The sequence below is a fragment of the Terriglobales bacterium genome (genome assembly GCA_035567895.1).
Classification (GTDB): domain Bacteria; phylum Acidobacteriota; class Terriglobia; order Terriglobales; family Acidobacteriaceae; genus Gp1-AA112.
The window spans coordinates 57,672-115,342 of record DATMPC010000001.1; the positions used below are offsets into that span (position 1 = coordinate 57,672).

The following is a 57,671-nucleotide window of genomic DNA, read 5'->3' on the forward strand; positions in this document are numbered from 1 at the left end:
GCTTTGGGCTATCGTCCTCGGACTGGCCGGAGCCGTCTTCTTTCTTTGGCGATGGAGCAAGACCGAAGGCGGATCGATAACCATCGACCGCGTCCGCCTGGCATTGCCGCTCGCGGGAGGCATCTGGTTGAAATATCAGGTAGCGATCTTCTCGCGCACTCTGTCAACATTACTGAGCGGCGGACTTCCTCTCGTTCAGGCTCTTGAGACGGCTGGCAGTTCCATCGAAAGCAAGTTGCTATCGAATGCTGTTCTGCAGTCTGTGCAAAAGGTGCGGGAGGGACTTCCTCTTTCTCGAAGCCTGGAAGAGACCAAGCTTTTTCCTGAATTGGCATTCCAGATGATCGAAGTCGGAGAGTCGACAGGTGCGCTGCCCGCCATGCTCACTTCTATCGCGGAGTTCCTCGAAGAGGATGTGCAAACGGCGTTGAGCGCGGCTTTGGCCTTAATTGAACCCGTGATCCTGATCGTGATGGGATTCGTGGTTGCCACGGTACTGATCGCTTTATACCTCCCGATCTTCTCGCTGGGAGCACAGGTCGGAGGATAGATTTCATATGGCAGATACTGCACTCTTTGTAGGCGGCGCGTCGGACGCGAACTCTGAAGCTCGCGCTCGCGATTTGGCTCGACGCTACCGCCGCGAGTTCGTCGATCTTAAGAACTACCACATTCAGCACGAACTGTTTCGCACCGTCCCTGTAGACCTGATGTTTCGCTACAACTTTGTTCCGTTGGAGGAGCAAGGAGACGAGCTCACCATTGCAATCTCAGACCCGAGCCGTCTGATGATGATCGACGAGATTGGCTTGCTGCTGAACAAGCGCGTTCAGACTAAAGTCGCAACGCTTGTGCAGATCGAAGAGATTCTCAAGAAAACTGAGCAGTCGCAACGCGTTCTCGACGAGGCGACCGAAGGCTTCACCTTCGATGTGGTGCGCGAAGATGAAGCCGGCGACGAGACCATCTCTATCGAGCGGTTGACATCGGAAGAGGACATCAGTCCGATCATCCGCCTGGTAGACACTACCATCTTCACTGCTCTCGAACGGCGGGCAAGCGACATCCACATTGAGACCCAGGACGATTCAGTGATCGTGAAATACCGCATCGACGGCGTCCTGCAGGCGGCGATGCAACCGATCTCCAAGGAGCATCACTCGACGATCATCTCGCGTATCAAGGTGATGAGCGAGCTGGACATCGCCGAGCGTCGCGTCCCGCAAGACGGACGCTTTCGCGTGAAGTACAAGGGTCGATTGATCGACTTCCGCGTCTCCATCATGCCAACTGTGCATGGCGAAAATGCCGTGCTCCGCGTGCTCGACAAGGAGTCGATGAGCGAGAAATTCCGCAAGCTCACGCTCGATGTGGTGGGCTTTGACGAAGATGATCTGCGCCACTTCCGCCGCTACATCAAAGAGCCGTATGGCATGGTGTTAGTCACCGGACCAACCGGCTCCGGAAAGACCACGACCCTGTACGCCGCCCTTAACGAAATCAAGAGTGAAGAAGACAAGATCATCACTATTGAAGATCCGGTTGAGTATCAGATTCGGGGTATCACCCAGATTCCCGTAAATGAGAAGAAGGGGCTCACCTTCGCTCGCGGATTGCGGTCAATTTTGCGTCACGATCCTGACAAGATCCTGGTCGGCGAGATTCGCGACACGGAGACCGCCCAGATCGCGATCCAATCGGCGCTCACCGGCCACCTTGTCTTCACGACCGTCCACGCCAACAACGTCGTGGACGTGATCGGGCGTTTTCTCAATATGGGAGTCGAGGCTTATAACTTTGTCTCAGCGCTGAACTGCATCCTCGCACAGCGGTTAGTTCGCGTAATCTGCGATTCCTGTAAGAAACCGGTCCGGTATTCAGCCGAACAGCTCGAAGCCAGCGGGTTAGAGGTCAAGGAGTGGGGCAGCTTCGTCTTTTACGAAGGTGAAGGGTGTATTGAGTGCGCGGGCACCGGATACAAGGGCCGCACAGCGATCCACGAACTCCTGGATCTGACCGACCGGATTCGTGAGCTGATCCTGGAGAAGAAGCCGACGTCCGAGGTTCGCAAGGCCGCTCGCGAGGACGGAATGCGTTTTCTGCGTGAATCGGCGTTGGCAAAAATTCGCGGTGGTGTAACCACTCTAAAAGAGATTAATAAGGTAACCTTCATCGAGACCTCGCGATAATGCAGAGCCAAAGACAAGCTAAGCCGTGCCTCGCCTGCGAGATCACAACGCAGAGCTTGATTGGCGCGCGTGCCAAGTCAGACGGGAGCGCACTTGACGTGTACACCGCCCGGAGCCTGGATAGAGAGATGGTCCGGCCCTCACTGTGCGCTGGAAATATAACCAATGCTTCCGTTTTGGGCGAGACCATCGCGAGCGCGCTTTCTGCCGTAGGGGGACGAAAGCGTGATGTAGTTGCCGTTATTCCTGACGCGGCGGTCCGCGTATTGTTGCTGGACTTCGACACACTTCCGGAGAAGACTACCGAGGCCGAACCCATCATTCGATTTCGTCTGCGCAAGTCCGTCCCATTTGATGCCGATCAGGCAGCGCTGTCCTTTCAGAGCTATCGAAAAGACGGGGGCATAAAGGTGCTGGCTGCGCTGACGCCACGGGAGGTTCTTCAGGAATATGAAACCGCATTTCACACCGCCGGTTACGAGCCCGGATACGTGCTTCCTTCCACCTTGGCAGCATTGAACGGAGTGGATGCCGACCGGCCAACGCTGCTGGTGAAAGCAGATGGGAATTTCATTTCTGTGGCGATTGCCGATCACAATGAACTCGTCTTCTACCGAATGCTCGATGTAGTTCCCGGAAGGACGGGGACGACGATCGCCGACGAGGTATACCCGTCGATCGTCTTTTTCGAAGACAATTACTCCGCGAAGATCGAGCGCATCCTGCTCTCTTCCGTCTCCGACACGGAGGAATTGAAGCGGGCACTGCAGGAGCAGACCGGAGTTCTACCACAGACGCTCGACACCGGAGTCTATGCTACCGAGAGCTTATCGGGCGATGGTCTTCCCGCTTCGGCGCTGGCCGGAGTGGCAGGAGTGCTGACTCACTGATGAGAATCGCAATCAATCTTGCCTCGCGTCCTTACCAGGACGAACGGGCCTTCTATCGAAACTGGGGCTCAGCGCTCGCTATGGCGATCGTGGTCACGGCGTTGATGGTGTTCGTCTCCGTCCGTCACTACGTGAACACACAAAGAGAGTGGGCCCAAGTCCGGGAGACAGAGGCAAAGCTGGCTGAGCTCAAGAGCGAGGAGGCGCAGGCTCGCCAAATTCTTGCGCAACCGGAGAATCGAGGGACACGAGATCGATCGAACTTCCTGAACGCGGCCATCATACGCAAGTCCTTTTCGTGGACCCGACTCATGGAAGACATGGAGAAGGTAATGCCTTCCGGCCTTCGTGTCGCAGCCATCACGCCTGGCGTGGACCGCAATCATTTTGTACTGAAACTACAAGTGCAAGGGGAGCGACGCGAGGCGGCCGTGGAACTTTTGCGGAACATGGAAAAATCATCCCATTTCCGCTCGCCGCAGCTCAGTACTGAGACCCACACACCAGAATCCAAGAATGGCGAAGGCGCCGTGAAGTCGAATATCTTCACTGCCTACCTTCCCGCCGAACCCCTCGAAGGAGGCAAGTAGATGGCCGACCTCTCTCGAGCGCGTAAACGCATCCTCTACACCATCGTTGCCCTGGGGGTAATCGATGCGGCGGCTCTCATCTACCTGGCACTTCCCTTGCGTGCCGGAGTTGCACAACCAGAGCAGGTACAGCAACAGGCCGAGGAGGAGTACCGTAGACTTAGCCACACGAACGTCCCTCTACGCGGCATCGATCAGAAACTAGCACAAGCTCAGAAAGACAATGCTGCATTCATTGAGAGAAGGTTACCGTCGCGGTACTCCGACGTGGTTGAGGAGTTGGGAAAACTGGCGAATGCCAATCACATCGCGATCGGGTCGATTGGATATACCCCTTCAGCCGGCGACTTATCGGGAGTTCTCAACCTTGAGATGCATGCCGGTCTGGCTGGACAATATGTGAATATCGTGAAGTTTATGAACGCGATCGAACGCGACAAGATGTTCTTTATCATCGACAGTATCGGGTTGACCGGCCAGGGTGCTTCCAAGAATGGGCCGACAGGTGTAGTCCATCTTGATATGAAGCTCGACACATACCTGAGAACGCAAAGCTGAAAATGAAACTAGGTTCGGAAGACAAGAAGAAGGTGTACGCGATGGTCGGATTGTCCGCCGTCGCAGTACTCCTTTTGCTGCGAGCACTCTTGTCGTCTGGTGCGCCTGCAAGTACTGTTGCCGCATCCGCAACAACAAGTGCCTTGAACCGACCCGACAGTAATGCAGTGGGTGGTAGGAGCAAGGCCACTCTGCCCCTTGATCCAACATTGCGGACTGATCTGCTAAAAAATAGTGAAGAAGCCGCCTACAAAGGCACGGGACGTAACATCTTCGAGGACACACTTCCTCCGATTGTGGCTCCAGTGGTAGTCAAAAAGGAAACGCCGCAGCCGCCCCCTCCTCCGCCTGGTCCGCCGCCACCACCCCCGATTCCACTGAAATTCTATGGCTTCGCCAACAAGCCAGGACAGGCGAAGGCCATCTTTCTGGCGAATGGTGACGACATTTTCATTGGCCACGAAGGCGAAATCGTCAATCGCAGGTACAAGATCATACGCATTCATCCAACCCAGGTTGAGATCGAAGATGTGCTGAATAACAACCGGCAGAGTATTCCGCTCACGCCAGGTTAAAGTCGTGCAGAAGAGGCATTCCCAATTCAGGAGCACACGAGAGCGCGGATACGTGCTGCTGGCGATCTTGTTCGCTTTAACCGTGCTGATCGTCGGCTTGGCTGTCGCGGCGCCGAAGACTGCGATCGCTCTGCAACGAACCAAAGAAGACGAGCTTGTTCGTCGCGGACAGCAATACGCGCTTGCCGTTCGACGGTTCTATAAGAAGTTTGGACGCTACCCTTCCAACCTCGATCAACTGGAAAACACCAACAACATCCGCTTCCTCAGACGGCGTTACCTCGATCCTCTTACGGGAAAGGACGATTGGACTCCGATCCAATTCGGACAGGCGAGACCGGCTGTAGGCTTCTTTGGACAAAAGATCACGAACATCAGCGGAGCCAGCCCTTCAGGACCAGGGCTAGGCCCTTCCACTATTGGAACCGGACTTGGAGGACCGAGCAGCTCAACCACTTCCAGCGGTAGCAGTTCTTCGGGAGGGAGCACCAGCGCCGGCAGCAGTACAAGCGGAACGACGGCAACAGGAGTTAATCCGGGAGCGGCAACAGGAGGTAGTCCGGGAGTGGCAACAGGGGGCAGTCCTGGAGCTCCTTCTGGGCCGGCAGGCTCTGCAAGCAATCCATTTTCAAACGATCAGCTAAGCGGGCGCACTTTTGGTGGGGGAGCAATTGTCGGCGTTTCGGTGCCGTCCCAAAAGGAGTCGCTTAAAGAATTTCAACAGAAGAATCACTACAACGAATGGCAGTTCGTTTACGATCCCACCATGGATCCGACGTTGCGAGGAGGTCTCGGTGCAGGAGCTGCTACTGGCATTCCCGGAGCGACCGGGAACCTTCCAGGTCAAACTCCAGGCGGTCTCAATTCCGGACCTCCTGGAACGATTAACCCTACAACGAACATGCCTTCCATGCCCGGCCAACCCACCACTCCCAAATAGGGACCCCCAACGAAAAGGCCCCGCTTTCGCGAGGCCAATGAGTCATACTTTCGAGGAGAGGCTTACACGCTAAAGGACGAGCCGCATCCGCACGTGCTCTTCACGTTGGGATTCTCAAACTTGAAGCCCGCGGCCTCAAGAGTCTCAACATAATCCACGACGCATCCCTGAAGGTACATGAGCGAGGTCGCATCAACGAATACCTTCAGCTCGTCGAAGCTGAAGACCTTGTCCATCATGCCAGCCGCGTTTTCGAAATTCATGGAATAGCTAAAGCCAGAGCAGCCGCCGCCCACTACGCCGATCCGAAGACCCGCCGGCATTGGGTCCTGCTGCACCATGATTTCTTTTACTTTGGCCACAGCTGTGGGCGTGAGCGCCACTGGGGAAGCTTTGGAAGTAGTCTCGATATTGGGTTGTACCGTGGTCGCCATTCTCTTCTCCTCGATGAAGCCTCATTATATCAGCCGCTTAGCGGCAATTAGAAGCACTATGTCTTAGATGGCCCAATAGCGCAGGGGATGCAGATTGTAGATGAGGCAGGGCTTGCCTTTGCATACCATGACCAAGATTCTTGGTCGTAATGACCAGCTTCTGGCTGTCGTACCCGAATCGTGCCGCTTCCAGCGGCACGATAAGCATTGAGCCCGGCACACGGTGCCGATACAAGGGATGGTTATCGGAGCCCTGTAAGGGCGGCACTTCTGTGGTCTACATATCAGTCGCGAAATGCCGGCAGGTGCCGCCCCTACCGGGGCTCGCTTCCACAAAAGCTCCCCCGGCACTTTGGTGCCGGGCTCAGTTCGGGTTCGTGCCGCGAAACGCGGCACGATCGAACTGCCTTCCAGCTGAAGTCAGCATTTGACGCGAACAAGAACCAAATCCTACGTTTGTCTGAGCCCCTACGCGATCACGTACTTCCCCGCATCTATCACCTGGGCAGCGATCTGCTGCCGCAGGGCAATTGTGTTGGTCGGATCATGCTTGAGCAGCCTGCGCAAGATCGTTGTCTGTATGCGGAGGTTGTCGCCTTCAGAAGCGGCAGCAACTACTTTGCGCGCCGCTACCTCGATCCGCGCCATCGCTTCGGACAAGTACACCTGAGTCATCGCAATCGGTAAAGCAGAGCCAGATTCCCCTCGAGACTGGAGCAGCTTCAATGTCCGCAGCAGCACCGAGTCCATCGCGAAGACCTCTATGATGATGTCGGCCAGAGCCGCCATCACTTCCTGCTGCTCTGCTAGTTCCATCATGTACCGCTGGGAAGCCACTCCGGCTGCAAAGAGCGCAACCTTTTTGGCATTCGCTACCAAAGCGCGTTCTGCAGTAAGCTCGCCTTCGGCTTCTTCGTTCATAGACGGGCCTGAAAGGACCTCATCCATCAGCTTCTTGATGGCCGGCATGAGAGCGAGCTGTCCGCTCATCGCTCGTTTCATCAACCATCCGGTGATGATCATTCGATTGATTTCGTTAGTGCCTTCGAAGATGCGATTCACGCGTGAGTCACGGTAGGCGCGCTCAGCCGGGTATTCCTCTACGAAGCCATAGCCTCCGTAAATCTGAACCACATGATCGACAACCTGATCGAGCATCTCGGATCCCCATACTTTCAGAATCGAGCACTCGACGGCGTATTCCTCAATCCCTTTCCGAATCTGTGTCGAAGCATCAGCGCTATGCTTGTCGATATCGCGCAGCGCCTCATCGATCATCCCGACAGTTCGGTACGCGAGAGACTCGCCTACGTAGATCCCTGTCGTAATATCTGCCAGCTTCTCCCGGATGAGACCAAAATCCACCAGAGTCTTTCCGAAGGCCTTCCGCTGCTTGGCATAATTGAGCGCGGCTAACAACGAGGTTCTGGCACCGCCGACACAGCCTGCGCCGAGTTTGAAGCGGCCGATGTTCAGGATATTGAAAGCTATGATGTGACCCTTGCCGATTTCGCCGAGCAGATTCTCTACCGGCACCTTGCAATCGTTCAGGATCAGTGGACAAGTCGAGGAGCCACGAATTCCCAGCTTCTTCTCTTCAGCTCCGACTGAAAACCCAGGGAAGGTGCGCTCGACGATGAACGCTGAAAATTTCTCGCCGCCGATTTTCGCGAAGACGACATAAAGGTTCGCGAAGGATGCATTTGTGATCCACATCTTCTCGCCATTAAGGATGTAGTGCTTACCGTCAGGCGAAAGATCAGCTCGCGTGCGACAGTTGAGCGCATCCGACCCAGACGACGACTCTGACAGTGCGTAGGCCCCGACCCACTCGCCCGAGGCCAGCTTAGGCAAATACTTTTTCTTCTGCTCCGGCGTGCCGAAGTAAACAATGGGCAGCGTGCCAATTCCGACATGCGCACCCCAAGTAACGCTGAAACTGCCAGACTTCGCGATGTAGTCGGCAATGATGGCTGACGTGACCTTGTCCATCTCCATCCCGCCGTACTCCTCAGGGATGTCGACTGAAGTCAGGCCGAGTTCGCTGGCCTTCTTGATGAGATCGCGCGTGACCGAGAATTCCTTGTGCTCGATCTTCTCCAGATTGGGAACGATCTCTTTGAGCGCAAACTCTTCCGTAGTCTGAGCGATCTGGCGATGCTCATCGGTAAAGTCCTCAGGAGTAAAAACTTCTTCCGGTTCACGCTCTTCGATAAGGAAGCTTCCGCCTGCGATCTTCGTCTTGGGAACTGTTGCCGTTGCCATTTGAACCCTCCAAAAGCGATTGAACACGAAGGGCACGAAGGAAACGAAGGTTGCTTCTATACAACCTTTACAGATTTTGGGCCGGGACAAAGATCAAAGGTTCCTAATCCTTCGTGCCCTTCGTGACCTTCGTGTTAACCCCCGGTTTTCTATTGAATATTCTCGAAAATTCCTGCTGCGCCCATGCCGCCACCCACACACATTGTCACCAATCCGTATTTCCCATTCCGGCGCTTCAGTTCGCGGATTACGCTGGCCGTCAACTTCGCACCCGTGCACCCTAGCGGATGTCCCAGCGCAATGGCACCGCCGTTAGGGTTCACTTTCGCCGGATTTAGTCCTCCAGCCTTAATAACCGAAAGCGACTGTGCGGCGAACGCTTCGTTTAATTCGATCACGTCAATCTGATCGAGGGTGAGACCTGCAATCTTAAGAGCCTTGGGAATTGCGTACACCGGACCGATGCCCATCTCTTCCGGCTTGTATCCTGCTGTTGCAAATGCAACGTAGCGCGCCAGCGGCTTAATGCCAAGTGCCTGCGCGCGTTCAGCCGACATTACGACTGCGGCTGCTGCCCCGTCAGACATCTGCGAGGAATTGCCGGCGGTTACTGTCCCCTTGGCATGAAAGGCTGGCTTCAAGGCGGACAGTGCTTCCATGGAAGTGTCCGCGCGAGGACCGTCGTCGATCTTGAACTCGATGTCGATGCGCTTCGGCTTGCTGCCGTTTGGAGTGGTGAAACTCACTGGCACGGACACGAGTTCGTCGTTGAACTTGCCCGCTGCAATCGCAGCCAGGGCTTTCTGATGACTCGCCAGCGAGAATTCATCCGCCTGCTCACGCGTAATGCCGAAGCGCTGTGCCAGTCGCTCGGCGGTAAGTCCCATGGAGAGATACGCGTCCGGATAGTTCTCGATGAGCCACGGGTTCGCACTTACCTTGTTTCCGCCCATGGGGATCATCGTCATCGATTCCACGCCGCCTGCCACAATCACGTCCGCTCCACCCGACATGATGCGCTCAGCGGCCATGGCAATCGACTGCAATCCCGAAGAACAGAAGCGATTGATGGTCATCGCCGAAGACTCGACCGGAAGTCCCGCACGAAGGGACGCGATCCGTGCCACATTCATCCCCTGCTCTGCCTCAGGCATCGCGCAGCCGAGGATCACGTCTTCAATTTCCTTCGCATCGAGTTGCGGCACCCGCGCAAGCGCGCCCTTAATGGCAACTGCCGCCAGGTCGTCGGGACGCGTAGCACGCAAACCGCCTTTGTATGCTCGACCGACTGGCGTGCGCACTGCACTGGCTATAACCACTTTACGCATAATCAAACCTCTCACCACAGAGGACACAGAGAGCACAGAGGAAGTCGGAAGTTGAACCCTTTTTCTCCTCTGTGTCCTCCATGTCCTCTGTGGTTAATTCCTCAAAGTCTTCCCCGTCTTCAACGTGTACTGAATCCGCTCCTGCGTCTTCTTCTCTCCGCAAAGAGACTTAAAAGCCTCGCGTTCGAGATCCAGCAGATACTGCTCGCTAACCGGAGTTCCCGGCGTCACGTTGCCGCCGCAGATTACCTCTGCGACTTTGTTGCCGATCTTTACCTCGTGGTCGCTGATGTACTCGCCCTGCCTCATTAGATGAACGCCGAGCTTCAACGTCGCCAGGATGCTCTCGCCTGGAGCCGGCACATCGGTCCGCATAATGGGAGCACTATAGCCTTCCTTCACGAGGTCCAGCGCACGACGTTTCGCATCGGTAACGAGTCGCTCGCGATTCATCGTGACTACATCCGCTTGTGACAGAAAGTCCAGTTTGCGGGCCTCGGCGGCTGAAGTTGAGACCTTGGCCATAGCAATGGTCTCGAAGTTCTTCTTCATGGCCTCCATCAGTTCGACCGATTCGCCACGTCCTGCCGGCCGAATGCTGGTGGAGGCATCGACTGCACGCAGCAAGATCTCCTTACATCCACCGCCACCGGGGAGAAGTCCGACTCCGACTTCGACCAAGCCCATGTACAGCTCAGCGTGAGGCTGGCGCGCAGCAGCATGCAGACTAACTTCTGTTCCGCCTCCGAGGCACATGCCAAATGGAGCGGCAACAACAGGTTTCGGACAGAACTTAATTGCTTGCGTCATCCCCTGGAAGCCGCGAATGGCCAGGTCAACCTCGTCCCATTCGCCTTCCTGAATGGCCATGAGGAGGAGCATGATGTTAGCGCCGACGGAGAAATGCTGCGCGTCGTTGCTAATGATGAATGCGTCGAACTGATTCAACGCGGCGCTGCCAGGCTTGAGTGTTTGCGTTACAAACTGAACGATGTCGCCACCCAGCGAATTCATCTTGGAGTGGAACTCGATGGCCGCAACTCCGTCACCCAAATCGACCAGCGACGTCGAGGCGTTCTTCTTGACGACTCCGTTGGACTTCTTAGCAACGGTCACCGACCACACGCCTTCGGGTACCTCGAAAGGGCGGTAGTCTGAAGTCTTGAGATCGAAATAACTACGCCCAGAAGACGAGTTCTTGTCGTCGGCATACCACGATGTCTTGCCGCCGGCGAGCAGCTTCTCGACATTGGCTGCGACTGGACGCCCTTCCTTCTTCATCCGCTCTACCGTAGGCCCAACCCCGGCGGCGTCCCACATCTCAAATGGGCCCATCTCCCAGTTGAAGCCGGTGCGCATGGCGCGATCGATTTCGACAACCGTGTCGGAGATCTCAGGAATGCGGTTGGCTGCGTAGGTCCATAGCTCCGATAGTGACGTCCAGTAAAACTGGGCAGCCTTGTCGCGCGGATCAGCGTTCAGGATCATCTTCAGCCGCTCGAGCGCAGAGTCCACGTTCTTGGCCATTTCGAGCAGTTGGAACTTGGGCCTTCCGCGCGGATGATAGTCGAGCGCTCTCCAGTCGAGCGCCAGGCGCTCTTCGTCTCCTGATGGCGATTTCGCTTTCTTGTAAAAACCTTGCTTCGCCTTATCGCCGAGCCATTTGCGCTCAAGCATGTGCTGATAGAACGCAGGGAGTGTCAGCTCGGAGCGCTCATCCTGAACGTTCTTGGTCATGTTGCTGACAACATGGCCGAGGATATCCAGCCCAACCATATCGATGGTGCGGAAGGTAGCTGACTTCGGCCAACCGACAGCCGATCCGGTAAGCGCGTCAACTTCCTCGATGGAGAGTCCCATCTCCTGCATGATGCGCATCACGTTCAGCACTGAGAACGTTCCAATGCGGTTGGCAATGAAGTTGGGTGTGTCCTTGGCGTGAACGATCGCCTTGCCCAAACGCTGATCGCAAAAGTGCGCAATCGCTTCCATCGCTGCGGGATCAGAATTGGGAGTTGGAATGATTTCCAGGAGCCGCATGTAGCGCGGTGGATTGAAGAAGTGGGTGCCGAACCAGTTGCGGCGGAAGGCCTCACTGAAGCCTTCTACGATGTTGCCTACCGGCAGCCCGCTGGTATTCGTCGTCACGATCGCGGTTGGTTTGCGAACCGCTTCGACCTTCTTCAGTAACTCGCGTTTGATTTCAAGGTTCTCGGCGACGGCCTCGATGATCCAGTCCGCGTCGGCAAGAAGCTTGAGATCGTCTTCGAAGTTCCCTGTCCTTATCAACCTCGCCAGGGACGGATCAAAGAAGGCCGCTGGCTTGGACTTCTTCGCGCCTTCGAGTCCCGCGGCAACGATCTTGTCGCGCTCGGGATTGCGCTCCACCGGCTTGCCAGGTGTCGCGCCGGGAGGAACTATGTCGAGCAAGTAGCTGGGGACACCCGCGTTTGCTAAGTGGGCGGCGATGCGGGATCCCATAGTTCCCGCGCCTAGGACGGCAACTTTGTTGATTTGAATGGCCATGGATGAAGTGGTAGTCGCCTGAGGCGAGGTTCCCATCTTATCGGAGGCGAAGTCTGGCGTGGCGACTGGGTTGAGTTCGACTTCTTCGATAACCGTTTTAGACATGAGGGCTCGAGAAATTATACTGAATGATTATTCATTCAGTCAAACCTATCGAACCTTTTCAGCTGGGTTCACGCTATGTCCGGGCGAAATTTTGCCGCTGCTGCAAAGCAGCGCACTCCCTGCCCGTTCCCTGTTACTTTTTTGAATCGCGCTTTAGAGGCCGCTAACTCCCTCAGCGGCCGGTGCTTAGGACGAAAGCGTCAGAATTCCCTGTTAATTCGCTGCGTTTGACACAAATTTGGAGATTTTGGGCAGAATTCGACGCTTTCCGAATCGAAATCAAGAAATGCCCTGTTATTGTCCGTGTTTTCTTGCTTGCGTGCGTAATTTCGCCGCAGGCGCGATTAACCCGGTTCGTCCGTGCTGGCGACCAGTGAGTGTGTAATCGCGTGGACGGAGAGCGCGATGCGGTTCTGCACGCCGACCTTACGCATCAGCTTGGCTACGTGAGCCTTCACGGTGCGCTCTTCGATCTGCAGCGCCTGGCCGATCTCTCGATTCGAGCGCCCGGCTACGAGCAGTTCGAGCACCTCTTTTTCTCGGTCGGTAAAGCTAACGCGGCCCGCGGGGAAGATTTTCCCAGGAGACGAGGTGACGCGATCGATGAAGATCGACATCACTCGGCGTGGCGCCCAGACTGATCCCTGATGAACCACGCGAATCGCCTGCACAAACTCAGACGGGCTAGCGGCCTCATCAACAAACCCTTTTGCGCCGGCTGCCAGGGCTTTGAGAATGGCCTCATCGTCCGCTCCAGTACCGGTCACTATGATGCGCAGGTCGGGACGCGCTGCCTTCATGCTGGCCATCACGTCGAATACGCTGCCGCCTCCGCTGGCACGATTGCCCAGAAGGACGAGATCTACATTCTGCAGGCGCGGCAACTCTTCGAGCGTCGCGGCAGAGAGTTCCAAATCGGACTCGCTATCAAAAAGGGAACGAAGTCCTATGAAGCGCAGGGGGTCACTGTCAACGACGGCAATATGTATCATCGGCTTCTTGGCGGTTGCAGCAGCTTTCATGGTCTTAAGCACAGCTGAGGCCTAGCATACCTTGAATCGAAGCCTATGAACTATTAGTGCAATGTCCTAATGGACATGTACTGAAGTGGTCAACCCCCTGCTGGAAAGCCGTTTTCCTGCGAGGTGGGGTGACTAGCGGGTCACTTTTTGAGCTGTGACGATTTTGCTGGAATCGACAGACGTATCGGAGATGCCCAACATGTATCCGCGAGAGAAGCCGGAGCAGTACTCGAGAGAACAAACATTGCTGAGAGTCTGTCGGCAGTATTGTTCAACGTATTCGGGTGTCATATTGGTGGCAGGAGCATTCTGCGATTGGGCGCTCTTGTATCCCGCGGCTACGCCTTCGTCGAAATGAGCTCGACGGGTACTCGGCAATAGATCTCTTAGGCCGGCGTTTGCAGCCTTTGCCCGTTCAGACGCCCGAAATTCAGCACCAGAAATCGCGTCTGCATACCCGCCTCGAAATCCCGCCTCATAGCCTTCTTGAAAGAGCACTTTGCTGCCGAAACTTGGTTGGTAATCTCGGCTTGCCTGGCCGTACTCCTTCAACTTCATCACGAGTCGGGCGTCGCGCCCCATATGGATGTCCAGGTCGCCGACATGAAACCCCTGCTCATATCCATGCCGATATCCATGAGCGAATGCCGAATTCGCATAGAGCTTCCCAAGTATCTCGTTTTGCATGTGAGACTCATTCGCCAGGAATCGTCGCGTACCAGGAGCGGCGGGATGAGTGACAACAGAGGTGAATTGGGTTGAAGTTTGCGCGGCCGAGGTGATGGCACAAGCTAGAGCAACGACCAACCAATGTGTCGCGCGCGAAGTCATGCCATCCACCGCATTAGGTAGATGTATGTGAGCTGCAGTTTGGATGTAACGGCAACGTGCAATCCGAAAGGCCCTGTTGCGCCAATACTGCGTGATAGCTCCTGAGCGCCAAGAACTCAGTTCAACACCAAAGTGCTAGACCTCTTGCGACGCGTAAGGTCATATTAAGCAGCTACTTAGGTGTTTCTTTCCATTTGCCAATTCCGCCCCTGCAGCGATACTCCATTCACCTTAACCCCGATCAATTGAGTTCGCGGGCGGGTTCGGCAACGAAAATTCCTGGGGGAAACGAAACCGGGCCGGACGCGAACTCAAGTGGTAACGAACTCCCCGGATAGTTAAACGACTTCCGGGGAGTTCCGTTTAAGCCAATAGCGCCGCGGCCGGAGTTAAGCCGTAATGGGACAATGGCCTCTCCACGCAAGCGACGGATGCTCTTCCTTTGCGTTGGCCCCTTCCTGTGCAGCGTGCTGGCGTCGGCCTCGAATCCTGTTCAATCCAAGTCCTGGTTCGACCAACGGCTCGTCAAAAAAACTCAAGCTGTTACAGTTCACGTCCATGCTTCGAGTGACCGCGACACGCTCATTACTGTTGCGCTGCTAGACGAAATCTACGATTTGCGGGACTGCGTCTTGGACCCTTTTCAAGTCGATTCCACTCTCGCGCGAATTACGGACGATCTCTCCGCTACGCCGATTGCGCGCGCCGAGGCGAGCTACCTCGCTGCGCGCATTAAAGGCTCTTTCGCGGAGACTCCGCAGACACTCATCGCCCTCCTCGCTCGCGGCGCTGGAGCGATGGCGGGCGACGCCGAGATTCGAGATGCGATTTCGGCCATTACGCTGTTGCATCATCTCGATATCGCAGCGAGGGCGGAGCAACCTGCCGAATCAGTTAACAGTGGTGAAGGCTGGTATCACGCCTCCCGAATTGCTCGTGACGATTACCACAAACTTCAAGCGCTCCGAAGAGCTTTGGAGCTGAATCATGACTACCTCCCCGCACTGACCGAAATGGCCAAACGCTATGCAGCGCAAGGACAGCTCACGCGTGCGCGAAACATGCTCTCTGCGACTCTAGAACGGTACCCGGCCGAGACGTCCGTGCGCCTTCTCCTGGCTGAGTTAGATATCAACCAGGGTCATGCGTCGACAGCGTTAGAGGTGATGAATCAACTGCGATCCAAGCCTCTGCCCATCGCTGTTACGCGGCAGCTCGCAGAAAGCTATGCTCAATTGAGGCTTCTGGACGAAGCACGCGATCTCGCCCACTTAGCCGTTAGGCTTCATCCTGGTGGACCCGAAGAGCGTGAACTGGCATCGCGTTTGGATGAGCAGGCGGCTGACCGGGAGACCTCAAAGCGTCAGGTATCACAACGCGAGTTCATTGCCCCTGCTCGACTGTCTGGAGCGACGATAGACGAATTGTCCGACACAACGAGCCAGACCGCCCTTCGCCGGTTACTAAACGGCCAGACCATACCTACCGATGATTCGCGCGAGTTCTTCGCCGATGTCTTGGCCCTGATAAAGAGATGGCATGCTCGGCCGTTAACAGAACGTAGCGAGTCGCGGATCCTGGCGAACGTACGAGCAGACCAACTCCGTTCCGATTACCAAACTGTGCAGCATGTACAGCAGGTGATTGCTATCGGCTCAACAAGCGATATAACCACTTACAAACAGCGCGGTATTCAGTATTCGGCGCAATCGCAACAGCTGAATGTCGTGCGCGCTCGCTTGCATCATGGCGGGGGACGAGTATCGGAAGGCGAAGATCTTGGCGAGAGTTCCCTCGCCGATTCCAGCGCCGCGACCTACGACGATCTACGCACACGGCAATACCGCTTCCGCGATCTGCGAGCTGGGGACGTACTCGAGCTGGAATATACAATCACACCTCTAGCCAATGAAAACCCATACGGTCAGTATTTTGCGCAGCTGGTCGCGTTTGGCTCTTCGCTCCCAAGCGATTTCCAGCGTTATGTCCTGTGCAGTCCTCACGACATTCACCTGAGCAGCTCCGAGCGGGCTCTACCTCCTGCAACGCTGCAACGGCGCTCTGCTGAAGATGTTCGTATTTGGGAAAAGACGGACATAGCTGCGCTGGTTCGTGAACCACGCTCGCCCTCGTGGAGCGAGCAGGGCGCCTACGTCCACGTGTCGAATTTCGATTCATGGCAAACACTGGGCAAATGGTATGCGGATCTGATTCGTCCTCAGTTCAAGCTAAACGCGGAACTTGAACGGCAGGCCGCCCAGATCGTGCAGAACCATCCCAGCCGGCTCGACCGCGTGGCCGCGATCGATGAGCTGGTTCTGAAGAACACACGCTACGTGGCCCTCGAGCTTGGCGTCTATGGATTCAAACCCTACCCAGTCACTCAGACCTTCGCTCGACGCTTTGGAGACTGCAAGGATAAAGCAAGCCTCATGGTCGCGCTTCTGCGAGCAGCCGACATTGATGCAGACATCGCCTTGGTTCGCACGAAACGGCTGGGAGACATCATCGAGCAGCCCGCTTCGGTATCCATCTTTGACCATGCGATTGTTTATGTTCCGGAATTTGATCTCTGGCTCGACGGAACTGCTGAGTTTTCGCGGTTGCGGGAGCTGCCCGTCGAAGATCAGGGCGTAATGGCGCTGACGGTAGGCGCCGACGGTAATGCCACATTGCGGCGGACTCCGGCCTCATCTGCAAGCGACAACTATTCCAGACGAACGATCAACGCGCGTCTGGAAGCCGATGGCACCATCCGATTCTCGGGCGCGACTTATGTCCGCGGTGAAGACGCTCCCGAACTGCGACGCCAGTTGGAACCAGGGGACAGCAAGCTTGGATATGTTCGCGATCATCTAGCACAGGTCCTACCGGCCGTCGAAGTACACGACGTGGAGTTGCCGGTTAGTCTCTCCGACATAGTTTCTTTAAGCTTCAACGGCGAGCTGACTTCATTCCATGGACGTCATTCGGCTACGCTGCCGTCGTCATGGATGGAACGAAACTACGTTGCAACTCTCGCAGCGAAGAATTCCCGCGCTCAAGACCTGCTGTTTGAAGCCCCCTGGACCACCACCGAAGAGATCCACATTGAGCTTCCGCACGGTGCGCATCTGACAGGCATTCCACAGAACCAGAGCATCTCGAGTGAATTCGGAAACGCGGACATTCGATATGACATCATCGGTGACCAAGTCACAGTCCTCAGCACGGTCAAGTTCAGCGCGACACTAATTCCTGCCGCGCAATATCCCGCCTTTCGAGAATTTACTGCGGGAGTGGAAACCGCGTTCCAGCGTAATCTCGAGGTCGAGCTACCATGAGGTCATGGCTCTCGATCATCTGCATCGCAGGCGTGTCTGCCGGCGTTGCCGCACAGACTCCTTCAGAAAGCTCTGCTGATCTCTTATTCGCGAAGTCGGATCTAACCGGGGCACTTCGGAGGAGCGCAGTAGAGCTAAAGCGTAACCCGCATGACCTGAACGCACACTTCGTGCGCATGGAAGCGGCTCGGCTCGAACTCCGAAATCGAGAAGAGCTGCATTCCGCGATTGGAGTTCTACAAGAGGCGCGCGGTGGCGATCCCCGAGCAAGAGTTGCGGCCGAGAGAATCCGCGAACTGGCTGCTAACACCCCACAACTTCGTGCGGTACTTCCCCAAATCGCCGAGCTATTGCGGGAAGACAGTCCATATGCGGTCGAGCTCAGCGATGCCGTCCTGAAGGCATGGGCGGACGGGGCCGCGATCCCAGGGAAGACGCACCTGGCGCGCAGAATTACGAAATGGCAAATCGCTGGACCGTTCGGCCAATTTGCCAACGTTGATTTTGATCGAGCCTGGCCGCCCGAAGAAAACGAGCTTCGCAGCACTCGCTACGAAGGTCGAGTTCGTGAGGACATCGATGTCGAGTCCGGCGAGTTAGAGTTGCCTGAATACTTTTCCCGTTCTGGCGTCTACTACGCAGCCGCACAAGTGTCCATCGCGACCGAGGCGAAGTACCGGCTAATCGTGGAGAGTGAGGGCACGTATGACGTGCGAATCGACGGATTCCCACTGTTAGTGCATGACGCTCGGTTTGTGCAGCAACGCGCGACCACGCCGGTCGATTTTCAGATGGAGGCCGGAAAACATCGGATCGTTGTAAAGCTTCAAGCAGCGGCGCTCCCACTGCGTATCTGGATTGAGCCGCTTCGTGAGTTTCACTCTGTAGCTCTGAGAGTGCTCGCTTCCGAAGCGGATTATCTGAAGGCTGCAACCGCTCTTATGAACGGAGATCCGAGCGCCGCGCTCGCGTTGAGTGACCAGAGTTCTCTCGCCAATGTCCTCAAGGCCGAGGCGTTAGCGCAGATGGGTGATGAACAACAGGCACGGGAGCTCTTTCTGGCTGCGAGCATCTTAGATGCACGGAATCTGCTGGCCGCCTTCAAAGTGGCTGAGGATGCGCTCAGCGGCGAGCAATACGAAGCAGCCACAAAGCACCTCGCGAAGATTCTCAAGGGAGCTCCGGCGTATCCGCAGGCACAAGAGTTGAAGTTCCAACTCACTGAACACTTCAACTGGCGCACAGAGCAGGAAGCCGCGCTGAACCAGCGCCTGCGATTGCATCCAAACTGTGGCGCCCTGACAGACGCAGCCAAGTTTTACGACAGCAATTACCAAAGCGAACGCGCCAGGCGCTACGAAGCGGCGCTCGCCAAATGCTCGCCTAAGCCGTACCAATTTTGGGAGCAGTTGAGCTTGCATGGGACGCACAAACACGCAAGCGATAGCATCAGTGACTACCTAGTGCGGCACCCAAGCGATCGTCATGCTCTTACGAGTGCGATCCGAGAGGCCGTACTAGGCAATGATCTCCCAGGAGCAAGCCAATACGCGAAGATCCTGCGCGCGGTGGCTCCAAATTGGAGTTGGGCAGCACTGCTTGCCGTTCGTCCCGAATCGATACTGGATTCTCAATCCGGTTACTCGGCAGCGAATGGCTTTTATAAGCCATTCGTGCGTGATCCATTACCCATGATGCGCGATCGCGAGGCGCAGCTCCCTGACAGTCGAATCCTGATCAACGATCGAGTTGTGAAGCTCGATTCGGGGGGAGCCTGGGTTTATCAACACACGGTTACCCAAGTTCTGAATAAGAAAGGCATCGCTCGGCTAGGCGAGGTGGAATTGCCGCGAGCGATCGACCTGCTTGACCTTCGTACAGTCAAGCCGAATGGAAAGCTCGTCGAAGCGGACTTGGGCGAGAGCAAGAGTGCGGTTTCAATGCCATCGCTCGCGGAGGGAGACGCGATTGAAATCGCATACCTTCAGCACATCAGCTCCGAGGTTCTGGCCGCATCCCCTGAGACTTTGGACTTCGCGTTCGCGTCCTCGCAATCGCCAACTCGCTCCGCGCGGCTGACGCTGATTCGCGACAATGTGCCGGAGCCATTGTTGTGGCGCTCGCCCGAGGTGCGGTGCATTCACAGTGAGCCTACCAGCGACGTTGGCACCACAACGTGGGAGGTGACGAACGCGCCAGCCGATCAGGATGAACCTGCTGCGCCCCAATACGAGCGGCGCTCTCGTTTGTTGTGGCTCGCAATGGACCGTGCTCAGCCGGTAGACATGAGTGCGAAAATACGCGACGCACTCACCGATGCCACGAAGGTCACTTTCCGGATTCGGGAAATAGCCGCCGAGCTGCAATCATCGTCAGAAGCCAGGCCCAGCGTCGCGTACCGCTACGTAATGGCAAACATTGAGAACGAAGCACAGAACTGGCGACAGGCAAACATCACTGCTGCAGACGAAAGTCTGGGACAAGGCGAAGGTAACCGCGCTGCCACTCTCATTGCTCTTCTGTCGGCCATGGGATATGAGGCCGATCTTGCGCTTAGCAGTGAACGAGGTAAGTACGACCCTGCGGATATGTGCGCAAGCGCCCGCTGCTACACGCATGCACTCGTGCGCGTCGTGTTGCCTGGATCCGGCCAAGTGCTGCTCGACCCTGGCATCGAGAGTCTCCCGGCAGGCGCTCTGTCTCCCGAAGTGGAAGGGGAACAAGCACTCCTTATCCCCCGCTCGCATGCCCTGACCAAACAGGCTTTCGTGGTTCCGCGATCCACCGATCAGCACAGCGAAGCAACTGCCGATCTGCACCTCGACGATGCAGGTGGCCTTAGCGGAAAAATTCATATCCGTTTCGGCAGCTTCCGCAGCGGACAGATGCGTCAAATGTTGCGCACTGTCTCTGCTAAGGACCGTGAGGATTTCTTTGAACAGATAGCTGATCGAATTATTCCGTCCGTGAATGAGGTTTCAGCCACGCTCAATCACGAACAAGATCCGGAGCAGCCGCTTGAACTCGAACTAAGCATTCGGGCCTCAAAATTCGGCCGATGGAACCATTCCGAACTACAGCTTGAACAGACGGTTCCGGCGCTCGGCTTGAGCCGGGTGTATGCCACACTGGCTGAGAGGCAGCAACCCGTACTCCTCGATACGCCATTGGTCGAGACCTCTGAATTTGTAATTCATCTGCCAGTTGGACTCGAAGCTGTTCGTACGCCAAATTCTGTTGATTTGAAGTCCGAGTTTGGCGAGTATCGCAGCGAACTCAAGGCCGAAGCCAACGTTCTCAAAGTCACGCGCAGTTTCCGGATTCCGGCGCAAGTAGTGGCACCGTCCCGATATCGTGAGTTCTCTGATTTTGCCCTTCAAATCGACAGCGCTGAAAGAGAAGTGATTCAGTTGCGTGGAACGTCTTTAGTGCAAATCCTCCCCAACTCCGCGCAGCTCGCGCACACTCCGCAGCCGCTGCATTAAACTATTGGTATGCCGGTAACCGAAGAAGAGGTAATCACTGCGCTGAAGGATTGTTACGACCCGGAGATTCCGGTAAACATCGTTGACCTGGGACTTATCTATGGCGTCCGGATCACGCCTGAATCCGCCGCAGAGGTTGCGCCGGAAACCCGCCGCGACGTCGAAGTCGAGATGACGCTTACGGCGCCCGGATGTCCAGCGCACACGCAGATCAGCCAGCAGGTGAAAGATCGGATCGAGCAACTTCCTGGTGTGAACTCCGCCACCGTCAACGTTGTGTGGTCGCCTCCGTGGACGCCGGAGCGGCTGAGTCAAGCGGCACGCCAAAAGTTAGGAATCGAGTAGAGAGGGGGATCAAGGTTTACGCAGCTCCTGTCCCCTATTCCCTCCCCTAGTAAGGTTTGTTCTGGAACTCTCCACCCGAGCGGCCCCGCATCTGCTGCCAACTCTGTGCGTGCTCGCTGATGCGCTCCACCAGGCTCTGAATTCCATTCACGATACGATGGCCGCGGTCGAGGTACTCGGGAGCCTGATTCCAGATCTGCTCGAACTTTTCCGGATGGTCGGACGCTAATGCTGCCAAGCCGACTCCTGCACTGGCCATACCTGCCGCTCGCTTTCCGCTCAACAGGAAGTACACTGCTGCGCCGAAAGCCCCAAACATCAAAATCTTCTTCCAATCATGCTGTTCCACTTGTGTTCCTCCATGAACGTTGGACCGACCGAATACTTAGAACAAGGTAACCTTAACTCTCGTTGCCTAGCACGCGGGGCTGAATCCAGGTTGACCGGCCCAACATCAACAACTTAGTCTCAGAGAATGGCTGATAGCAAGCTCGAGGAACTCCTTGCTCTTCCTGTTCACCAGCATTCTTTGTGACCTCTGGTTTAAGCCTTCGTGAACTTCGTGTTCGCTCTTGTCTTTCGACCTGATGGACTTGCAGCAAAAAATTCGAACACTTCCCATCAGCCCGGGCGTGTACATGTACAAGAACGCCGAGGGAGAGGTGATCTACGTCGGCAAGGCCAAGAGCCTGCGGGCGAGAGTGCGTTCGTACCTGCTTGAAGCCGCTACTCAGGATGCCAAGACTGGCTCGCTCATGCGCGAGGCGGTCGACGTGGAGTACATCGTCGTCGAAAACGAGCGCGAAGCGCTGGCTCTCGAGAACAATCTCATCAAGCAAAAGAAGCCTCGTTTCAACATTCTGCTGCGTGACGACAAGACATACCCTTACATCAAGCTCACTCTCGCCGACCGTTTCCCGAAGGTCTTCGTCACGCGGAGGTTGAAGAAGGACGGAAGCGCCTATTACGGCCCTTATTTCCCGGCTAACCTGGCCCATCGCACAGTCGATCTGATTCACCGCAGTTTTCTGATTCCGTCCTGCAAGATTGATTTATCGCGCTACCATCCGCGTCCCTGTCTGCAGTACTACATCAAGCGCTGTCTTGGTCCTTGCGTGAAGGACTTGACCACGACAGATCGCTACGCCGAGGCCGTCCGGGATGTTCAATTCTTCCTTGAGGGTCGCCAGGTTGATCTTGCTCGCTCGCTGCGAGCCCGCATGGAACGAGCCGCTCAGGAGCAGGAGTACGAGTCTGCTGCTAAGTACCGTGACCTGATCAGTACGGTGGAAGATTTGATGGAACGCCAACGCATGGCGACCGTTCAAGGCGATGACATGGATGTCTTTGGGTTCCATTACGAGAACCAGATGCTGGCCGTGAACCTATTCCACATGCGCGGCGGGCGCATCCTCGATCGTCGCGAGCTATTTTGGGAGGACCTGCCTGAATTTGAACTCATGCCACGCAGCGAAGACGTGGAACGCAGCGAACCTGCTGATGGGGACCGACCTCCAAGACCAGAGTTTGATCCAGGACTGTTCTTTTCAGCCTTGTTGAAGCAGTGCTACATCGACCAGCAGTATGTGCCGCGTACAATCCTTGTCCCGGTTGACTTCAATGAACGTCTCGCCTTGGAAGAGCTGCTTTCGGAAAAACGCGGCGCGAAAGTTGAGATCCTTGTTCCCGTCCGTGGAGAAAAACGTTCGCTCATCGATCTGGCTGCCATGAACGCGCACCAAATTTACGATCAACGGTTCCGTGTGATGAAGCCCTCGGTTAAGGCCATTCAGGAATCGCTGCAAGATGCCCTTACCTTGCCCACACTTCCAACACGCATCGAGTGCTTCGATATTTCTCACATTCAGGGTGCGGAAACCGTCGCCTCCATGGTGATATGGGAAGACGGTCAGATGAAGAAGTCAGATTACCGAAAGTTCATCATCCGTACCGTGGAAGGCGTCGATGATTTCGCGTCAATGCGTGAGGTGATTACTCGTCGCTACAAGCGCGTAACGAGTGAAAAGCAGAAAATGCCGAGTCTGGTACTGATTGATGGCGGCATCGGACAGCTCCATGCTGCAGCCGAGGCGCTAGAGTCGCTTGAAATTACAACTCAGCCACTCGCGTCGATTGCTAAGCGTGAAGAGATCATCTATGTGCATGGCCAGGAAGATGATCCCGTGGTTCTCGACCGCCATTCACCCGTGCTGCACCTCGTGCAAATGATTCGCGACGAATCGCACCGATTTGCCGTCACCTTTCACCGCAAGCGCCGCGAAATGCGCGACCGAGCGTCCGAACTACTTGGAATTCCAGGCATCGGCGCCCTTACCACCCGCAGACTGGTTGAGCACTTCGGCAGTGTTCGCGCAGTAAAAGAAGCTGAACCTGCGGCACTATCTGCCGTTGTTACCCCCGCGCAGGCCGCAGCGATTCTCGAGCATTTCCGGCAGGGAGAGACAAACACGAAGGACACGAAGGCCAACGCATGAGGTCGCGAAGCCGGTGCGGGCAACTCCTGAAATCAACCTGCATGCGGCCTCCCATAGCACTTTTGTTGTTGGTGTTCTTACTTGCCGGGCTTAGCTTTGCAGACGACTCGGCGGTCTCGAAGGTCGCCTCCCGCATCGATCGCCGCTATAACCACCTCGCCACTCTCAAAGCGCAATTCCAGGAGACCTACAACGGCGCCGGGCTCGCGCGAAATGAATCGGGCGTGCTCTGGCTACAGAAGCCAGGCAAGATGCGCTGGCAATATGAGCAGCCCACACCGAAACTCTTTATCGTCGACGGAAAGAACGCGTTCTTTTACGTTCCGTCAGAACGGCAGGCACGGCGAATGCCGGCCAAGAAGCTCGACGATTTTCGCTCTCCGATCCGCTATCTTCTCGGACGCACGAACCTGCAGCAGGAATTCACGAAGTTAGCCATTTCGTCGGAGGCGCCAAGACAGCCCGGCGACGTAGTGCTCGAGGGCATCCCCAAAGGAATGGAAGATCGAGTTCAGCGCGTATTGCTTGAAATTAACCCAGCAGATCAGATCGTGCGCCTTCGTGTCGAGGAGCTCGATGGATCATCAACCGAGTTCGTCTTTCGAGACATCCAACAGAACATACCAGTAAAGTCGGATCTTTTTCGCTTCACTCCGCCCCCCGGCGTTGAGATCGTAGAAAGCGAAAACGTTGAACCGTAGAGTCAGGTAGAGACGCAGCAATTCTGCAGGGCTGTCCAAAGTGGCTCTCGACCAAGAGAATTTCCGCGTCGCAGAGGAGTGCCGAGCCCTTTCGCGGCACGTCTGAAACTAGCCCCGGGCTTATTCTCAACCGTGCCGCAAAAATCGCGACACTTCCTTTGCAGTCAGAAGAGAACTTGGACTAGCCTGCGGCGCGCTGAGCGTCTACCGTTGACAGAAAAAAGGCCGGACATCTTTGTCCGACCTCTGCTTACGAGTATTGTTACTGCGGATCCCCGCTGTTGTCCGGGCGAATCACCGTTCCGTGACGCTCGGTGCTGGCGGACGGCATGACCGAAATCGGATTCTGCAGGCGGAAACTGACTAGAGTCTCAGGACGCAGCTCCACTTTTTGTCCTTTGGTGATCGTGTTCGCGCCAGCACCCGCACCAGCTCCGGCGGTTGCACCGATGGCAGCGCCCTTGCCGCCGCCGAAGATGCCGCCGAGGATCGCGCCCACCGCGGCCCCACCGCCGACCTTCTCTGCCGTGTTCTTGCCGCGAGCATCACCTTTGCGAGCCCATGTGTCGGTTGCGATCTGATACGTCTTGCCGTTAAAGCTGAGGCGCTCAACGTTGAGCACAAGTGAAGATCCACCGGTGTAGTGAGTGGCAGCATGCGCTTCCATCACTCGACCTTCGACCTCGGCGCCTGCTGGGATGACGGTCTGATCGTCAACTACGATGTCGGCGTTCAAGGTTCCATGCCAAGGATCAGCTTCGTGATTTGTCTCCGAACTCAGGCCTTCCACAGTCCGCACCTGCAGAACTGTTCCAGCCGGAACTGTGACCTTCTGCGGAGGAGGCGGGGGTGGAGGCGGAGTGTAGGTGCTCGCCGTCGAGTTGCTGGAACCGAAATCAGAACTGTTCGAGCTAGCGCTCGTGCCCTGTGAGTTCGCGTACGAACTGGAAGATGAGGGTAGCGAATGACGCGGACGCACCTTGGTTGTTGTTGCACGGCTCGGCGAGGAGCGGCGTGGTGCCGGTTGCTCCACTTCAGGCTCAGGGGTTGGAGCAGCTTGCGCCGTCTGCACTGCCAGGCGGCTGATTACTTGCTTTACGCCCTGTGCCTGCTGGGCATCGTTGAGTGCGGATGTGATTTCAGCGTCGCTATTCACAGCACCGCTCAGCGTCACGACGCCTTTGTCGGAGTTGATGGCGATCTCGCGGCCACTCAGCGACGGATCCGAACTAATCTTGGTTTGTACATTGCCGGCGACCTGGGCATCAGTGAGGTCGCCACTGGCTACGTTGGCCGACTTTGAGCAGCCACTGATTGCTGCAACCATAAGCAGCAATGCCAACGTGAAGACTGCTCCTGCGGACTTGAATCTCATAACACTCTCCTTCAGCATGTCTCTCCTGTACGAACGGGCTATCTGTCGGTCTCTTGCGAACATTGAATCTAGTCCTCTGAATCGTGAGGAGATACCCGACTATTCTATAACCCGCAGAGTAGTTGTTTGTTGCTAACGCCTTAAACGAATCATTCAATTGCGGTGCTAGCGACCGGGAAAATGCCTTAGATTGCGCAAAATCGGACCAACACCTTGAGTATCACAGAGATCAGGGCAATAGGTATCGGCCCAGTCCCGCGCGAAATTTCTCCGGCTCGATCTGGAAGATGCGTTTCATGTGAGTTGGATCAGCAGTTGAACCTTCTTCCATCATCCGCAACTGCACTGAGGTGACCGGCGGCCTCATCGGGAGAATTGAAAAAATAGCAGCCGCAGCTTTCATTACCGGTATGGGAACATGCGCAACGGCTTTGCGGACAGCAAGGTGCTCCGCGATGGCTTCGCCGATTTCGTCGAGAGTAAGTTCTTCCCCGCCGACTACGTCTATCGTTTGCCCGGTCGTGGCGGGATTTGCCAGTGATTGTGTGAAGCATTCAACAACATCGTCGACATGCACAGGACAAAACCGGTATTTTCCCGTTCCCGGAACTGGCCGAATGAATGGCGCTGCGCGCATTACTTCGACCATCTGCTTGACAAATGCACTGCCCAGCCCAACGATCAGCGACGGCCGAAGGACCACAAAGGGAATCCCGCTGTTGCGAACCTCTTCTTCAGCAGCGAACTTCGTCGTGTGATATGTAGTCGCATTCGCTGGGCGCGCGCCCAACGCAGACATCTGCACGAACCGTTTCACTCCAGTTTTGCGCGCAGCCTTAACCAGGTTTCTGGTTCCGAGGTAATGGACACTCTTGAAGGTAGCGGCGCCACTCTCGTAAATAATTCCGACCAGGTTGATCACTGCATCGCATCCCGCAACGCGCTCGCTCAGATTTTCGGAGTTGATGTCACCTTCGATTTCTTCAACTCTTCCAGTTGGAGCCGCGGCACAGCGCAGCAAGCCACGTCGCCTCACGAGCGCTCGTACGGTGTGTCCCTCAGCCAGCAGTCGCGCGAGCAGGTGAGAACCCACAAATCCAGTGGCACCGGTCAGGAAGACTCTCATCTCAGACTCCGCAATGCGTATTTGCGCGTACGCAACTTCGCAACCTGGGCGGCGCTACTCCAGCTTCGCTTCTCCGCTGCATTTGCATCCCGCTTGCGTAGTGTAAAGGCGCGCCCTCTGAAGAACAGCCTCCGTTAAGTCTTTGGCCTTATACCCATTGCTCGCTACGAAAATCGCATACTGCGGGCGCAACTTCTGCTTTTGGGGTTGGTTTTTAGTACCAAAGACACCCCACTAAGGGTCGACTGTGCTGGGCAAGCGCCATCCGGATACAGCAGCTCCGAAGTGGAGGGAGGGAGATCAATGAAATTTTTCAACAAAACTTTGCTCTGGACCATGGCTCTTGCCATTGCGGGGAGCACTGCAGGGGTAGTGCAAGCGAGTGCGCAGGATCGGGATCACGATCGCGACAACTGGAAGCATCGTGACAAGGATTGGGAAAAGCGTCAGGAAAGAGAGCCGAAAGAGCGCGAGAAAGAATGGCGCCGCTACCATGACAACGGCAGCCACAACGGCTGGTACAACCGCAACGGTGACCGCGGATACAACAATAATGGGTATTACGGCCCGTACCGGAACAACGGCGGCTATTACGGAAACGGCGGCTATTACGGCAACGGCGGTTACAACGGACGCGGAAACTCCGGATATTACGGACGCGGCATGGGGCAAGCCCAACAGATCGGCTACCAAGACGGGCTCCGTCACGGCCAGAGCGACCGCGCCACTGGACACAGCTATCGGCCATCTCACGATGACGACTACCGGAACGCCAGTCGCGGATACAGCTCAGCCTCCGGCAGTAAGGATCAGTACAAAGCCATCTACCGTCAGGGATACGAGCAGGGCTATCGACAGGGCTATGGTTCCGGAGGGCGATTCGGCTTTTAGGCGGGCTCGCTTTCGGGTTTCCTAAACCAAAATGAGCAGGCCAACCATGGCCTGCTCATTGTTGTTTGCGGCTTAAAGCGCCGCAAGCGCGCTCGAAGTGCCTCGCCTACAGCGTTACAGGCACTAATTGATCCCTGTCTTCGCGCCGTTTACACCGGAACTTCGTCCCGGGAATTCCACTCTTCGGCGGATGAAATACCCCTCCGAGAGGATTTAGACTATTGGGAATCATAGGCTCTGCGGAATTAACCGTTGTCGTCACAGTAATTTGCCGCCTATCACCAAGGAATCTGTTTCCAAAGTCTGGAGAATTTCTTATCAAATGAGGCTCTTAGCCGTCGCACTTGTATCGGTTTTAAGTTTAAGTTGTTCGCTCGACGCGACTCCGCCACTCTCCCTGCTGCTGGTCGGCAACGGGGAATCGGATGCCGTCAAGAGCGTCTCTGAGGGGGATAAGGCCCCCAACTTCACCTTGCCGTCGCAAGACGGCAGCTCTATCTCGCTCGATCAATATCGTGGAAAGTGGGTGGTGTTGTACTTCTATCCCAAAGATTTCACGCAGGGTTGCACGATTGAGGCACACAACTTCCAGAGAGATGAAGCACAATACCAAGCGAAGAGCGCAGTGATTCTGGGTGTAAGCCTCGACTCAAGCGATTCCCACAAGGAGTTCTGCACGAAGGAAGGATTAAACTTCAAACTCCTTTCCGACGAATCGGCGAAGGTTGTAAGCGAGTACGGCAGCTTGAGCGAGTTTCAGGGTAAGAAGTACGCGGCCCGCAACACATTCATCATCGGTCCTGACGGAGTCGTACGTAAGATTTTTCGTGGAGTAAAGCCCAACGGACACAGCCAGGAAGTCCTGGTTACCTTAGGAGATTTACAACACACAAAGGCCTAGTACCCGGTTGGATTGCATTCCCGGTTCAGCGAGGAAGCGATACAAATCATAGGCGATACGCGGCAAAAGGAGTTTGAGCAGCTAGCGCTGGTACATCTGCGCGCGCTGCTGCGAGCCGCAGTGCGTCTGGCCCGTGATGTGGCCATAGCAGAGGACTTGGTGCAAGATGCGATGCTTCGTGCCTGGCGCCACTTTGACCGGTTTCAGCCGGGAACGAACTGTAAGGCATGGCTCTTTCGCATCATGCTGAACTGCTGGACCACGCGTCATCAGCAGATCAGGCAGGAGGCGATCCAGTTCTTCCCGGAGCAGTACGCAGAGAATACGGGCGATGAACGGCGTCCACCAACACGCTTCACCGCCGAAGAAATTCAGAACTCGATCGATTTGCTGAACGAGGAGTACCGGACGGTTCTCCTGCTGTTCGCGGTCGAAGGGTTCTCCTGTAAGGAGATTGCAGAGATTTTGGGAATTCCGATTGGCACAGTAATGTCGCGGCTCTCACGGGCACGCACGATGGTGAAGTGCGATCTGTCGAAGCGCGAAACGCGTTACATGAAAGCGAAAGCAAGACTATGAACTGTACGTACAGCGAACAAGTCACCGACGCTTACATTTCGGGAGAGATTGAAGGTCCCGAGTGGCGCACCCACCTCAGCAAATGTCCGGAGTGCGCCGCCAAACTGGCCGCAGAATCGGATTTCGACCTCGTTATAAAACATGCCGTGAGCGAAGAACGGCTGCACACCAGGCAGCTCGAGGCGCACGTCCGCAATGCCATTCGAAATTCCTCGCCATGGAATACGCCGGTCATGATGCTAGTCCGCTACAGCGTTGCGGCGACAGTGATTTTTGCAACGCTGTTAGTCGCGACGTTTGGCTATGCCAAAGGACGAATGGATCTGAGCGCAACCTGCGGCGACGCGGCTGACGATCATCGGGAAGAGGTCATCGGCAAGGCTCCGAGAAAGTGGAAGGTGGAGGACAAAGACGTACAGGCACTCGCGCAGCGCCTGGTTGGCGATCCTAAGGCCCCGGAACGCGTTGCACCTGCCGGCTATCACCTTGTGGGAGCACGCGTGTGCGTCCTGCACGGCAAGCGTTACATGCATCTCGACTACTCCGACGGCATGAACCAAGTTTCACTTTTCCTCCGGCATCAGGACAATCAGCGCTTCAGCACTCGCGTGCTGAGTTGGTTCCAAAACAACTCCCCCGCCGCCCAAAACGTAGAGGGTCTCACAGTCGGTTCGGTCCAGAGGCACAATGTCGCCTTGTTACTGGTTTCCGCATCCCCAGTTCCTGACGTTGAGAAAATCGTAAAAGAGGCCGGTGACCGCCTATAGGTTGGGGCAGGAAGCGAATCGACCAGGAGCAGTAAACCAAAAAGAGTGGGCTAATCAAGACGCTCAACCCATGTGGACGGCAGGCCCGCCCTTCCCGTTTTGATTCTCGCCTCCGAGTCGTAAGGATCTCGCATTGGGTGGGAAGAGCAAAACGAGTGTAACTCCGTTTTTAAAGCTCTCCTTTACTCTCTCATCGATCCTGGACTATATAGAGCTCGCAGCACGTGGCGATAGCTTCGGCTGCAAGGCAGTTCCTTGCCGTCGCGCAGCGAAACGATAAATTCGCCGCTGTTGCAGGGCTGTAGTTCCCTGATGCGACTGACGTTCACGACAAAAGAGCGATGAATCCGAATGAATCGGGAGCTGTCGAGTCTTTCCGCGATTTTGCTGATGGGTTGGCGGAAGAGGTGCGAGTCCCTTCCGGTAAGGTGCAGTCGAACGTAGTTTGCCTGGGCCTCGATCCAATCGATGTCGTCTACAGGAACAAAGATCACGCGACCGCCCGACTTGATAATCAGCCGACCGTTCGGTTTATGACCGTTTTCCAAAGGATCGCCGGTCACTACCTTGCCCATCCACACCTGGTCGCCTACGCCCACTTCAACGTCCCCCTGCCAGTTTTATAAAGCTTTCCAAAGTGATAGAGTCGGCCAAAAAGTGGTTTGCCGCAATATCCACTTGGTGGAAAATTCGTATAGCCATTATGATTTGGCGAAATGAAGAAGATATCTTCCGGAATTTCACCGATCATCTGTATTGACCGGAAGGCCCCAAAGGCGCTACACGAACAGATTTATGACGCGTATCGCACGGCGATTATCGATCGCAGCCTGCGCGCGGGGCAGCGAGTCCCGTCGACTCGTATGCTTGCCGGTGAGTTGGGCATCTCACGGATTCCTATCCTGAACGCGTACGCTCAGCTATTGGCGGAGGGCTACTTCGAGGGCCGTGTCGGCGCTGGAACTGTCGTTTCCAAGTCTTTGCCCGATCAAGTTACGCCAATAAGACTCCGCACGGTTCCAAGCTCAAAGAAAGCTCCTCGTGGGCCGCGTGTACTTTCGAAACGGTCTTCTCTTCTGAGCCCTTTCAACAATGTTGCGTGGAGTCGTGGGTGGGGCCCGTTTGGTGTGAGCCAGGTAGCATTTGATCAGTTTCCATTCCGGATATGGAACAGCCTGGTCACGCGTCATTGCAGAAAGGTTCGCGCGGAATCTCTCGATTACGGGAGTCCAATGGGATCGATCGATCTCCGTGAAGCGGTAGCCGCCTATCTCAGGACCGCCCGAGGCGTTCGCTGCGAGGCAGACCACATCATCATCGTGAGCGGTTCCCAGCAGGCGCTCGAGATCTCTACCCGGGTTCTACTGGATCCTGGCAGTTCAGTGTGGATGGAGGAACCCGGATATCGTCTCGCGCGAAGTGTCTTTGCGTTCAATGGCTGCCAGATAGTGCCTGTGCCGGTTGATTCCGAAGGTCTGAACGTGGCCGCAGGTGTGAAGCAATGCCCCAATGCGCGAGCGGCTTTCGTCAGCCCATCTCATCAGTATCCGCTCGGAGTAACGATGAGCGCGTCGCGCCGACTGCAATTGCTCGATTGGGCAGAGGGTTCAGGGTCATGGATCATCGAGGATGACTATGACAGCGAGTACAGGTACGAGAACATGCCTATCCCTTCTCTGCAAGGGCTCGACTCGAATTCGCGTGTGATCTACATCGGGACATTCAGCAAGGTGTTATTTCCGTCCCTTCGGCTTGGCTACATTGTTCTGCCGCCAGATCTGGTGGAACGCTTTCTCGCGGCGAGGCTTGCCATGGACATCAGTCCGGCAGGCTTCCATCAAGCAGTGCTGGCGGATTTTATCCGCGAAGGGCACTTCTCGCGCCATATTCGCCGGATGCGTTTGCTCTACGGTAAACGGCGCAGCGTACTGATCGAAAGCATTCGTAAACAATTAGGGTTGGCGGCAGAGGTGGTCGGCGGACAAGCCGGCATGCATCTTTCTCTCACCGTGAAAGGGATTGATGATCGTGAAATTGCGGAGCGGGCGGCGAGCCAACGGTTGTGGTTAGTCCCCCTATCGTCGTCCTACCTGCGTAAGCCCGCACGGCAAGGATTCATTCTGGGTTTTGGCAGCACGGGAGTGGAACAGATACCCGATGCCGTTAGCAAGCTGGGCGCGCTGCTGAGACCAAACTAAGACTGAAAACACACGAGACGTTTGCTCGCGAAGGTCACGATTTCCTTATCTGCGGCGGTGCGCCAATTGACAGGAATGTACCCCTACTCCGATAAGACTTGGCGCTCCAGCGATGCTGCTCCAGTTGTGCGCGATGGGGAAGACGCCGATCGTTCTCGACTAGCGCATGGCTCGCAAATGCGATTCCGTTGTGTTCGCCGATCCTGCAACTGTCACGTTGAAGTGATCGTGAAGGAAGTTCGCCGCCTCGTCGCGCCCCTGGGAAGATTCCGGACTCACGGCGTTCATATAGAGAACGTATTCTTCCGCGGCGCCCTCTAGGTCACCAGTCTGCGACCGGCGACGGGCTTCGGCCAGGATCTTTCCGGGCAGGAGCAGGGCTTTTTCCCGCACTGATTTAATTAACCCGTCTCGGGCCTGAATTTCCAAATCGGTGAGGAATTGAAGCTCATCGGGTTCGGTGCTCTGCTTCTTGATTCCTTCCGTATCTTCAGGCTTCACGTTGTCGAGGACGACTGCTACTTTGTGATCATCTTTTCTAATAGGAACTGCCGCATCGATTGGATTCCCAGACTGGTCCTTGATGCGGAAGGTCATATCGACTACAGCCGTCAAGTCGATGTTTTTCTTCGTGTAGTTGTAGGGCGCGATCACATTCTCTGGACGGGTTTGTTCAGTGGTCTCGAGTGTGCGGCGCGCATCGGCTACATGTTTCTGAGCCACGGTCACTGCCTCGTTCGCAGCAGCGATGACTTCCCTCTTCTTGTGCTGTGCCTGTGCATCGGCTGCGCCACGCTGAGCGGCACTGAATTGCTGCTGCGCGGCCTCGTAGTCTTGATTTGCTTGCAGCCATGCTGGGTTCTTAACTTCGTGTGTGCCGGCGCGATACTTGGATGGCAGGGTCTCCAAATTCGTGTTCTTCACTACGCGGTGCTCGAGAACCTCGGCAACCAGTACAAAGTTGGGCTGCACGGCGTCGGATTCGTTAAATTGTCGGAGAGCTTTGATGGGCAGTCCGGAAGACTCGAGTCCGTTGGCGATGGCATCTCGCAGTTGATCGGCAAAGCCGACGCTGTCGCGACGTGAGGTTTGGTCACGCAGCACAACACCCACAGAGAGCCTGGAGCGCAATTGGTATGCAGATGCGTTGCGTGCCATCGCTTCCCGCACGACCGGCATGTTCGGCCTGTAGTGCTCCGCCTCGTTCAGGTACAGCCAGCCCATGCCGACTCCCGATCCCATGGGCTTGCTCAGATATTTCTGGGCTTGCTCGACGTAGTAGGCGCTGATCTTATCGGACAGCAGGTCACGCTTGAGCTTCATCGCCGGGTCTCGACTTAGGCGGCTGGCGCGCTCGAGCAGCTCATAAGCTTGCCTGACGGCATCTTCATCCGCGCGTCCCCGAATGGGAACGTGGATTTCTTGCAGCTTCTGCGCCCGCCGAAATGCGGCTGTAACAAAGTTCTTCTCCAGAGCGGCAAGCTGGTCGGTGACGTAAGGCTGCTGCGCGTCAGGCAAGTTCGCGAGAACTTCATACGCCTCGACGAATTGAGCTTTTTCGGCGTAGATGCGGCTTTGTGCAATCGCGCTCTGGGCCGCTTGCTTATTGTTGGCGTTATTCGACTGCAGCTCGGCGTTCTTGAGAGCGGCAGCAGCGTCCCGGCTGTCACTGCGTACATCGAGCGCCTTGCGAAACTCCGCCGCAGCCTGCTCCCACGATTGGTTTTTGCCGAATTCCTGGCCGCGGATAAAGTGGACGGTGTATACGGCTGAAACAACGGCGTCGATGCGGGGCGTCTCCGACGCAAACGAACGATACGGGCGGAGAGCTGCCATGGCTTCGTCGTAGCGCTTCGAGGCGAGTGACGCTTCGGCACTCTGAACAGCAGAGCCCAACTTACGTTGTTCAGTAGCGATCTCAGCATTTAGATTCACCGCGGAGGCATATTGAGGGTTTACTGCCAGCACTTGTTCGCTGTGCTGCTTCGCGGCAATCAACTGCGCATATCCGGTCGTATGCTCGGCTAGCGTCCTGCGATAGCTCTGCAGATTGCTGCGATCGGACTCAAGCAATGAATCCAGTTCTTTATTGATCTGCTCCTTGAGCCTGCGGGCAGGAGCGTAACCAGCTACGCTCTTTTCAGCGTTATCTGCTTGCTGCTGCGCGTCCTTCAGACGTGTGAGATCACCGCGAGCCGATGATTTTCGATACTCGGCGAAGGCAGCCTCCGCCGACTCCTCGTAAATTGCTGCCATCGCGTTTTTCGCGTCGACCGCGTGCGTTGAGGATCCATAGCGAACCAGAAATGCTTGCCAAGCCGAGGCTGAATGCGCTCGCTCGGCGGAGAGATACGCTGCGAGCTCGTCATCCGGAGCGGCGACAAACACCAGACGCACCCCAGGCTTAAACGGTGGAAGCCCCAGCCCTTGAGCTGACGCAGAGACAACGAGCCCTTGAAGTAGCGCCTGATCGGCCGCTTCAGCCGGAGTGAATTCCGCCTTCTTATCGAACTTCAGACTGCCCGGAACCACGCAGACGGGTTTCGAGTTGACGACCAGTCTGAGAACGCCATCGTCGCCGCGCTCTAAAGAACTCGCGCCGGCAAGCTGCGCTTTGAACAGCATCTCGTAATTGCGCTTGTCAATTCTCTTGACACCATCGCACATGCGCAGCTCGGTTTTGCCGTTCAGCGTCACTCCACTGATCTGCACGTACGCAGGTCCATCGGAAACGTCGAAGAGAGCGATCGCAGTCGTCCGCGTGTTCGCCGCCTGCATCGAGGTGGCGAAATAGCAGAGAGAAATTGCGCATGCGAATAGACGTAACAATTGGCTTGGCTGGCGGAAGTTTCTGAACACACGCCCGCATGCCTGAAATGTGCGGTATTTTTGCGAAATCATGCCGGAGTAAGCGCCTTCTGGGGAGAGTTCTGACGGTAGCATAGGGCCACACATGCTGGGTGTCTAAGAACTAAAGAGTCAAGCACTTAGGTAATCAATGAGAAATCGTCCTTCCTCGCTATTCTTGGGTTGGTAGAAGTACGCCCGCTCTTGGGTTGGTAGAAGTACGCCCGCGCCGTCCCCAGGCTCAGGCACCCTATGTTTCTGGATCAAAATGGATTCCTTGGAACACACGCCAAATCCGTTCGAGAAGCAAGACAAGGCTCAAGTAGACGAGCGTCCCAGCTCGAAAGCGGCGTTGTGTGTGCGGCTTTGGGAGTATCCCGGACCGCAAGAAAAGCTGCGTGACCTGGACTGTGCTGCCGACGAGACCGTTGCAGGGCTGATACGCAATGTATTCTCCGAAGGCCAGGGCAAAGTGTCCGAGGTGCGTGGAAGCACGCTCATTGCCCAATTTGAGAATCCCTTACGTGCACTAGCAGCGGCAAAGACGCTGCAAGTAAAGCTGCTCACTTTTCATAGAAATCCTCCAGCTTGCCAGATCGTTGCGGCCGTTATGGTCCATAGCACTGCGCAAGCCGCTCCTTCCAGTGCCATCGCAATTGGCAGCCCCCTGAGCGAGATCAACTCGGCTCAGATCCTAGTGAGCGAAAAGATCTACGAGACGGCGAAGAATATTCCTGGATTCCAGTTTTCCGTCAAACCATTTAGCCCGGCGGCTCAAGGCGCTGAAGCGCTCTACGAGCTGCTCTGGACCGATGAGTCAACCTATTCGCACGTACGCAAGGCCGGGCAAATCGAGAGCGTCAATCCAACGGCTGCGAACCGCTATCAACTTCAATCGGAACTCGGTCGCGGCGCGATGGGTATAGTCTACAAAGCCTACGACAATGTGATCGGACGCACGGTAGCGCTAAAGACGATCTCCATTCAGCGCAACTTCGGCGATGGCGTGGAATTGGTCGACCGACTCAAGATTGAAGCCAAGGCCGCTGGCGGACTCGATCATCCCAACATCATCACTATCTACGACATTGGGCAACAAGACGGCTTCGTGTATCTCAGCATGCAGTTCGTCGAGGGGCAAACGCTCGCGAATTTGCTCGACGCCGGCAAACTTCCTCCATTGGCGACACTGTTGTCCTATGCCGACCAGATGTGCAGCGCAGTGGGATTCGCCCACCAACGTGGCGTAATCCATCGCGATCTGAAGCCTGCTAATTTCATGCTGACAGCGGATGGGGTGGTGAAGGTTCTCGACTTTGGGATTGCCAAGTTTGGCGATACGAACATGACGCTAACCGGCGTCGTGGTTGGAACACCCACCTACATGGCTCCGGAGCAGGCGACCGGCAAGAAACTAGACCAGCGGTCAGATGTCTACTCACTGGGCACAGTCTTCTACGAACTCTTCACGCGGGAGAAGCCGTTTAAGGGCGAGATAGCCGCAGTCTTGTACAAGCTGATCCATGAAGAGCCGACTCCGCCTTCAGTAATCAATCCATCGCTGCCGAATGGCATTGATTTGATTATTCGCAAAGCGCTCGCGAAGAACCCCGCCGACCGGTATCAAAGCTGCGAAGAAATGCGCGACGCGTTTCGCGAGCAGGCTGCACTGTTGAAGTCGGCAATGGAGCCGCATGTCGCGGCCGAGCAAGGCACTCAACACGCTCCAGTGCAACCACGTCCGCTCAGTTCGACGCGAATGAAGGCAGTCGAGCCGCCACGCCGTCGTGCAAATCCCTTCGGCTGGCTCACCGTAATAGCGCTTCTGCTGCTCGTAGCGACGATAGGCTGGGCTCTGCACGTGAAATCGCGTACTGGATCGTTCCCTTCTGTTGCCGGAAGAACAATCACGATTACTCGAGTCGAGCCGAAGCCTGCGGTGGCTAACCAGTCTGCAGAAGCGACCTCGGCGACCGATACACAGGCGGGCACAACTGGTCCGCAAGCTTCCGATCCCAATGCAGACAGTACGAAAGCTGCGGCGGAAACGTCGCAGGCGGCCACGGATACAACTGCTGGAGCGCAACATGCAGGCGGTGTAACAGTCTTTGCACAGCCACCCGCGAGTGGCGATGCTCATGCGAGTTCAAGTCAGGGTGCAAATCCTGAACCGGCAACGGCGCCGCCAACATCGGTGCAGGCTCCTTCCACCGTCTCTGATAGCCCGAGGGTCCCAGTAGCGAAGAACAACGTAGCGAGCGCAAAGATCAACTCAGAGCAGGCGGCCTCCTCTGATGATGAGAGCACCACGGAAGCGCCTCTTTCGGCACCAGAGCGTCATGTCAGGCCGAGAATCGTAGACAGCCAGGAAGTGGAAGGATTCACTCGCAAAGATATTCCTGATCTCCTGCGCAAGGCCGATGCTGCCGCCGGAGCCGGCGATTATCCGCTAGCGCGTTACGAATACCAAATCGTTCTGCGCCTGGACCATCTGAATGCCGCCGCGCGCAACGGACTTGCCCGCGTTCGGGCAGCCCGCGAAGAACGGCTAGGCCGCTAGTGGATCGGGCGATCCGGAGGCGGCTGGAACGCTGTGTACATCTTCTGCACCCGATCGGAATATTGCTGCAATAACTCTTCCACTCGCGCATGTTCGCTAGAGCGCACGATCATACCCACGTGCCAGGGTTTTCGCATGCGCCACACAATCTCGGAATCTCTGAACTCTTCTGTACTCGGCCACTCTTCCTTGGCCAGTGAGATTAGTAATCCTGCAGCCTCCCGCTTCGGTTGTGGAGGAACATAACTTTCGTCTTCACCGGCGACTTCGATCTTCGCCCATTCGCGCCACAAATTCACGCCGGTTGCGGCCTCGATCAATTCCGCTATGTTCGCTCCCCCTACGCGAGCCGAAGTTTCCAGAAAGTAAGTTACTCCGTCTCGCGCAACGATGAATTCGCTGTGGGAGACGCCCCACACCAGACCGAAGGCCTGCAGCACACGCCAGTTCAGCTCGCACAATTCTTTACTCTTACGATCTGCAGGGGGCAGCGTCCGCGTGGTGAATACGCCACCTTGATGAGTAACCTCCATCGGCGGCGCGCCGTACTGGCTCACAATGCAGAAAAGCAGCTCACCATGAAATGTGATTGTGTCTACGTGATAGACCTGTCCCGGAACAAACCGCTCAAGCAGGTAGAACGAGCGATCGTCACCTAAAGCCTCTAGCGACTTCCAAAGCTCATTCTCGCTGGCGATTTTCTTCAGTCCGATAGCACCGGCCTGCGATCTTGGCTTCAATATCCACGGAGCCGGTACCGCGCGCGTGAAGTCGTGTATTTCGCCGTCGTTAAGTAATCGCACGAACTCGGGAACCGGCAATTTCGCAAACTTTGCCCGGGCACGCATGGCCAGTTTGTCGCGAAAGTAGCGAGTCGTGGTCTCGCCCATTCCGGGAATGCGCATGTGCTCTCGCAAACTCGCAGCCGTTTCGAGATCGAAATCGTCTAAAGGCACGATGCGATCGATCCTGCGATTTCGGGCCAGGTGACTTACCGCGAGAACCGTGTGCTGAACGTTCCATTTCTTTTTGACGTCGGGCATGTAGAAGATCTCGTCGATGCTCTCTGTCGGCCAGTTTGCCGTTTTCATCAGGCTTTCGGATGTGAGCAGCAGCACGGTGCATCCCTGGCGTTTTGCTTCACGCAAAAACTCATGCCCTTTTTCGTAACTTGCAATGCAGAGAACTGTGAGTGGACCAGCGGCAGACATGATGGGACGAATTCAGGCGCTCGCAGTGTACCGGATGCGACCGAATCTGACGACTCCGATCATCGGTAATAGACGGCCCGATCGGCGGTACCTTTCTAGGTCTGACTACGTCACCAAAAGGGATTACTCCCAGTTTGACAGCTTCCCTGTGCCAGCGGAAAATCACGTGCCACTTCCCCGAAATCCAATTCTCCTGGAAAGTCTTGAGGAAAGCCCTATGCGCTGGGTATTCGCACTCAGCCTGATTTGGTGTATAGCCATGTTTGTAGCGGTTGCTCTATGCCGAGCGGCGGGAGCGAGCGATGTTCACGAACGAGCGATTGATTGAAAGATAGCTTCTGAAATTACCAGTAGGCATCCCGCCTGCAAACGATGTCTTCGCTCGCCCGGGCAACGCAATTTTGGTCCCAACTCTCTCCGTGCATTCCCGCTTCGGCCGGTGTTTTGACGTAATCTTTTCTCCGGACGAGAATCATAAGGACCATGAATCGCGTGCTTGCAGTGGCGTTGTGTCTTCTGTGGAGCTCGATTTTTGTAGAGTTACGCGGAACTCAGTCGGGTGCTGTCACAGTGCCTGAGAATTCCGACGCACCCGCTTCCGGAATTCTCGTGGAACTCTTTACTTCTGAAGGATGCTCAAGCTGTCCGCCTGCCGACGAGCTCCTGCGCAAGCTCGACGCGCAGCGAACCATTGCCAATAGCCAGATCGTCGTCCTTGGAGAGCACGTCGACTACTGGGATCGAACCGGCTGGCGCGATCGCTTTTCTTCGCGTGATTACACGGATCGGCAGCAAGAGTATGCCGTTCGTCTCGGCGTTCCAGAGCCATACACGCCACAAATGGTGGTCGATGGGAAGCAGGAATTTGTCGGCAATAATCCGGGTTCGTTGGAGGCGGCGCTGCGGACAGCCGCCAACGCGCCGAAGACTTCTCTATCCATCCTTGCTGCCGACATCGACGGCAACAATCTCCTCCTGAAACTCAAGACCACTTCGCTCCCGCCGGACCACAAGCGTGGGGATCTGTACGTCGCAGTGGCGGACAATTCTGATGAGACTCAAGTTCACGGAGGCGAGAACTCTGGCCGTGCGCTGAGACATGTCGCTGTCCTTCGTAGTCTGCAGAAAGTGGCGAAGGTGGGGCCGGAAGGCCTGACCAAGGACGTCACCCTACGTTTGCCAAAGGACGTCGAAAAGAACAATTTACGGGTGGTTGCGTTCGTTCAGGAATCGGGAAATGGTAGGGTGCTCGGCTCTACGGTGAGGATACTCAGCCGGACAACTGCTACTCGGTGATCGCAGCTACGTTGTTAGCGGCGGCAATTGCTGCGGATTCATCAGGAATCTGGCCGCGTCCCGAGCCTTGCAGGAGGCGGTGGTGGATGCAATACAGCGCTAACTCAAGGCGGTCAGAGACGCCCAGCTTGTCATAGACCTTGCGCAGATAATTCTTGACGACCTGCTCCGTGGTCCCAATCTCGCTGGCAATTTCTTTATTGCGCATTCCCTGCGTGACGCAGGAGATGATGAGCAGTTCCTTATCCGAAAGCTTCGTCTTCGGTCGTGGCGAAGTAAGCTGCGCCGCCTGCGCCCGGTAGGCCTCGATCACCCAGTTAACGCTTTGATTATCGATCCAGGTCTCGCCCACGGCCACTTTCCGTACGCACTTGACCAACATTTCTGGAGCGATACTTCGCGGCAGCAGGCCGCGAACTCCGCGCCGGAAGTACTCCACTGTCGTGTCTTCATCGTTCTCCGGCGAGAGCACAATCACTTTCAAGTTCGACGCTCGCTTCAGCACTTCAGAGATCGCCTCAGGAGCATTGGGCGAAATGGCGCCCTCAAAAAGAAGGACATCTGCGGGAAACTTGGCGGCGGCGGCGAGAACCTGACCAAGATTCTCCGCCTGAGCGACGACGCGAATGTCGTCTTCCAGCGCAAAAATCTTTTTCGTACCGACCCGGTAGATGGCCTGAGTGTCGGCGAGAATTACCCGGATAGATGCTGCTGACGGCTGAGCTTCAACCGGAACTGCTTCAGTCCCATTCGAAGGTGCGGTTGGATCTCCTGGTCGCGCTGGCGCAGGTTTCGATAATGGTTTGGAGGCGCCGCTGCTGCTCATGGTGGATAAACGGACTACTGGGCGCGATCAAAGTGGTATTCATCGATCACTGCTGCCACAGCCGTCCTGTCGCCTTGTTTGGAGCAGCGTACCACACGTCCGGTGCATTTCACTACGACATCTGTTGCTGTGCCCAGTACGCTGGCGGGCATCGAAATCGTGAATTCGATGCTCGACCCAATATCCATGGCTGCGTCCATGTAAAAGAGCACACCGCCGGCCGAGATATCTTCCGTCTCGCCGGTGACGCCGCTCTGCTCAGCACGAACTTGAACTGGAAGCTTAAGCGGGAACCGAACTGAACTTCTTAACTCGTCCACGGGCTCTCCCTCTGCGTAGCTCTGGCTCACGTTATATCCCCCTGCCTCCCAGAGGTAAAAGTTACCAAAGTCCACGGCGGATTGCTCCAGATTCTCAGGGGAACATGCACCTTTGGAAGAACGGAGAAGTTACCCTGTCACGGATTAAAACTTTGTTAATTCTGTGAAATTAAAGCTGTTCACCTTCATTGCCGGCACCACCATATCGAACGATTCCTCACCACTGGCCCTAACTGAACCGCTCAACATTTCAACGTTTTGCAGCATATCGATCAAGCTTTGATTGAAGCGGAAATTGCGTACTCCGCCCTGCAGCTTCCCCTTCTCGATAAGGAATGTGCCGTCACGAGTCATGCCCGTCAGGATTTTCTCGTAAGGATCAACTTCGCGGATATACCACAGGCGCGTCACCAAGATTCCGCGCTGCGTTGACGTAACCATCTCGCCAACAGACTTTGCTGCCCCATTTCCTCCCTCGACAACAATATTCATAGGTGCATCACCGATTTCGTTTGGAAGCGGAAACCCGTGGCCGGTCGGGGCAATCTTGCCTATTTGGGAGGCTAAATCCGAGTCTTGCATCTTGCGTGCGGTAGCACGGCAGAACACTAAACCCCGAATAACGCCTTTATCGACCAGGGTCACCCGACGACGCGCTACGCCTTCACCGTCGAAGGTCGCTCCAGATTGAAGAGGATGGTACACGTCATCATGAATTGTTATGTTGTCCCCGAATAAGCGGTATCCAACCCTATTGTTCAGGAAGGAACGCTGTTCAAGGAGGGCTGTGCCGCCAAAGTCGAAGAACATGAACCCAAGCAAGTCGAGGACCGCTGCAGGTTCAAGAATTACCGTGTACTTCCCTGGGGGAACTTCTCGTGGACGAGTCGTGTGAGCGGCCTTCTCAGCGGCGACTTCGGCCAGGCGTTTCGGTTGCAGATTGGCAACATTGGGTGAGTTCGCCTTCTGCCAGCCGGAAGAATCATCAGCGAGCATCGTGATCGAGACCTCTGAACTCGTCTGACGATGAATCCTTGCCAATCCCCGCGAATTAAGCAGGGCTTCCATGCTCTCGGAAGACGAATAGATTCCTGCCGCAATCTGTTTGTGCTGCTTCGCCACACTGACAATCTGTTCCACAGCGGCAGCTCGATCCTCCGGCTTGATCGCCGCAGTCGCTCCGAAGTGCCGCTGAACAGGAGTCTCATTCCCCGCCTCGGCTGAAGATGGAACCGGCAACAAGTCAGGATCCCGCTCCTGCACACGGGCAATTTGTTCCGCTGACTGCACGGCTCGCTTCAGGTTCTCGTCATCCAGACGATTCGTGGTGGCCCGCGCAGTCTTGCCATCGAGAGCAACGCGAATCGAGATTACATACCCTTCTTCCGCGACATTCTGGTGAATCGTGTTGTTGGCGAAGCGCGTGAGCGCGCTGCGTCCGCCCGCGATGATCGCCTCAACCTCGTCAGCGGAAGAGAGTTTTTGAAGGCGCGAAAAGATATCGTGAATGCGTTCTTGGGAGAGCATGTTCGAAGTGAAGACAGAGTATCAAAAGGGAGTGTGAGGGCCGTTTCACGGTGAGGCGTATTCCTCAGCCGTCCTCGGGATTGTCGGTGTACGGAATACGCGCTGACAGGCGCGAAACTACCCTTTGTATACTGCTCTTCTATGTCCATGAAAGAGGCAGCGCACTGGGCGCTAGACACAGCGTTGAAGCGTGGGGCTTCGTATGTTGACGCCCGAATCGTCAGTGACCGTCAACGGGCACTCGCCACGAAGAATGGCAAAATCGGGCACGCATCCGACTCCGAGTCTCTGGGCATCGGTGTTCGGGTGCTGGTCAACAAGGCGTGGGGATTTGCCTCCACCGACAACCTTTCGCGCGAGTCTATCGAAGCCACGGCAGCACGAGCGGTTGAAATAGGTCGCTCTTCTTCGCGTGTGCAGGAGCATCCCATCCAGCTTGCTCCGGAAAAGCCGATAGTCGCTGAGTGGACCAATCCCTGCAAGATCGATCCTTTCAGTACATCAGTTGAACAAAACCTCGCCTTGTTGATGGCCTGCGATAAGGAACTACGCTCAGTGGAAGGAGTAACGCTGGCAGAGGCGCAGATGACTTTGCGTCGCTACGAGCAATGGTTTTATTCAAGCGAAGGGTCAGACATTCATCAGACGCGTTTCAGTACTGGCGTTGGCTATGACGCGTTCTCGTTCGCCGGCACCGAGATTCAGAAGAGGTCATACCCGAACTCCTTTGGTGGCCAGTACCAAAACAAAGGCTACGAACTGATCGACGAGCTGCGCCTGGTTGAAAATGCCAAACGCATCGGTGAAGAAGCGGTCGCTCTGCACAAAGCGCCGCAGTGTCCCGAGGGGCAGTTCACCGTGATCCTCGGATCGTCGCAGCTTGGACTGCAGATTCACGAGTCCATTGGACACCCCATCGAACTTGACCGAGTGCTGGGCATGGAGGCCAACTTTGCCGGCACGTCGTTCCTCACCATCGACAAGCTGCGCAACCTGCGCTATGGCAGCTCCGATGTGAACGTAGTCGCCGACGCAACTGAGCAACACGGTCCCGGATTGGGAACGTTCGCCTACGACGACGAAGGCGTTCCGGCACAATGCACCCCCATCATCACGAATGGAGAATTCACCGGCTACCTTTCGTCTCGGGAAACCGCGCACACCATCGGCGAGCAGCGCTCCAACGGAACCATGCGCGCAGAGGGCTGGAACCGCATTCCGCTTATTCGCATGACGAATGTCAGCATCCTCCCCGGCCAGAAGCCGCTTACGCTCGATCAACTAATCTCCGGCACAGACGATGGCATCTACATGGAGACTAACCGCTCCTGGTCCATCGACGACAAGCGCTACAACTTCCAGTTCGGCTGCGAAATCGGATGGGAGATCAAGGGCGGCAAGCTCGGCCGCATGTTCAAGAACCCGTCCTACTCCGGCATTACCACTGAATTTTGGAACTCTATGGATGCGATCTGTTCTCGCGACGAATGGCGCCTCTGGGGCACACCGAATTGCGGCAAAGGCCAGCCCATGCAGACCATGGGCACGGGACACGGCGCCGCGCCGGCGCGTTTTCGCAAGATTGCCGTCGGCAGCGCCTACAAGGGCACTTAGTAGAGTGCATCTCGCCCCCGATTGGGAGTCAGATGCGAAAATCCGAAACGGGAAGAAGAGGATGGACCACCCGCATCTTAAGACGGAGTTCGGGGCTCCATATGGTATCGAGGTTGACGGCGATCTACGATTTCCTTTTGCATAGCTTGCTCGACCATGCGCTCAACCTGAGGCATGAAAGGCTCTGGGTTGAGAAGCGCAACCTTGCCGCCACTGTGTCCTAACTGCAGAGCGACTTCGTTCCACCGTAACAGCGGAGAGGTGACAGGAATGTGAACCGACTCGCGAGCGGGCTCCGGCTTAAGGAGATATCCCACCCAGATCAGTAGGGAGGCGGAGTACGCCATCGGGAGCAATTGTGACCACAGCGGGATCTTGCTGAGATGGGAGCTGCTTAAAGCCGTATATAGGAGAATTGTGCAGAATGCATCGAACCCGAATCCGAGTGCGAACCCAAATACTCGGTTCCTCATGGAAAGCCCCAGGTGCTGAGAGCCGATGAACAGAAAAATCAGCAAGGCACACTGCAACACGCCGACTATTCGCTCGAAGTCATGGACACTCGTCGATAACCAATGGTGGGGGGCTCCAGCCGACGATGCGGGATTGCTGACGAACACCACCAAGCCGACGAACAAGATTGACCCGCCAGCCCACTTGAACACTATCTTCGCCAAATCCTGCAAGCCCGCGAAAGGTTTGAATGCGGCACAGAAGATCTCATAGAGAACCGCGATGGCAGCCATGTTTGCCAGCGCCGTCCCCACCCAGTACACCGAATAGTAGGCCCAGGATGACAATCCAAATTTGCGATAGCAGAGAAAGCGAACCGCATCAAGCAGAGTGAGAAACAGGAGGTAAGAAGCAAAGAAGGTAAACTGATTCAGCAACTTACGCCGATACAACAAATAGACACAAAGCAGCTGGAGAATCGGGCAGGACAACCATATCAGAGCTGCTTGAAGTGTCAGACCGGGCATCGTCCCCTTGGTTTTGAGGAGGATATTCCCTTGCCCGGCCCAACTTCAAGCAGAAAGCATGGCCTTCGACGCAAACCTTGTCGGGTTGCTAATTGACGGCGCACCCGTCCGGGGGGCACACGGGTACAGGGGCTCCGCCGGCGACGCCGGGTTGGTTAGGCGAAATGCTGGCAGCCACGATCACTGCTCCGAGCATGATGGTTCCAATTAACAAGCGAAACGATTTCTTCATAAGTTTGTTTCCTCAAGAACAAAAAGGTAACTTGCACCCTCGCCGGTGCCAGTTACCTGATAGCAACAATATCAACCACAGCCGGTTTTCCCAACCGATTTCTTCGTGAAAACTCCATTCGAAAAGTCAGAAGATCATGGCCTGTCGGAGGCCGAGCTGCGGCAATTTTCGTTGACAAAATTCCGTTTCCGAATGCACCAGCCGGAGGGGTCGAAAGAGCTGGCAAGCCGAGCTATATAGAGCGATATAAACTGATTATAATCATACGTTTATAGCAAATCGCACCAGTAGTTGTTTAGAGTCGTTGCGCCTGGAATCTTGTGAACCTTGCGTAGCCCCGGGCTCAAAAAGCTGAGTCCCCGATCGCTGAACAAATCTCTTCACCAACCCGCGGCGAATCGTATCGAGATGGTAATCTTCGCTCCGCTGCAACTCCAAACGCTCGCTGCCATTTTCGGGTCTTTGCTTTTTGCCGCGAACTCGGGGGTCCGGTATGGATTTGGCAGCCGAAACTCCTCAGTGGTGTTGGCGCCCTTCCTGTTTGATTCTTGCTCCGACTCCAAGGATTTCGCGTGCCCTTCGATAACAACGAGGGCACCCGATTGGGTCAAGAATCCGGAAGGGGGAAATCGCACGACCAAGAGGGTGGGGCGAACCCTCAAACCTGTCGTTTTTCGTGAGCCAAATCCGATTTTAAGGAGTGCGGGAAAAAACACGCCTAGTGCGCGCGATTGGCCGTTGGTCCCTCGCGGCGCTCATGATCAACCTTGTGATCGGCAGCGGCATTTTCGGGCTGCCATCGAAGATAGCCTCGTTAACCGGCAGGCAAAGTCCGTTGGTCTTCGTGATTGCTGCGGCAGGCATTGCGGTCATTGCCGGCTGCTTCGCGGAATTAGCTTCTCGTTTTTCCGAAAGCGGAGGGCCTTATCTTTACACGCTAGTCGCCTTCGGCCGATTCGTCGGGATACAGACGGGATGGTTGAACTTGCTGTCTCGCGTGGCAGCGACGGCGGCAAGTGCAAATCTGCTTACCGTGTATCTTGCCGAGTTTTGCCCGCCTTTGGACCGCCGCTTGGCCGCGGCGTCCACGATTACGGTTCTGTTGGCCGTGCTCGCGGCATTTAACATCCGCGGAGTGAAGATCGGCGCCGGAACGAACAACCTCCTCGCCGTCGCTAAACTGGTTCCACTGCTGGCTTTTATCCTGCTGGGATGCGTGTTCCTCAGTACGCGCGGAACTCCGGTGTTCAGTGCTCACGAGTCGCATTCGACGAATGCCTGGCTGAATGCAATGCTCCTGGCCATCGTCGCCTACGTGGGATTTGAGTCCGCACTGATTCCCGCCGGAGAAGCAAAGAATCCGGAGCGCGATGCCCCGATCGCAATCCTTATCGCTTTGGCTATCTGCACTCCCATCTACGTGGTGATTCAGTTTGTGACTGTCCACGCTCTCTCCGATCCGGCGCAAACTCAGCGCCCGCTGGTAGCAGCGGCGCACACTATCGGTGGCACTCCGCTCGTTGGGCTCATCGGCATCGGCGTCGTGCTGTCGATCCTGGGATATCTGGCGGCAGCAATGATTGCCGGCCCCAGGGTACTGTTTGCGCTCGCCGAACAAAAAGATTTTCCCCGCTGTTTCGCCGCTGTCCATTCCCGATACAGGACGCCTTACATTTCAATCATCACGGTCGCCACTCTGGTGTGGGTACTTGCCTTGCTCGGCAGCTTCACCTGGAACGCCCGGCTCATGGCTGTCTCGCGGCTGGTTACGTATGCTTTGTCGTGCGCAGCGCTACCAACCCTGCGCCGCAAGAGTACCGAGCGACCACGGTTCCGTTTGCCCGCAGGGGATCTCCTGGCCGTCATCGGGATTGCCTTTTGTGGAGTACTCGTCAGCCGTATCGGCAAAGGCGAGTTCCTGATTCTATTGCTGACGCTGATGATCGGTTCTGTGAACTGGCTGATCGTGAGCCGCCGCCCTGCGCGCAGCTATGCGGAATTGAGCAGCATGACTAAATCGGCCAAAGCCACAGCCGCGAGCACCCCTGCCCCTTCGCTATAATCCTGCCGACCTCTCATCGTCCACGATTGCGATCAAACTACCTCCCGCCACCGATCCGATGCCCCTTTTCCGTTCGTCGGTCGAAAATAGACTGGCACTTGCAGTGTTGCTATAGGACCTTGGTTCTACCTTGCTCGGACTTCGGAAAGTATCCGGTTTACAGGAACTGATGGCTTGTACAAGAGGCGATGCCAAGAGCAAACACATCTCCCGAACAGATCGGAGAGGAGTTGCTTGGCATCGCCTTCTATAGAACCCGTCCGTTGCGCATCATCACCGACCCCAAGCAGTTCTCCGCCAACTATCTTTGAGCGCGTCTCGAACCTTCTCCTCGTCGGCCCATTCTGGATGGGGAAGCGTCAATGACGGATAGGGCTGAGGCCGCAGCGGCGTTGGGAGCTGGTCTCCCTCTTGTATACGTCCGCGTGCGCATTGCTATTGTGGGAAATCGTCAATTGCGGATTGGTAAACTGCCTCGCTACGGCACCTGCTTCCGCGCGTCCTGCTCGCTGAGAACCCCGAAAGGGTTCTCTTTAGACCGACGGTTTTTGATCATTCTGTGGCAGTCTTGCCACTTCCCTTTCGCTTGCATTCGTGGTACCACAGCAGTAACAGTGTCGAAGATCTGTGCCAATTCGGGAAGCGAGCTCTTTGACTCTGGCGACTCGGCACTGGCTACGCACGGTTGCCCAATGCGAATCCCACTACAGTCCCAGAATGATCCCAACGAGATTTCTGGGATATCCCACAGAGATCCCACCGAGGATTCTGGGATATCCCATCGAGACCCCATGGGATCTCGTGGGATCTCGGCGACTAAGTCCTTTAAATCTTGGGATCTCGCAAAAAAAACTCAGCCTTCAGCCCGGCAACACTCAGCCGCGGTGGTTCATTGGCGTGGCGGCATACGCAACGATACCGTGCGTACCGATCCGTCTACCAATCAGTAGCCTAGGGCATGCGATGCGTATGCCCTAGGTATGCCTGCGTATCCCTGCGTATGGCTGGGTATTGCTTTGATTTTTTTTGCAGTCCGCCTGCAAGACAATGACAACGGCTTTGTTGATAGTGGCTCCGGGAGAAAGCCGCGGAATTCGCTGTTATCCCCTGTTTCTAACGCGACAATTTAGGGTTTCGCGCAGAATTCAATGATTTCGCGATCGAATTGCGGAAAATCCCCTGTTATTTGCCCTGTTCTGCCCTTAAGCAGCGGCTTTTTTGTAGCGCTAAGTGATTCCAATTCGGTTGCCCAACTTCCGCTGTTAACTGTCATGCGCTGCAAAGTTGCACTCCGCGCCAGCGGACGTCCTGGTGACTGCCCCGACAGCGAAAAACTGTGGGCGCGCACTTGCGTGGCGGGCCTACAATGGTTAGGCTCGAAAGCCACCCCCGGGAAGTGGGCACTATGTTTGTCCCTGGTCGTTTCTCGCTTAGGATCCTTAAGCTTCTTTCCATTCTGTTGCCTTGTATCGCTGCGCTCCCTGTAAATGGTCAGACAGTTCCGGCACAAGCAACTCCACGCGCCGTAACTGAGACCGCTCTTGATCCGAGCCCGGACTTTGCGGGCTGGACTACGTCACTATGCCGCAATCCGCTGCAGGCCGATCCAAGAATCATCGCCGCATTCATGCGCCCCTGGCTCTTAACCGACAGGTTGCTAGGTTTAACTCCGGAGTCGAAGGGCACGCGTTCGCTGCCGGAGCCAAAGTCGTACAAGCTCACTCCCGATCCCTCCAATTGGTCGCCGCTTGCCTCCTCTGCTGACGAAGACGAACTCGCGTATCTTTCCGACGTATCGCGTCCTGGGCATCCTAATACTGCACAACGCATGGCTTCCGAAGCTCCTCGTCACAGCACCGCAGTAGTGCCGGCCAAGTACGATACCTCCCGAATTGGGAATCGAGAGGTAGGTCAAGGGATCAACTTTTTTTCTATCGAGAAGGAGATTGCGCTAGGCAGGGAGTTGTCGCTCCAGGTGGAGCAGAGTGCACGACTAATGACGGATCCCGCGATCACCGAATATGTGAATCGCAAGGCTCAATTGCTGGTTCAGCATTCTGATTGCAAGGTACCGTTTGTCGTGAAGATCGTGGACGACGACGAAGTAAACGCCTTCGCTCTGCCCGGTGGTTTCTTCTACGTAAATACCGGACTGATTCTCGCGGCAGACGATGAAGCCGAACTCGCGGGCGTAATGGCGCACGAGATCGCTCACGTCTGCGCGCGGCATGCGACTAAAAACCTTACGCGCGGGCAGATCACCCAATATGCTTCCCTGCCACTGATCTTTCTGGGCGGGCCGGTGGGATTCGCGATTCGCCAGATTTCCGGATTTGCCATGCCGCTTTCGTTCCTCAAGTTCAGCCGCGATGCGGAGCGCGAGGCCGACTTGCTGGGCATGCAATATCAATACGCTGCGGGCTACGATCCTACGGCATTCGTGGACTTCTTTGAGAAGCTCGAGACGGAGGGGAAAGAACCACACAACTTCGTTGCTCGCGCCTTCATGACGCATCCGATGACGGACGACCGGGTTCGTCGAGCGGAGCACATGCTTGAGAATTTTCCTGATCGCGACAGCTACATCACCGACACCAGCGATTTCGACCAGGTACGGAATCGACTTTCCCAACTTACGCGGGGTCGAGCGCTAAATGGCGGCAAACGTCCGCAGCCGACTTTGAGGCGGAGAACCGGCACCCAGTAGATACTTACTCAGGAAAGGGCGCGCCCGGGCGCTCCCTTTTCATCGCTCGAGCACACCTTCCAACATTTGGAAGAATTCCGGGAATGAAATCTGTGCCGCATCGGCTCCGTGAATCACTGTCTCTCCGTCCGCCCTAAGCGCCGCAACCGAAAACGCCATGGCAATGCGATGGTCGTGTTCGGAGTCGATCTCAGCTCCGTGCAGTTGCTGTCCACCTGGAACGGTCAGGCCATCTTCGTGCTCGGTGACTTTCGCGCCCATAGCGCGGAGATTTTTGGCTACGGCCGCGATCCGATCTGACTCCTTCACTCGGAGTTCTCGCGCGTCGTGTACCAGCAAACCATCACGCGTGTACGGAGCGATTGCCGCCAGCACAGGAATTTCATCGATTAGTGCTGCGGATTGCGAGCCAGCCAGGCGGATGCCTTTGAGTGGTCCGGCTTCCAAAGCCACCGTGCCGACGAGCTCTCCATGCTGCTCTTCCACCTGTACCATCCTGATGCGGGCTCCTAGAGCGTTTAGCACATCCAGGAGCACGGCGCGAGTGGGGTTCAGTAGCAGCGAGTCGATGACCAAATTGCTGTCGCGAAATAGCGAGGCAGCGCACAGAAAGAATGCGGCTGAGGAGATGTCCCCAGGCACAGAAGCTTCGATGGCCTTTAGCTGCTGGCCACCCTGGATGCTTACACGATTCTTATCACGGGAAATTCGTGCGCCGAATGCACGCAACGCAACTTCTCCATGATCGCGTGTGCGGACCGGCTCCTCGACACTGGTTTCGCCATCGGCGAGAAGCCCAGCAAAAAGAAGAGAGCTCTTGACTTGCGCGCTCGCAACTTGAGGTCTGTATTCGATGCTTCGCAACCTTGCGCCTTTGATATGCAGGGGCGCATGACCATCTTCTGATGAGATCTTTGCACCCATCTGCGTAAGCGGTTCTATAACGCGACGCATTGGCCGGCGAGAGAGGGAAGCATCGCCAATCATTTCGCTCGTGAACGGCTGCCCAGCAACAATTCCCGACAACATGCGCATAGTTGAGCCTGAGTTTCCGCAATCGAGAGGAACTGACGGAGCACTCAACTCACCCGCTCGTCCAATAATCGCAATCTCACCATTAGCTCTCGTCACTTCCACTCCAAGCGACCGCAGACAAGCGAGAGTACTGGCGCAATCCGCTCCGGTTGAAAAATTGCGCAGTCGAGTTGTGCCCTCCGCCAGCCCCGCCAACATCGCATAGCGATGAGAGATGCTTTTGTCGCCGGGAAGACGTATCGATCCAACGAGATTCCTAGCGGGTTTTATCACCATGTCCGTCATTTCTTCAATTCCACTCCAGAGCAGCCGCCACATAGTTGCCTGGTTGTACGATTTTTATTTCTAACCGCACCGAATTCACTCAGCCAACTAAACCCAGGAACTCTAACTCTCACTCTGAAGCACGGCGGTTACGCTGTTGCCGAGCGCTGTACGAGGTTCCCCACGGGTGACAAGGTACCTCCCGATGCTCGTGAACGACTCGAGGAACCAGGCCATGAAAGGCCGATTTGTAACGACTCTGCTGGCAATTCTCTTCTTCGCAGGCAGTTGTTTTTCTCAAATATTCAGTCCCAACTTAACATCGGGAACATCGTCCAAGATCCCCAGCTTGAACAGCGTCTCAGGTGTCGTGATTGGGAGCGATGGCGCGCCAATCGCCGATGCTCGCATTGAGTTGCGCAACGAAAACACGGGACAGACAGTTGCTTCAGGTTACACGAACGCGAGGGGACAATTCGAGTTTGCCAACCTTCCTTCCGCCCAATACGAGCTCGTAGCAACTTCCGGACTTTCGGAGGCACATGAGCGAGTCGGCCTTGAGGGACCGATTGGCCTGAAAATACGCCTGCACAATTCCAATCAAGCAGCTGCGCAAGCAGACGGAAAAGCAACGGTTTCAGTGGCGGAATACAAGGTCCCGCAAAAGGCGCGGGAGGCCTATCATAAGGCTCAGGCTGCACTTTCAAAGAACAAGCCCGAGGACACCGCTAAGTATTTGGCCAAAGCCTTGGAGATCTTTCCCGATTATGCCCCTGCGTTAACCCTTCGCGGTGTCCTCTCGCTCGATCGTTCTGATCCGAACGCGGCTATGAATGACTTTGACAAGGCAATTCACTCTGATCCGGGCTTCGCCCTCGCCTACACCGCGATGACTGCGGCACTGAACCAACTTAGAAAGTTTGATGAGGCTTTACGATCGGCAGACCGTGCCCTCACCTTGGCACCGCAATCCTGGCAAACCTACTTCGAGATGGCGAAAGCCTACGTTGGGAAGGCCGACTATCCCCATGCTCTGCAGCAATTAACCAGAGCGCAGAGCTTGAATCAGGCGGACTATGCTCCCATTCATCTCGTACGCGCACATGTGATGCTCGCAATGAAGGACTACAGCAACGCCATGAACGAGCTTCAAGCTTTCCTTGCGCTGGCTCCGCAAGATCCAAACTCTAGTGCAGCACGAAATGCTTTGGAAAAGGTAAAAGCCCTCGCTGCCTCATCCGCTAACCAGCCGATGGTCCACTCGGCCCGATGATCAGTTGAGCCGCAGGCTGTTGAGGAACTGCCATAGGACGGGCGCAAATTCGTTGGGACTCTCGAATGTGGCGTAGTGTCCAGCCTTTGGGATCACTGACAGTCTGGCTCTGCGAATATGCTGCTGCATCACCTGTGCGTGCGCCATCGGTGTGAGAGTGTCCTCCTCCCCGGCGACCACGAGCGTCTCAACATCGATTCCTCGAAGGGTGGGAACGGAGTCCGGACGCTCTGCCATTCCCTGCTGTATCGCCGCCAGTCCAGCGACTGTCATTGCGTCCATCATCTTGCGAGCTTTGGCTGCGATGTCTGGGCGATTGCGCCGCGTAGTCTCACCAATCAGAAGTTGGCTTTGCGCATCGAGAAAATGCGCTGTTCCACGGAGGCGAGCATCTTCGATCGATTTCATGCGGTTCGCCCTTCCCTGCTCGGTATCGGGCTCTGCGCGCGTGTTTGAGAGGACAAGCCCTTGAACACGGTCGCGATGTCTCCGCCAGAACTCAAAGAGAATGTAGCCGCCGATTGAGACCCCAACGAAGACTGCCTTCGCAACTTGTTCGGCATCGAGCAGTCGCCTCAAATCCTCCGCATGCTTCGCCATGGTTGCCGAACCATTTCCTACTTCGGAGCGGCCGTGAGCACGCAGGTCAGGCAGAATGAGCTTGTAGCGTGTCCAGAACCTGGCGGCTAATGGCGTCCAGAACGCATGATGCACAGGAAACGGGTGGAGCAGCACGACTGGAAATCCGTCGCCCATAGTTTCGTAGTAGAGCTGGATGTCGTTGCTGCGGATCTGCATAAGTTCTCAGTTGCGACTCCGCCGACCAAAGAAAGCCCAAGCTAAGAATCCTGCTGTCGGAATTTGCCGATAGTTGGAGCCGTCAGTCGCGTATAGCGCACGATCTCCATCGCTGAATCGCACTTCGCCTTTGACGACTTCTTTGAGCGCCTGCTCAAGCTTTCGTGATTGCGGAAAAGCTTTGTGCTTGGAAGCGTGATGCGAACTCGGAGGGAGAGGTGAAGGATTGGGTGAAGATGGCGTGAGTGAGACGAGCTTGGCCATAACCTGTTTGGATCGCTAAGATTTCCGTTTTCCTTCTGGAGCCAACCAGCATATCTCCAGAAACAGCAAAGGCAGCCAAGCTGGCTGCCTTTGCCAAATACGAAGCTACTCTGTTCAGTGGCGAGCCGCGGGCTTCTTCTTCGCAGCCGTGCCTCGCTTCGCTGGTGCCGCGGGCTTTTTGGGGGCAGTTCCCTGCTTAGCACCTTCGGTCAACGTGAGCATTACGCCACCACCGGTGTTCGGCAAGCAACCAGCAGGTTGATTCTGAGGCTGTCCAGAGGTCGCAGATTGCTGTCCGGTAGAGCCCTGGTTAGCAGCCGGCGGGAGAGGCGTATAGCTGGTCGCTTTGCCGACCCACTTTCCCTGAAGCAGAGTCCCAGGTTGTGGAACCTGAGCGGCTGGCAGCGGAGTGGCCATTCGCAGCGTAACATCAGCCTTGCCGTCATGGATGTTGTCATCCGTAGTCGCGAGTTGGAGTTCGTCCGGCGTCGCGCTGATAACTTTGGCCGCATGATCCGGACTGCTCACGGGAATACCCTTGCCGTTTAGGAAGGCCCAGACCTGCTGTGCGTCCTTCTCATTGCCCGATCCGAGCACGAAGAGCCAGTCGCCGTATGCCATCTGCGAGACGTCGGGATTTTGCTTCATGATCGTGTCGGCAAACTCGCACGGAGTAGGCTGCGGTGGAGCCGGCGTGATCGTGAATCCCGGCGGAGGGGCCGGAGAGTTTAGCGCCTTCTGCTTGACCTCGTCCCATCCGTCTAGCGAGCCGTGGTACTTCTTGTAGTAATACTGAGCAAACTTCTCGATTTGCTGCTGAGCAGCTGGATTGCCCTGAGCAAGATCGACCGCGCGCGCTGCGTAGAACAACCCAGTCACAGAGTCAGGCGGGTTCGCCTGTAAGTATGCTGTCGCTAATGGATAGACATCCTGAAGATTGTTGGCGTTTTCTGGAACAGATATAGCAGCAGACAGCGCCTTTTGTGCAGTTGGGTAATCTTTTCGCTGCACTGCGTCCATGCCGATGGCGCCGTTGAAGATCACCTTCACACCGTTTTGCAGCTTTGCAAAATCGGCATCCGACACGCCAGCAGGATGAGGCATCGAGTCTGCCGCCTGCAATCCACGCTGCGCGTACTGGGCTGCCTGACCACACAACTGTTGAGCCGCCTGTGGGCTCGTCTGCTGTCCACACTGTGCACGGGTGAGATAGGTGAGCAATGCCAGAGCCCGGACGTTGTTCGGATTTGCCTGCAGAAGCCGATTGGCAGCGTCGGTCGTTTTCGCAGCATTATTCGCTGCCTGGTATGACCCCATTAACTGTTCGAGTGTTTCCTCTTTGACGACTGTATTCGGATACTGCTGCAAGAACGCTTCGAGTGATTGGGCCTTGGCGTTCGGATCGTTGTTACTAATCGCGCTCATGTAGGCGTTGTATTCCGCAGGATCCTTGATTGTCTTCTGCTGCGGTTGAGCGCCGGCCTGTTGACCGGAAGCGGTTTGCCCGGGCTGGGCACTCTGGGAGTCCTGGGCAAAGCCACAAGCGGCAAATGCCAACAGAGACGTCACGAGCAACTTCTTCATTGAAGCTCCTTCATTAGCTGTCCGGCCAGAGCAATAAAATTGGCGGACCGCGTCACTCGGCACGAAAAGTTTTTGATTTCTGAACCACAACCCGGCTTGCACCGGACAACCCACCCGGCGCGGTCCAGCAGACGTACCACCGTCTGTTGGTTGCGCCTTTTGACCGCGGCCAGCAAACACAATCAGCAACCGCTTCTGGCAGAGAAACGCTGATTATAAGAATGCACCACGAACATAGCAAGCCATGTTGCAGGTAACAAGCTGCCTTGTGACTCTTTACTATTTAGATGCAAGCGACCGCTCATTCTTGCGCGGGATTTTCACAGGCGCACCGCGGCCAGACTCCACCGTTGTGATATTGACACCGCAACTTTTTTGAGGTTCCCGGTTTGCCGTGAGAGGTTTTTTCGAGCCGCAGTTCCTCGCTGAATCGAGGTCGCAAGACTTCAGGACAGCGTTTCTCCGTGCTGCATGGCGATGACCTTCGCGCCGCTTCCTTCGATCAATTTCTCAAGCTGTTGCGGCCGTCCCGTGAGAGCCGGGAAAGTATCGAAATGCATGGGGATGATGAACTTTGGCTTTAGCAGCTTGCAGGCGTAAGCCGCCTCTCGGGGAGACATGGTAAAGAGATCGCCGATTGGTAGCATTACCAACTCTGGCGCATAAAGTTCACGAATGATTTGCATGTCGCCGAAGACGTTCGTATCGCCAGCATGATAGAACTTGAGTCCACCTTCGATTTCAACCACGTATCCGCAAGGCTCGCCGCCGTAGATAATCTGTCCGTCGTCCTCGATGCCGCAAGAATGATCGGCGTGCACCATGGTGACGCGGACGCCTTCGACGGTCTGCGAGCCACCTTTGTTCATCGGCAGGATCTGTTTGGCACCCTTCTTCTGCAACCACAGACACAGCTCGTACACACCCACTACCTTGGGGTTGTGCTTCTTGTTGAGCTCTACTGCATCACCGATGTGGTCTCCATGCCCATGAGTGCAAAGCATCACGTCGATCTTCTTAAAACTTTTCTTTTCGTTGGGACAAGCCGGATTGTTCATTACCCAGGGATCGATGAGGATTGACTTCCCTGAAGCGGTTTCAATGTGGAAGGTCGAGTGGCCCAGCCACGTAATCTTGTTCCCTTTTAGGTCAATCAAGGCGTTTCCTCGCAAGACATAATGATTCTATTAGCGACCCTTCATCAGCGCCAAAGACAAAGGCAAAACCCCTCACGCAGATGAACGCAGATTGAAGGATGGACGCAGATTCTCAGGGATTCCTTAGATCGTGGAGCTTGCAGCTCTCCTGATTGTCTTGCGTGCGTTGTCTAACGCGAGACGCCGAATTTGCGCGCTGGGTCCAAAATTCAGCAGAAGTCCCACTTCAAAGTTTGTGGCGCGCAGGTAATTCAGAAGCTGTTTTTCGTGGCTGATATCCAGTTTCTGTACGGCCTTCATTTCTATAATCACCGATGATTCGACTACGAGATCACTGCGAAACTCACCCACGTTCATTCCACGGAACGATACCGTCACTGGATACTGTCGCTGGAAGGAGATACCAGGCGACGTGAGAACGAGACAATAAGCTTCCTCGTACACGCTTTCCAGAAAACCATAACCGAGTTCGTTGTATACCTCGAAGAAAATACCAATCAGCGTCTCGGTTAGTTCTACGTGCTTGAAGCCTTGGTCGCTCATTGCGGTCCCAAATGATATCTGAAATCTCCAAAGATCCGCGTCCCTCCCGAAATCTGCGTTCATCTGCGTAGGTAGTTGGTCTTGCTTTTCAGTTGCCGTTCTTTTAGCGCGAGGAGCACAATACGGCTATGG

Annotated in this window: 47 protein-coding genes (2 of these 47 cut by a window edge); 25 read left to right on the forward strand and 22 right to left on the reverse strand. The window is 55.8% G+C overall.

What is annotated here, in order from left to right; translation table 11 throughout:
- The 7 genes in view from VNX88_00250 to VNX88_00280 are tightly spaced (at most 7 nt apart) and all read left to right on the forward strand, a layout consistent with a single transcriptional unit that may run on beyond the window.
- On the forward strand, window positions 1–550 hold the 3' portion of the coding sequence (locus VNX88_00250) for a type II secretion system F family protein (GenBank protein HWY67056.1). 671 nt of this gene lie to the left of the window's left edge; the window shows 550 of its 1,221 coding nt (coding positions 672–1,221); its start codon lies beyond the left edge, outside the window; its stop codon occupies window positions 548–550.
- 7 nt (window positions 551–557) lie between these two features.
- Entirely contained in the window at window positions 558–2,189 is a 1,632-nt protein-coding gene (locus VNX88_00255) for a GspE/PulE family protein (protein HWY67057.1), read from the forward strand.
- On the forward strand, window positions 2,189–3,079 hold the full coding sequence (locus tag VNX88_00260; GenBank protein ID HWY67058.1) for a hypothetical protein: 891 nt from the start codon (window positions 2,189–2,191) through the stop codon (window positions 3,077–3,079). Before VNX88_00255 ends, VNX88_00260 begins: the two co-directional genes overlap by 1 nt.
- Complete coding sequence (locus VNX88_00265; protein ID HWY67059.1) at window positions 3,079–3,669, forward strand: PilN domain-containing protein; 591 nt, start codon at window positions 3,079–3,081, stop codon at window positions 3,667–3,669. Before VNX88_00260 ends, VNX88_00265 begins: the two co-directional genes overlap by 1 nt.
- Window positions 3,670–4,227 (forward strand): hypothetical protein, encoded by a 558-nt coding sequence (locus VNX88_00270; GenBank protein HWY67060.1) that lies wholly within the window; start codon window positions 3,670–3,672, stop codon window positions 4,225–4,227. It abuts the gene before it with no gap.
- 2 nt (window positions 4,228–4,229) lie between these two features.
- Complete coding sequence (locus VNX88_00275; GenBank protein HWY67061.1) at window positions 4,230–4,802, forward strand: hypothetical protein; 573 nt, start codon at window positions 4,230–4,232, stop codon at window positions 4,800–4,802.
- A 4-nt stretch (window positions 4,803–4,806) separates the two neighbouring features.
- A complete protein-coding gene (locus VNX88_00280) occupies window positions 4,807–5,742 on the forward strand; it encodes a hypothetical protein (GenBank protein ID HWY67062.1) in 936 nt (311 codons plus the stop codon).
- Between the two features lie 62 nt (window positions 5,743–5,804).
- On the opposite strand, the gene VNX88_00285 is transcribed toward VNX88_00280, so the two are convergent.
- From VNX88_00285 to VNX88_00310, 6 genes are all read right to left on the reverse strand, one after another.
- Window positions 5,805–6,176 carry an iron-sulfur cluster assembly accessory protein gene (locus VNX88_00285; protein HWY67063.1) on the reverse strand — a complete coding sequence of 124 codons (372 nt, stop codon included), beginning with the start codon at window positions 6,174–6,176 and terminating at the stop codon, window positions 5,805–5,807.
- A gap of 468 nt (window positions 6,177–6,644) precedes the next feature.
- The gene (locus VNX88_00290) at window positions 6,645–8,441 is read right to left on the reverse strand and encodes an acyl-CoA dehydrogenase family protein (GenBank protein ID HWY67064.1); all 1,797 of its coding nucleotides are present in this window, start codon (window positions 8,439–8,441) and stop codon (window positions 6,645–6,647) included.
- Window positions 8,442–8,590: 149 nt separating this feature from the next.
- Window positions 8,591–9,769, reverse strand: coding sequence for an acetyl-CoA C-acyltransferase (locus tag VNX88_00295; protein HWY67065.1), 1,179 nt, complete (start codon window positions 9,767–9,769; stop codon window positions 8,591–8,593).
- 93 nt (window positions 9,770–9,862) lie between these two features.
- Window positions 9,863–12,400, reverse strand: a complete 2,538-nt coding sequence (locus VNX88_00300) for a 3-hydroxyacyl-CoA dehydrogenase NAD-binding domain-containing protein (protein HWY67066.1) — start codon at window positions 12,398–12,400, stop codon at window positions 9,863–9,865.
- Between the two features lie 344 nt (window positions 12,401–12,744).
- The gene (locus VNX88_00305) at window positions 12,745–13,422 is read right to left on the reverse strand and encodes a response regulator transcription factor (protein ID HWY67067.1); all 678 of its coding nucleotides are present in this window, start codon (window positions 13,420–13,422) and stop codon (window positions 12,745–12,747) included.
- Between the two features lie 132 nt (window positions 13,423–13,554).
- Window positions 13,555–14,253 (reverse strand): hypothetical protein, encoded by a 699-nt coding sequence (locus tag VNX88_00310; protein ID HWY67068.1) that lies wholly within the window; start codon window positions 14,251–14,253, stop codon window positions 13,555–13,557.
- Window positions 14,254–14,660: 407 nt separating this feature from the next.
- Here VNX88_00310 and VNX88_00315 point away from each other — a divergent pair, with 407 nt between their 5' ends.
- The 3 genes from VNX88_00315 to VNX88_00325 are packed head-to-tail and all read left to right on the forward strand — an operon-like array spanning window position 14,661 to window position 21,406.
- On the forward strand, window positions 14,661–17,576 hold the full coding sequence (locus VNX88_00315; GenBank protein ID HWY67069.1) for a DUF3857 domain-containing protein: 2,916 nt from the start codon (window positions 14,661–14,663) through the stop codon (window positions 17,574–17,576).
- Window positions 17,573–21,061: a DUF3858 domain-containing protein gene (locus VNX88_00320; protein ID HWY67070.1), complete on the forward strand. Its 3,489-nt coding sequence runs from the start codon at window positions 17,573–17,575 to the stop codon at window positions 21,059–21,061. Before VNX88_00315 ends, VNX88_00320 begins: the two co-directional genes overlap by 4 nt.
- A 9-nt stretch (window positions 21,062–21,070) precedes the next feature.
- Window positions 21,071–21,406 (forward strand): iron-sulfur cluster assembly protein, encoded by a 336-nt coding sequence (locus VNX88_00325; protein ID HWY67071.1) that lies wholly within the window; start codon window positions 21,071–21,073, stop codon window positions 21,404–21,406.
- A gap of 46 nt (window positions 21,407–21,452) precedes the next feature.
- On the opposite strand, the gene VNX88_00330 is transcribed toward VNX88_00325, so the two are convergent.
- Window positions 21,453–21,755, reverse strand: a complete 303-nt coding sequence (locus VNX88_00330) for a hypothetical protein (GenBank protein ID HWY67072.1) — start codon at window positions 21,753–21,755, stop codon at window positions 21,453–21,455.
- A 223-nt stretch (window positions 21,756–21,978) separates the two neighbouring features.
- Here VNX88_00330 and uvrC point away from each other — a divergent pair, with 223 nt between their 5' ends.
- Window positions 21,979–23,901 (forward strand): excinuclease ABC subunit UvrC, encoded by a 1,923-nt coding sequence (gene uvrC, locus VNX88_00335; GenBank protein HWY67073.1) that lies wholly within the window; start codon window positions 21,979–21,981, stop codon window positions 23,899–23,901.
- 41 nt (window positions 23,902–23,942) lie between these two features.
- Entirely contained in the window at window positions 23,943–24,602 is a 660-nt protein-coding gene (gene lolA / locus VNX88_00340) for an outer membrane lipoprotein chaperone LolA (protein ID HWY67074.1), read from the forward strand.
- Between the two features lie 262 nt (window positions 24,603–24,864).
- On the opposite strand, the gene VNX88_00345 is transcribed toward lolA, so the two are convergent.
- Both VNX88_00345 and VNX88_00350 read right to left on the reverse strand, forming a co-directional pair.
- On the reverse strand, window positions 24,865–25,977 hold the full coding sequence (locus VNX88_00345) for a BON domain-containing protein (protein ID HWY67075.1): 1,113 nt from the start codon (window positions 25,975–25,977) through the stop codon (window positions 24,865–24,867).
- A 229-nt stretch (window positions 25,978–26,206) separates the two neighbouring features.
- A complete protein-coding gene (locus tag VNX88_00350) occupies window positions 26,207–27,103 on the reverse strand; it encodes a complex I NDUFA9 subunit family protein (GenBank protein ID HWY67076.1) in 897 nt (298 codons plus the stop codon).
- 303 nt (window positions 27,104–27,406) lie between these two features.
- Between VNX88_00350 and VNX88_00355 the strand changes: the two genes are divergently transcribed.
- From VNX88_00355 to VNX88_00370, 4 genes are all read left to right on the forward strand, one after another.
- Window positions 27,407–27,994, forward strand: a complete 588-nt coding sequence (locus VNX88_00355; protein ID HWY67077.1) for a hypothetical protein — start codon at window positions 27,407–27,409, stop codon at window positions 27,992–27,994.
- 322 nt (window positions 27,995–28,316) lie between these two features.
- Window positions 28,317–28,895, forward strand: a complete 579-nt coding sequence (locus VNX88_00360) for a redoxin domain-containing protein (GenBank protein HWY67078.1) — start codon at window positions 28,317–28,319, stop codon at window positions 28,893–28,895.
- A gap of 12 nt (window positions 28,896–28,907) precedes the next feature.
- On the forward strand, window positions 28,908–29,474 hold the full coding sequence (locus tag VNX88_00365) for a sigma-70 family RNA polymerase sigma factor (protein HWY67079.1): 567 nt from the start codon (window positions 28,908–28,910) through the stop codon (window positions 29,472–29,474).
- Window positions 29,471–30,241 (forward strand): hypothetical protein, encoded by a 771-nt coding sequence (locus VNX88_00370; protein ID HWY67080.1) that lies wholly within the window; start codon window positions 29,471–29,473, stop codon window positions 30,239–30,241. The genes VNX88_00365 and VNX88_00370 overlap by 4 nt, the downstream gene beginning before the upstream one ends.
- A gap of 182 nt (window positions 30,242–30,423) precedes the next feature.
- Here the strand turns inward: VNX88_00370 and VNX88_00375 are convergent, their stop codons facing one another.
- Window positions 30,424–30,840 (reverse strand): LytTR family DNA-binding domain-containing protein, encoded by a 417-nt coding sequence (locus tag VNX88_00375; GenBank protein HWY67081.1) that lies wholly within the window; start codon window positions 30,838–30,840, stop codon window positions 30,424–30,426.
- A 117-nt stretch (window positions 30,841–30,957) separates the two neighbouring features.
- On the opposite strand from VNX88_00375, the gene VNX88_00380 reads away from it, so the two are divergent.
- A complete protein-coding gene (locus VNX88_00380; GenBank protein HWY67082.1) occupies window positions 30,958–32,439 on the forward strand; it encodes a PLP-dependent aminotransferase family protein in 1,482 nt (493 codons plus the stop codon).
- A gap of 159 nt (window positions 32,440–32,598) precedes the next feature.
- Here VNX88_00380 and VNX88_00385 read toward each other — a convergent pair whose 3' ends face one another.
- Window positions 32,599–35,340, reverse strand: a complete 2,742-nt coding sequence (locus VNX88_00385; GenBank protein ID HWY67083.1) for a hypothetical protein — start codon at window positions 35,338–35,340, stop codon at window positions 32,599–32,601.
- A gap of 214 nt (window positions 35,341–35,554) precedes the next feature.
- Here VNX88_00385 and VNX88_00390 point away from each other — a divergent pair, with 214 nt between their 5' ends.
- Window positions 35,555–37,846 (forward strand): protein kinase, encoded by a 2,292-nt coding sequence (locus VNX88_00390; protein ID HWY67084.1) that lies wholly within the window; start codon window positions 35,555–35,557, stop codon window positions 37,844–37,846.
- Here the strand turns inward: VNX88_00390 and VNX88_00395 are convergent.
- Entirely contained in the window at window positions 37,843–39,057 is a 1,215-nt protein-coding gene (locus VNX88_00395; GenBank protein HWY67085.1) for an ATP-grasp domain-containing protein, read from the reverse strand. The genes VNX88_00390 and VNX88_00395 overlap by 4 nt on opposite strands.
- Before the next feature lie 483 nt (window positions 39,058–39,540).
- On the opposite strand from VNX88_00395, the gene VNX88_00400 reads away from it, so the two are divergent.
- Entirely contained in the window at window positions 39,541–40,353 is an 813-nt protein-coding gene (locus VNX88_00400; GenBank protein ID HWY67086.1) for a DUF1223 domain-containing protein, read from the forward strand.
- Here VNX88_00400 and VNX88_00405 read toward each other — a convergent pair.
- The 3 genes from VNX88_00405 to VNX88_00415 form a co-directional block, all read right to left on the reverse strand.
- Complete coding sequence (locus VNX88_00405) at window positions 40,343–41,179, reverse strand: response regulator transcription factor (protein HWY67087.1); 837 nt, start codon at window positions 41,177–41,179, stop codon at window positions 40,343–40,345. The genes VNX88_00400 and VNX88_00405 overlap by 11 nt on opposite strands.
- Before the next feature lie 14 nt (window positions 41,180–41,193).
- Window positions 41,194–41,574 carry a PilZ domain-containing protein gene (locus VNX88_00410; protein HWY67088.1) on the reverse strand — a complete coding sequence of 127 codons (381 nt, stop codon included), beginning with the start codon at window positions 41,572–41,574 and terminating at the stop codon, window positions 41,194–41,196.
- A 69-nt stretch (window positions 41,575–41,643) separates the two neighbouring features.
- On the reverse strand, window positions 41,644–43,026 hold the full coding sequence (locus tag VNX88_00415) for a TldD/PmbA family protein (protein ID HWY67089.1): 1,383 nt from the start codon (window positions 43,024–43,026) through the stop codon (window positions 41,644–41,646).
- Window positions 43,027–43,167: 141 nt separating this feature from the next.
- On the opposite strand from VNX88_00415, the gene VNX88_00420 reads away from it, so the two are divergent.
- Window positions 43,168–44,640 (forward strand): TldD/PmbA family protein, encoded by a 1,473-nt coding sequence (locus tag VNX88_00420; GenBank protein HWY67090.1) that lies wholly within the window; start codon window positions 43,168–43,170, stop codon window positions 44,638–44,640.
- Between the two features lie 77 nt (window positions 44,641–44,717).
- Here the strand turns inward: VNX88_00420 and VNX88_00425 are convergent, their stop codons facing one another.
- Window positions 44,718–45,620, reverse strand: coding sequence for a hypothetical protein (locus tag VNX88_00425; GenBank protein ID HWY67091.1), 903 nt, complete (start codon window positions 45,618–45,620; stop codon window positions 44,718–44,720).
- 88 nt (window positions 45,621–45,708) lie between these two features.
- Window positions 45,709–45,852, reverse strand: a complete 144-nt coding sequence (locus tag VNX88_00430; GenBank protein HWY67092.1) for a hypothetical protein — start codon at window positions 45,850–45,852, stop codon at window positions 45,709–45,711.
- A gap of 721 nt (window positions 45,853–46,573) precedes the next feature.
- On the opposite strand from VNX88_00430, the gene VNX88_00435 reads away from it, so the two are divergent.
- The 3 genes from VNX88_00435 to VNX88_00445 all read left to right on the forward strand — a co-directional run bounded on the left by VNX88_00435 (window position 46,574) and on the right by VNX88_00445 (window position 50,621).
- Window positions 46,574–47,914 carry an APC family permease gene (locus VNX88_00435; GenBank protein ID HWY67093.1) on the forward strand — a complete coding sequence of 447 codons (1,341 nt, stop codon included), beginning with the start codon at window positions 46,574–46,576 and terminating at the stop codon, window positions 47,912–47,914.
- Between the two features lie 188 nt (window positions 47,915–48,102).
- Window positions 48,103–48,225, forward strand: a complete 123-nt coding sequence (locus VNX88_00440) for a hypothetical protein (protein HWY67094.1) — start codon at window positions 48,103–48,105, stop codon at window positions 48,223–48,225.
- A gap of 1,094 nt (window positions 48,226–49,319) precedes the next feature.
- Window positions 49,320–50,621 (forward strand): M48 family metallopeptidase, encoded by a 1,302-nt coding sequence (locus VNX88_00445; GenBank protein ID HWY67095.1) that lies wholly within the window; start codon window positions 49,320–49,322, stop codon window positions 50,619–50,621.
- A 39-nt stretch (window positions 50,622–50,660) separates the two neighbouring features.
- Here the strand turns inward: VNX88_00445 and aroA are convergent, their stop codons facing one another.
- A complete protein-coding gene (aroA, locus tag VNX88_00450) occupies window positions 50,661–51,932 on the reverse strand; it encodes a 3-phosphoshikimate 1-carboxyvinyltransferase (protein ID HWY67096.1) in 1,272 nt (423 codons plus the stop codon).
- A gap of 223 nt (window positions 51,933–52,155) precedes the next feature.
- Between aroA and VNX88_00455 the strand changes: the two genes are divergently transcribed.
- Window positions 52,156–53,193, forward strand: coding sequence for a carboxypeptidase regulatory-like domain-containing protein (locus VNX88_00455; protein ID HWY67097.1), 1,038 nt, complete (start codon window positions 52,156–52,158; stop codon window positions 53,191–53,193).
- Here the strand turns inward: VNX88_00455 and VNX88_00460 are convergent, their stop codons facing one another.
- The 4 genes from VNX88_00460 to VNX88_00475 all read right to left on the reverse strand — a co-directional run bounded on the left by VNX88_00460 (window position 53,194) and on the right by VNX88_00475 (window position 57,539).
- Window positions 53,194–53,991: an alpha/beta hydrolase gene (locus tag VNX88_00460; protein ID HWY67098.1), complete on the reverse strand. Its 798-nt coding sequence runs from the start codon at window positions 53,989–53,991 to the stop codon at window positions 53,194–53,196.
- Window positions 53,992–54,369: 378 nt separating this feature from the next.
- A complete protein-coding gene (locus VNX88_00465) occupies window positions 54,370–55,839 on the reverse strand; it encodes a hypothetical protein (GenBank protein HWY67099.1) in 1,470 nt (489 codons plus the stop codon).
- 446 nt (window positions 55,840–56,285) lie between these two features.
- A complete protein-coding gene (locus VNX88_00470; GenBank protein HWY67100.1) occupies window positions 56,286–56,996 on the reverse strand; it encodes a metal-dependent hydrolase in 711 nt (236 codons plus the stop codon).
- A 123-nt stretch (window positions 56,997–57,119) separates the two neighbouring features.
- Window positions 57,120–57,539: a GxxExxY protein gene (locus VNX88_00475; GenBank protein ID HWY67101.1), complete on the reverse strand. Its 420-nt coding sequence runs from the start codon at window positions 57,537–57,539 to the stop codon at window positions 57,120–57,122.
- Between the two features lie 128 nt (window positions 57,540–57,667).
- On the opposite strand from VNX88_00475, the gene hpt reads away from it, so the two are divergent.
- On the forward strand, window positions 57,668–57,671 hold the beginning of the coding sequence (hpt, locus tag VNX88_00480; GenBank protein ID HWY67102.1) for a hypoxanthine phosphoribosyltransferase. The gene runs 551 nt beyond the window's last position; the window shows 4 of its 555 coding nt (coding positions 1–4); the start codon lies at window positions 57,668–57,670; the stop codon falls past the right edge of the window.

Excerpts from the sequence above, each read along its gene's own strand:
- VNX88_00380 (HWY67082.1), top strand. The coding sequence starts at position 30,958 with ATGAAGAAGATATCTTCCGGAATTTCACCGATCATCTGTATTGACCGG.
- VNX88_00425 (HWY67091.1), bottom strand. The coding sequence starts at position 45,620 with ATGCCCGGTCTGACACTTCAAGCAGCTCTGATATGGTTGTCCTGCCCG.
- VNX88_00275 (HWY67061.1), top strand. The coding sequence starts at position 4,230 with ATGAAACTAGGTTCGGAAGACAAGAAGAAGGTGTACGCGATGGTCGGA.
- VNX88_00370 (HWY67080.1), top strand. The coding sequence starts at position 29,471 with ATGAACTGTACGTACAGCGAACAAGTCACCGACGCTTACATTTCGGGA.
- VNX88_00445 (HWY67095.1), top strand. The coding sequence starts at position 49,320 with ATGTTTGTCCCTGGTCGTTTCTCGCTTAGGATCCTTAAGCTTCTTTCC.
- VNX88_00255 (HWY67057.1), top strand. The coding sequence starts at position 558 with ATGGCAGATACTGCACTCTTTGTAGGCGGCGCGTCGGACGCGAACTCT.
- VNX88_00315 (HWY67069.1), top strand. The coding sequence starts at position 14,661 with ATGGCCTCTCCACGCAAGCGACGGATGCTCTTCCTTTGCGTTGGCCCC.
- VNX88_00345 (HWY67075.1), bottom strand. The coding sequence starts at position 25,977 with ATGAGATTCAAGTCCGCAGGAGCAGTCTTCACGTTGGCATTGCTGCTT.
- VNX88_00285 (HWY67063.1), bottom strand. The coding sequence starts at position 6,176 with ATGGCGACCACGGTACAACCCAATATCGAGACTACTTCCAAAGCTTCC.
- VNX88_00300 (HWY67066.1), bottom strand. The coding sequence starts at position 12,400 with ATGTCTAAAACGGTTATCGAAGAAGTCGAACTCAACCCAGTCGCCACG.
- VNX88_00350 (HWY67076.1), bottom strand. The coding sequence starts at position 27,103 with ATGAGAGTCTTCCTGACCGGTGCCACTGGATTTGTGGGTTCTCACCTG.
- VNX88_00430 (HWY67092.1), bottom strand. The coding sequence starts at position 45,852 with ATGAAGAAATCGTTTCGCTTGTTAATTGGAACCATCATGCTCGGAGCA.
- VNX88_00270 (HWY67060.1), top strand. The coding sequence starts at position 3,670 with ATGGCCGACCTCTCTCGAGCGCGTAAACGCATCCTCTACACCATCGTT.
- VNX88_00290 (HWY67064.1), bottom strand. The coding sequence starts at position 8,441 with ATGGCAACGGCAACAGTTCCCAAGACGAAGATCGCAGGCGGAAGCTTC.
- aroA (HWY67096.1), bottom strand. The coding sequence starts at position 51,932 with ATGGTGATAAAACCCGCTAGGAATCTCGTTGGATCGATACGTCTTCCC.
- VNX88_00415 (HWY67089.1), bottom strand. The coding sequence starts at position 43,026 with ATGCTCTCCCAAGAACGCATTCACGATATCTTTTCGCGCCTTCAAAAA.
- VNX88_00405 (HWY67087.1), bottom strand. The coding sequence starts at position 41,179 with ATGAGCAGCAGCGGCGCCTCCAAACCATTATCGAAACCTGCGCCAGCG.
- VNX88_00295 (HWY67065.1), bottom strand. The coding sequence starts at position 9,769 with ATGCGTAAAGTGGTTATAGCCAGTGCAGTGCGCACGCCAGTCGGTCGA.
- VNX88_00385 (HWY67083.1), bottom strand. The coding sequence starts at position 35,340 with ATGATTTCGCAAAAATACCGCACATTTCAGGCATGCGGGCGTGTGTTC.
- VNX88_00420 (HWY67090.1), top strand. The coding sequence starts at position 43,168 with ATGTCCATGAAAGAGGCAGCGCACTGGGCGCTAGACACAGCGTTGAAG.
- VNX88_00440 (HWY67094.1), top strand. The coding sequence starts at position 48,103 with ATGCCAAGAGCAAACACATCTCCCGAACAGATCGGAGAGGAGTTGCTT.
- VNX88_00475 (HWY67101.1), bottom strand. The coding sequence starts at position 57,539 with ATGAGCGACCAAGGCTTCAAGCACGTAGAACTAACCGAGACGCTGATT.
- VNX88_00400 (HWY67086.1), top strand. The coding sequence starts at position 39,541 with ATGAATCGCGTGCTTGCAGTGGCGTTGTGTCTTCTGTGGAGCTCGATT.
- VNX88_00360 (HWY67078.1), top strand. The coding sequence starts at position 28,317 with ATGAGGCTCTTAGCCGTCGCACTTGTATCGGTTTTAAGTTTAAGTTGT.
- VNX88_00325 (HWY67071.1), top strand. The coding sequence starts at position 21,071 with ATGCCGGTAACCGAAGAAGAGGTAATCACTGCGCTGAAGGATTGTTAC.
- VNX88_00260 (HWY67058.1), top strand. The coding sequence starts at position 2,189 with ATGCAGAGCCAAAGACAAGCTAAGCCGTGCCTCGCCTGCGAGATCACA.
- VNX88_00320 (HWY67070.1), top strand. The coding sequence starts at position 17,573 with ATGAGGTCATGGCTCTCGATCATCTGCATCGCAGGCGTGTCTGCCGGC.
- VNX88_00460 (HWY67098.1), bottom strand. The coding sequence starts at position 53,991 with ATGCAGATCCGCAGCAACGACATCCAGCTCTACTACGAAACTATGGGC.
- VNX88_00465 (HWY67099.1), bottom strand. The coding sequence starts at position 55,839 with ATGAAGAAGTTGCTCGTGACGTCTCTGTTGGCATTTGCCGCTTGTGGC.
- VNX88_00395 (HWY67085.1), bottom strand. The coding sequence starts at position 39,057 with ATGTCTGCCGCTGGTCCACTCACAGTTCTCTGCATTGCAAGTTACGAA.
- VNX88_00355 (HWY67077.1), top strand. The coding sequence starts at position 27,407 with ATGAAATTTTTCAACAAAACTTTGCTCTGGACCATGGCTCTTGCCATT.
- VNX88_00455 (HWY67097.1), top strand. The coding sequence starts at position 52,156 with ATGAAAGGCCGATTTGTAACGACTCTGCTGGCAATTCTCTTCTTCGCA.
- VNX88_00390 (HWY67084.1), top strand. The coding sequence starts at position 35,555 with ATGGATTCCTTGGAACACACGCCAAATCCGTTCGAGAAGCAAGACAAG.
- VNX88_00310 (HWY67068.1), bottom strand. The coding sequence starts at position 14,253 with ATGACTTCGCGCGCGACACATTGGTTGGTCGTTGCTCTAGCTTGTGCC.
- VNX88_00265 (HWY67059.1), top strand. The coding sequence starts at position 3,079 with ATGAGAATCGCAATCAATCTTGCCTCGCGTCCTTACCAGGACGAACGG.
- lolA (HWY67074.1), top strand. The coding sequence starts at position 23,943 with ATGCGGCCTCCCATAGCACTTTTGTTGTTGGTGTTCTTACTTGCCGGG.
- VNX88_00305 (HWY67067.1), bottom strand. The coding sequence starts at position 13,422 with ATGAAAGCTGCTGCAACCGCCAAGAAGCCGATGATACATATTGCCGTC.